This window comes from Burkholderia sp. A9 (assembly GCF_000801975.1).
This window is the reverse complement of sequence record NZ_JSZN01000016.1, coordinates 228575-286245: the sequence shown is the minus strand read 5'-3', so window position 1 is coordinate 286245 and position 57671 is coordinate 228575. Positions and strand designations below refer to the sequence as shown.

Sequence of the window (57671 nt, the reverse complement as noted above, 5' to 3'; positions counted from 1 at the left end):
TTGGGCGTGCTGATGTCAAAAAACGAGCGCCTCAAGATCGCGGCTCGCCCCTGCCTCGACATCATGCAGACTTTGCCGCCGTGGGTATATCTGGTGCCGGCCGTGATCCTGTTCGGGCTTGGCGTCGTACCCGCGTTGCTGTCAACGATCATTTACGGGATTCCCCCGATGATTCGACTCACCATTCTTGCGATGAGTCAGATTCCAGAAAACCGCATTGAACTCGGTCGCGCGATCGGTGCGACCCGACGCGAGATCTTCTGGAAGATCGAGTTGCCGTCCGCGATGCCGACACTGCTTCTCGGCATCAATCAATGCGTGCTCTTTTCACTTGGCATGGTCGTGCTTGCCGGGCTGGTGGGCGCAGGCGGGCTCGGCGCGGAAGTGACGCGCGGACTGTCGCGCATGGAGTTCGGCCTGGGTATGAGAGCCAGCCTCGCCATCGTGATTCTCGCAATCGTTCTTGACCGCGTATTCCGGAATGCGATCCCGAAGAGGTTTCTGACGCTCGCATGACCTGACCACTTCATCCCGTTCGCATCGGTCGGGATCGATCGGGGAGAGTCCCTGATCCGTCGTCCGGTGCGGTTCCGTTATTTCGAGCAATTTTCCTATTACGACTATGCGCACCAAACTCTTTATCGATGGGCAATGGGTTTCGCCGGTTCTCGGCGGAGAACTGGATGTGATCAATCCCGCAGACGGCGAGGTGTTCCACAAAGTGGCGGCAGCCACCGCACCGGACGTGGACCGCGCCGTTAGGGCAGCGCGCCACGCGTTTGACGAAGGCCCGTGGGCAAAACTACCGGGCCGTGAGCGTGCAAGGTATCTGCGGCGCATCGCGGAGGTCATCCGCAGCCGGCTGCCCGCGATCGCGGCGCTCGAAGTACGGGACAACGGCAAGCCTCGCCCAGAGGCGGAGTGGGACATCGGCGACGCGGCAGGCTGCTTCGAGTTTTATGCGAAGTTGGCGGAGGAACTCGACTCGAGCAGCAGCGAAACGATCGCCATTTCGGATCAGCGTTTCACCACGAAAGTCGTACGCGAACCGGTCGGGGTCGTGGGTGCAATCATTCCGTGGAACTACCCGTTGCTGATGGCTGCATGGAAGGTCGCTCCCGCGCTTGCCGCGGGCTGCACGATCGTCCTGAAGCCGGCCGAGGCGACGTCGCTGACCGCACTGGAACTGGCCGCTATCGCCGAGGAGATCGATCTTCCGCGCGGCGTGCTGAACGTCGTGACCGGCTTGGGTGCCGAGGCTGGCCAACCGCTGGTGGACCATCCGCTCGTCGACAAGCTCGCATTCACCGGGTCGGGCGCAATTGGATCGAAGATCATGGCTGCTGCAGCGAAGGACATCAAGCGAATCAGCCTTGAACTCGGCGGGAAGTCACCGCTCATCGTTTTTGATGATAGCGACCTCGACAAGGCAGTTGAATGGGTCATGTTCGGGATCTTCTGGAACCAGGGGCAGGTATGTTCGGCCACGTCCCGCGTACTTGTCCACGAGCACCTGTATCAACGCTTCCTGGGCCGCCTCGTCCAAGAGGCAGAGAAGATTACGATCGGCGATGGTTCCAAGGACGGTGTGTTGCTCGGGCCGCTCGTGTCGGCACTTCAGCATCAGCGTGTGAGCGCTGCAGTTGAACGGGCCGGAGCCGCCGGTGCGACGATTTTGACGGGGGGGGGCAGACCCGCGGGCCTTGATGGAGGCTACTTTTTCGAGCCAACCGTTCTCGTCGATGTTCCGCTCGATAGCGAAGCATGGACGGAGGAGATCTTCGGGCCGGTCGTGTGTGTCCGTCCATTCACGTCCGAAGGCGAGGCGATCGCGGCAGCGAACAATACGCGTTTCGGGCTGGCTGCGGCGGTCATGACGAAGGACGTTGAGCGCGCTGAACGTGTCGCCGCCGCGCTGCGCGCGGGTGTGGTCTGGATCAACTGCTCGCAGCCGACGTTTACCGAGGCGCCGTGGGGAGGATACAAACAGTCCGGAATCGGCCGCGAATTGGGCCACTGGGGCCTCGACAACTATCTCGAGACCAAACAGGTAACAGCCTACGTCAGCGATGAACCGTGGGGCTGGTACATCAAATAGCAGAAGCACGATCGCTCGGTCTGACGCCGCGCCCGCAACCGAATGTACGGGTGCGGGCCGGACGCAAATCGATGTCGGGGCCGGTAAATGTTATGGCTGTCGATTCGAGCCTGAACCTTTACAAGGCACCTCGTCTTGCCATATTCCGTCTCAAGAAAATACCAGAACGCTAAATTTATTATGTAGTACGAATTAATTATGTGTGACTCGACGCTGCTCCCTCTCACGGTAGATATTGCACAAAGATGTGATCGCGCGGGGTTGGCAGCAACGAATGCATTTCGATGTTTCACTCGTCGTTTGAGTTTCCGGACGGTCATCTTATCCCTGTCTGGGCTTCGAATCATGTCATTCGTGTCCGTGAAGCGCACGTATCGAAGCGGAATTTTGACGACGAGAAGTTGTTTGATTTGACATTAATCCTTCCGCCAACAACCAGGTCTTGGAGATCATGATGAGGAATGCATATAAAATGTCGGCACTCTTGGCAGGGCTTGCAATCACCGGCCATGCGTCAGCACAAAGCACGGTAACGCTCTATGGCTTGCTCGATACCGGTTTGATGTATGTCCACAATAGTGGGGGGCACTCGTCGCAGTTTCTCATGTCGACCGGAACTCTGGCCGGTTCACGTTGGGGGCTGAAGGGCAGCGAGGATCTCGGTGGCGGTTTGCGGACGGTGTTCCAACTGGAAAGCGGATTTAGCTCCGCTTCGGGCGTGTCATACCAGGGCGGCAGGTTGTTTGGACGCCAGGCGTATGTCGGCTTTTCGGGCGATTCGTGGGGAACGGTCACGTTCGGTCGGCAGTACGATCCGCTGGTTGACCTGCTTCAGCCCGTGCAGGGAGACTGGTGGCTCGCCGGATTTTTCATTGCTCCGGGCGACGTGGACAACGGCGACAACAGCGCGCGATTCGACAACGCAGTCAAATGGGCGAGCCCGACTTGGGGCGGATTCAAGGCAGAAGCCATGTACTCCTTCGGTGGCGTTGCCGGTGCGACGGGCTCCGGACAGACCTACAGCGGCGCCGTTTCGTACAGCAACGGTCCGCTCCAGCTAGCAGGCGGTTACATGCACGTGGACAACGGCAACGCGACGCTGTCGAAGCGCGGGGCAACGTCGTCGGATACGTTCTTCAACAGCAGCGTCAACGCAGCTTACTCATCGGCGCGGTCGATCAATGTCGCACGGGCGGGTGGCAACTACGTCATCGGGCCGGTTACTGTGGGGAGCTACTACAGCTTCTCGGAATACAATCCGGACGCGACTTCCGGGTTCACCAAGTCCGAGAAGTACCACAACGCATCGGTGTACGGTGTCTGGCAAATCAATCCCGCGCTGCTAGCCGAAGTCGGATACGACTACATGCGCTCGCTCGGCGATTCGGCTGCGAAGTATCACACGTTCAGTCTCGGCGCCGATTACAACCTGAGCAAGCGGACGGACGTCTACTCGGTCGTTTCGTATCAGCACGCTACGGGCCAAAACGGCCTGGGGCAGGCTCAGGCTTCCATTGGCTCCCTTGGCTTCGACGCCGGAAAGAGTTCGCAAGTCATCGCGACGGTCGGTCTGCGTCACAAGTTCTAAGTGGTCGTATGGACACTGTTTGACCGCAACGGGCCCTGCGTAAAAGTCGTGAGCATGTAGTTGCCGAGCTATATCGCGGTAGCACCCAGGCCGTACGCGTCGATCGATAGACGACGGGGTGATCACTTCGCGCCACATGCCGACTGGAAGTGGGGCACGTTGATTCAGTATCTCCACGCGGAACACAAGAGACGTAGGCGCTTTGATATCGAAGCATGATATTGATCGCAGTCTCCTGGATAGCCGCGCTTCGGCCCGGGTGATCCCGGGCCTTTTTTTGCGTTTCTCAGGAAATCGTGGAGGGTCTAAGGGCGTTTGCATAACCCGACGCTTGTCTGCAAGGAGATCAAGAGGAGGAACTGCACGATCGCAAGGCGCTTCAGGTGTCGCGCTGCAGGACCGGCCAACTGGCACAACGGCAGGTCATTTCCATCGATGTCAGCATGGAATTCGCGTTGAGCGGTATACTGCTATTCGAATCGTTTGCGCGGACCGTTCGTATCCGTGCCGCAATGCGTTATGCAATTGAGGCGATAGAACCAACTCAGGTGATCATCGGGTTCAGGAGGACATCGCGACCGATTGTAGGCATATGCTGCTATCTTCGCGGGCAGCTCACGCCAGATACTGTCCCGTGATCTGCTCGACCGGCGCTCGCGACTGTTTTCGATGCGCGTTTGTACACTCGTACCACCGTATCGGGCGATGCCCGCTGTCAAAGCCGGGCACCTTGCGTGCAAGCGCTAGTGCAGGTGACGTTCGTTTGGGCCACCGCCATCTTCCCGAATCAACGTCGCTCAGCGCGCGTCATGCAACACCGCAGAACTGGTGTCATTCGGCGCACCTTCGACCGATGTGCGAAGACGGATGCCTCGGGTCTCGGGTACGAATTGCGTAGCAACAAGGCACACCAACGCGATTGCAGTAACATAGAGAGCCGGGGCGAGGGGCGTGCCGATTGCCTGAGTCAGATACGTTGCGATGAACGGGCTGGTGCCGCCAAACAGCGCTACGCTGATCTGGTACGAGATTGCGTGCCCGGTTGCCCGGAACGACGTCGGAAAGAACTCAGGTGCCGCGACGAAGTTGGCGCCGCCATTGATCCCGAGCCCGATCGCTAGCAGGACTTGCCCCATTACGGCGCCACTAAACGTTCCGGAAGCCGCAAGATGCATCGCCGGATAGGCTGCGAGCGCAAGCCAGGCCGCACCGAACGTCAGCACACGCTTGCGTCCGAACCGATCGCTCAGCATACCGCCCAGCGGAAGCAGCAGCGACAGAACGATGACTGCGATCGCGTTGGAAATGAGTGCGGACATCGGCTCCAGCTTTGCCACCCGGACGAGAAACGTGTACATAAAACCCAGCAGCAGATAAGCGCCGACCGAATACACCGGCTGGATCATCACGACGTTCAACATGCCCTTCAATCCGCCCGATTGCAGCGCGGCACGCAGTGGGTTGTCGGTTTTGCTCTTGCGGGCGGCCTGCTTGAATTCCTCGGGCTCGTCGATGCTCCGCCTGAGCCAGAAGCCGACCACGCCGATCAGACCACCCATCAGGAACGGGATTCGCCAGAGCCACTCGGCGTAGGCGGTCGATCCGGCTGCCTGGACGGCAATGAGCAGGCCGGCAACGACCGCGTTCGGCAGGTGGGAAAAGATCAAGGTAAAGCCGAGCCACCGCCCGCGCTGATCGTCGGGCGCTGCTTCCACGATAAAGCTTGTCGTGCCGGACGTCTCGCCGCCCAGCGCCAGCCCCTGCGCGAAACGGCACATCACGAGCAGGATCGGCGCCGCAATGCCGATCTCCGCATAGGTTGGCAACACGCCCATCAACGCGGTGCCTAACGCCATCAACCAGACAGTCATGGCCATGACTTTGACCCGACCGATTCGGTCCGCCATCATGCCGAACATCAAGCCTCCGAGCGGTCTGGCGAGAAACGCTACTGCATAGACGGCGAAAGTGCTGAGTATTGCGGCGGTCCGATCGCTGCCCGGGAAAAAGTGTGTCGCGAGGATCGGCACCGAAAAGCCGAAAACCGCGAAGTCGTATATCTCGCCGAAATTCCCGATCGAACCGGCGGCAAGCGTGCGCCAAGGACTGGATCTGGACATTGTCTCCTCCCATTGATGGGGATATGTTCTTTCAATCTGAGCGAGCGCCCCGCATGCGGACCACGAAATTCGATGTGGCGGCAATGAGCGTTCGTCGTTGACTTGCGTAACTGCGGTGGGAAGCGCAATCGAGGAACCCGATGAAACCGGTCGTTCCGACGGCAGTCTTCGCGAGGATGTGTGATTCTATCGATTCATTGATTCGTATTCCTATGTTAAATGTTGTAAAAATAGAATGAAAGATGTATGGCCTTAACCTTCTGGTGCGGTCGGTCAACTTTCCTACGCAGCGATAGAGCGGCGTGCTTTCGAGTCGCGTGCGATCATGTCGGCCCCTTTCTCTCCGATCATCATTGATGGCGCGTTCGTATTGCCGGCTGTTACGCGCGGCATGATCGATGCATCGACGACACGGAGTCGTTCGACGCCTCTGACGTTCAGGCGCTCATCGACGACAGCCATCGAATCGCGCCCCATCTTGCAGGTTCCGGCCGGGTGAAACGCGGAATTGCCGTGCTGTTCCATGAAGCGGAGAAGAGCATCGTCTGATTCCGTGCTCGCACCGGGGAAACGTTCGCTCACGACACGAGATGCGATCGGCTCAGTCGACATGATTTTCCGGATCTGCCTGACGCCCTGGATCATCGCGTGGATGTCTTCTTCATGGCAGAGAAAGTTCGGCGTGAATGCGGGAGATTGCGCCGGATCCGCCGATCGAAGCGTTACCGTTCCTGTCGCGGACGGACGGACACGGTATACCGAGGCGGACATGGCCGGGACCGGATCGACCTCGATCTTCCCGTTCTCGTGATACGTGAACGTCATCGGACGAAAACTGATCTGCAGATCTCCGTAGGGCTGGTCCGGCCTGCTTTTGACGAACGCCGCCACCTGTGACGAACCGAGCGCGAGGTAGCCGGAGTGTGTTGTCACGTATTTCAGACCTTGCCAGTATTTCCGGAGGCCATTGAGGTCGCGGTTGTACGAACTGTCGCGGGTCGAGGTGAAACTGCAGTGCACGTAGAAGTGATCCTGCAAATTCCGTCCGACGCCGGGCAGATCGTTCAATACCGGTATCCCATGACGTTGGAGTTCGGTTCCCGCGCCGATTCCCGACAACATGAGGATCTGCGGGGAATTGAGTGCGCCGGCGGCAAGAATGATCTCGCGAGATGCACGCAGGATGCGTCGTTCGCCTTGTTCGACCACCTCGACACCGACCGCTTCACGGCCTTCGAAAACGATCCGCTGGACCATGCATCCGGTACGGATCTCGAGATTCGCCCGGTCGCGGACCGGTTCGACGAACGCCGTATAGGATGAATCGCGCTGGCCAGATCGGATATTGTGCTGAATGAAGCCGACGCCATCGTGGCGCTCGCCATTCAGATCTTCGGTATAAGGGATACCGCTGTTGACTGCTGCTTTGACGAAGTCAACGGAACTCGGGTGCCGGATGACCGGGTCGCTGATGCATAGGGGGCCGCCAGTGCCACGGTAGTGATCTTCCCCGCGCTCATTGTGCTCCATTCGCTTGAAGTAGGGCAGCAGGTCGTCGTATCCCCATCCAGTATTTCCGAGACTTTGCCAGTAGTCGAAGTCTTGGCGATGTCCGCGGATATACACCATGCCATTGATTGAGCTAGACCCTCCGAGACCTTTGCCTCGTGGCCAGTACATGCGCCGCTCGAGCAGAGTTGGCATGGGTTCCGTGTAGTAGTTCCAGTTGAACTGCTCGTTGAAGAAGAGCTTTGCCATGCCGGCTGGCGTTCGAACCCAGAATTTGTCGGAATCAGGTCCGGCCTCGAGCAGCAGTACGCGGTTCTCCCTGTTTTCGCTGAGCCGGCGGGCGAGTACGCAGCCAGCCGATCCAGCGCCGATCACAATATAGTCGTGCGTATCCATTTGTGGGATTTCATTGAATCCTGTTGTTGGCGCGTCGTGCCCGGTTGCGCTGGCCTGGTCTGACTCGGCCGCAAAACCGGACGTGGTGACTTGACTTCGTCCGGTACCGAACCTTGGGACCGGACGAATGTTGAGTCCTTTTCATTCGCACACGCACTCACGTGCGCGCCTGCAATTTCCGTCGATCAAAGACGCATGAGGACCGACTTCGTCTGCGTATACGCTTCGATCGACTCGGCCCCCATCTCGCGCCCGTATCCCGATTGCTTGTAGCCGCCGATGGACATGACCGGGTCGGTCTCCGCATACGTGTTGATCCACACACGCCCCGACTTCAGCGCGCGGGCCACGCGATGCGCACGGCTCACGTCACGCGTCCACACGGCGGCCGCCAGGCCGTACAGCGTGTCATTGCCTTTGAGAATGGCGTCGTCCTCGTCGCGGAACGGAATGATCGACAGGACCGGTCCGAAGATTTCTTCCTGCGCAATCTGCATCTTGTTCGACACGTTCGAGAAGACCGTCGGTTCGACGAAGTACCCGACATCGCCGACACGTTCGCCGCCGGTGTTCAGCGTCGCGCCTTCTACCTTGCCCGCATCGATGTAGGACAGCACGCGATCCATCTGTCTGCGTGAGACGAGGGGCCCCAATTGCGTATCCTGCGCCAGCGGCGAACCGACCCTGTACTGCGAAGCGATGTCCGATATGCGTCGTGCGACTTCGTCGTGAAGGCTTTCGTGCACGAAAAGACGCGTGCCGGCCGAGCAGATCTGTCCGGAATTCCGGCAGAAGCCGACTACCGCCGCCTCGATCGCCTTGTCGAGGTCAGCGTCGGGAAAGATGATGTTTGGCGACTTCCCGCCCAGTTCGAGCGTGACCTTCTTCATGTTGCCGGCCGACGCCTGCAGAATCTGCCGGCCTACGCCGGTCGAACCGGTAAACGCGATCTTGTCGATGTCAGGATGGGCGGCCATTGCCGCGCCGGCGGTCGCACCGAACCCCGGGACGACGTTGACGACGCCAGGCGGCAGGTCGAGTTCGTGAATCAGTTCGGCAAGTCGCACCGTCGACAGCGGCGCTTGCTCGGCCGGCTTCAGGATGGCGGTGTTTCCGCACGCCAATGCCGGCCCCAGCTTGGAAGCCGCCATTACAAGCGGGACATTCCATGCGTTGATCAGTGCGCAGACGCCCATGGGTTCGCGCAACATATAGATGAATTTCGCATCGTCGGTCGGATTGGTTGTTCCGTGGATCTTGGTAACCCAACCGGCGTAGTAGCGGAAGAGCTCGGCCGTCGATGCGACGCGACCGGCGGAAAACGCGACCGGTGCACCCATGTCGAGGCTCTCAAGGACAGCGAGTTCATCGGCATGCTGCTCGACCGCATCGGCGATTCTCAGCAGATACCGGGCGCGTGCATGGGGCGAGATCCCGCTCCACGTCTTCGACTCCAATGCCTTGCGTGCGGCAATGACGGCCTTGTCGATGTCGGCGCTGTCTGCTTCCGCCACCATCGTCAGCGCTTCCTCTGTCGCCGGATTGCTCGTTTCGAACGTGCGGCCAGAGGCCGCCTCGACCCATTGTCCGCCGATCAGCAGGCGTTTGGGACCGGACTTCAGCCAGTCGAGCGCCTTTTGATGGCCTGCGCTGATCGGCAATGAACTGACAGATGAAGACGACACTTTGGTTCTCCTATGGATGGTAAATCGTCGCTCGATAGCAGCAATGGTGAGGGTGCGACTCTGGCGTCCGTAGCGACCCGTACGTTCAGGCGACCCAGGTGAGTCGTGACCGACGATCGCTGCGGAACGCGTGAGCGGCTTGTTCGGTGACTCCGGACTGAAAGGGAAACCCCCGTTGCTCACATGACGAAAGATGAGCGCCCTTCAGGAGGGAAGTGGGCGGTCGTCGATGGCGAGAAATTTGCCCGGGAATATCGGTAGTCAGGTTTGATGAGATCAATGCTTGCCACGTGTCACCTCTCATGTACTGCGATCGGGGTATGTGCGGAATCGGTCGGTGCTCTTACGGCACTGACCGACTCTCCCTCTGATGGAAATCATACTAGCACGTATTCTGATAGATAGCATGGGTTCCGATCAGTGGAACTTTCGTTGCGATAGGGTGCTTGATCGCTATTGTTTTCGCGAAGCATGGGACGGCCTCGCCGAACACCTTGGGATGTCGTCGAAGGAAAGTTGAGTTACGGAACTGACGACGAACGGACAGACGCAGTCGCTGGAAATTGGCGTGGTGACAAGCGAGGCATTGTGCGGGAACGACGAATACGCAACTCGTGAGCGGCGCTCATACCCACATTCATATCAAGTCATCAATCTGGTGATTTGGCTGACTTATGATGCTTCGCTGCACAGACCGCGAACACGGCGCCCGCCACGCATACGACTGTGCCAACGGAAAAATGAGAGACGGCAGCGACTTCAAGGCACGAGGTTTGATGCAACGCGCATGTGGAGAGGACAACTTATGACGTGGGATTTCGTATCGAAGGCCGTTGCGATCACGACAACCATGATGCTGTGTTCTGGCATCATTGGATGCCACGGAACTGGCAAAGAGTACAAACGTGAGCGGCGGCGGAATTCAAGGAGAGAACCGAGTGAAGATTGCGATCAGCATCGATGGCCGCAAAGTCGTCGCCGAGCTCGAAGACAGCGCGACAAGCAGAGATTTCCTGTCTCAGCTACCGATGACGTTGAAGTTCGAGGACTATCACGCGACCGAGAAGATTAGCTATCTTCCGCGCAAGCTGTCGACGTCTGGCGCGCCGGACGGCTTTGATCCATCTGTTGGTACCGTCGCCTACTACGCGCCTTGGGGAAACATTGCAGTCTTTTATAACGATTTCGGATACTCGAGATCTCTGATCAAGCTCGGGCAGGTCGTTTCCGGGTTAGATATCCTGACGAGAGCGTCGTCGTTCAACGCGAAGATCGAGCGCGTAGAGGGCGAATGAAGATGCCTTTCGCATGACATTGCTCCGAGTTAAGGCTTGCCGACCGTGTTTCATCCGAACGTGATGGAGTCGCTGAACGATTGATCGTCGAGGCCCGACATCTGATACTCATCGAGATGTGGGACCAATTCATATTGTTCTCGCTGCGCGGAGATATCGTCACACAGGAATTCGTGGGCGAAAAGGATGTTCCGGCCCGTCACGGGAAAACTTCATTGAATCCGACAGCAGCACAATTATCGTTCCTGCCACATAGTCGATCTCCTTCGTGGTTGGAATCTGGATTCATGATATTGATATAAATAATATGGAATCCATATAAATATATAAATCTGATTTTGCTGTGGTTGCGCTTGGAATTTTTTGGCGCCACGGATGTGGCGTGCACGCAGATACCTATAACTCGAACGTCGGAGACACTCACTTGAGACATTCCCTGCGATATCTTGCTTTCGCGGGCGCATGCCCGTTAGCGCTCCTGCTCATGTCTTGCGGAGGTGATGCAACTTCAAGTGGCATCAACGATTCTGCCGTTGACGCACGTGCTGAATCGCTTACCTCACAATTGACTACTGACGAAAAGATCCAACTCGTCCACGGCGTCGGACTGCCTGCACTTTCGATTGGTGGCCCGTATCCTTCGTGGGCGAAGGGGGCCGGCTATGTGCCCGGGGTCGAGAGACTCGGTATTCCACCGGTTGCGAGCGCAGACTCGGCCGGAGGTGTAAATATCGTCGGTTCGAATGCGACTGCGCTGCCGGCGCCGATCGCGTTGGCAGCAAGCTGGGATCCTCAATTGGCCAGTGCCTACGGAAGGCGCATCGCAATTGAGCTTCGTGCGTTGGGCTATGCGGAGGGGCTTGGCGGCGGGATCAATCTGGCGCGCGAACCTCGCGGTGGCCGGACGTTCGAGTATATGGGGGAAGACCCGGTCCTGGCCGGAGTGATGGGGGCAGCCAGAACTGTGGGAACCCAATCGCAAAAGGTCATCGCGACGATCAAGCACCTGGCGATGAACGGCCAGGAAACCAATCGGATGACCAGCAATTCCGTTGTCGGCGAGCGCGTGATGCGGGAGACGGAACTGCTTGGTTTCGAGATCGCCATCAAGGACGGTCAACCCGGCAATGTCATGTGTTCATACAACCTCGTGAATGGCGTATACGCTTGTGAGAATCCATATCTCATGACAACGGTGTTGAAAAGCGACTGGGGGTTCAAGGGGGTAGCTCAGTCCGACTGGACCGCGACGCATAGCACCGTCGCATCTGCACTGGCAGGTCTTGACGAAGAGCAACCTGGTGATGCGGGAGTCGATGCGAACAAGATTTCCGACTTCCCGATCGTCTCCTATTTCGGATCGAAGCTGAAAGTTGCCATTGCCGCAGGCAGTGTTCCGATGTCGCGTCTGAACGACATGCTGCAGCGCAAGCTCAGGACTCTGATCGCAACGGGTGTTATGGACTCGCCGCCGACTCCTGGAGGCTCGATTGACCGTGAGGCCGGGAACGCAGATGCGCTGTCGATTGCACGACAGTCGTTTGTATTGTTGAAGAATGCTCCACCATCCGGCATGCAGAATTCGGTGTTGCCGCTCTCTGCCGGTAGTGTGTCGTCGATTGTGGTCATCGGCGGGCATGCGGATCTGGGCGTCATCTCGGGTGGGGGATCCGGTGCTGTTCCGGCTGCGGATGGTAATGCCGTCGCGACGTGCCAGTCACCGGCCGGCGCCTTGATTAACTTATGTGCGACCTGGTACAAGTCCTCTCCGTTGGCGGCTATCAGGGCGAAAGCGCCACGCGCAACCGTCAGCTATTTCGACGGTACCGACGCGACGGCCGCTGCCAATGCTGCGGCCGTCGCCGATGTCGCGATCGTGTTTGCGACTCAATGGGAAACGGAGGGCTTCGACCTCGGTAGCCTCGCGCTGCCTGATTCGAAGGTGGATCCGTACAATCAACAATACGACCAGAATGCCCTTATTGCAGCGGTTGCCTCCAAGGCAAAACGCGTAATTGTGGTACTGGAAAACGGAAGCCCGGTGACGATGCCGTGGCTCGCGGGTGTCCATGGCGTGCTTGAGACTTGGTATCCGGGCGTGCAAGGTGGGCACGCGATCGCCGATGTACTGTTCGGTGATGTCAATCCTTCTGGCAAGCTTCCCATTACGTTCGCCAAGCAGGAAGCGGATCTTCCGCAACCGACTATCGACGCGAAGCAGCTGAACGTTGAATACCGAGAAGGGTTGTTGCTGGGATATCGCTGGTTCGACGCGAAAGCTATCGCCCCCCTGTTCCCGTTCGGCTTCGGCCTTTCCTACACGACATTCTCATACTCCGACATGACCACTCGGGTTGACGACGCGAACAACGTAATTGTCACATTCACGATCACGAACACGGGGTCACGTGCGGGAGCAGAGGTGGCGCAAGTGTACGCGGCGCTCCCGTCGGGGACCGGCGAACCGCCACGGCGGCTCGTAGGCTGGGAAAAGATTTCGTTGGATCCCGGTCGCGCACAACAGGTCCGCATCTCGATTCCTGCTCGACGCTTTGCGACGTGGGACGAAAATACCCACGGATGGAGGATCGACGGCGGAAGCTATATGCTCTTGGCGGCCAAGTCGTCGCGTGACGCGAATGCGTTGTCACGGACGATCGTCTTGAATGCAGCGTCGAGAATATGATGGTGCCGACCGCTGATTGACTTAGAGACGGCCGGGTTGTCGAATTGATCAACCCGGTGCTGCGAGGCTGGGTGAATTACTTCGCTGTTGGACATTCCAGTGAGTGCTTCGGCTACGTGAAAGACTGGGTGGAAAAGAAGATCAGGCGCCACATGCAGCGATCCCGGCAGCAACAGGGCTTCGGCTGGGCGAAGTGGAGTACGCGGTGGCTGTATGACGAACTGAAGCTGTTCAATGGCTACAAGGTTCGCTACAAGACAGCGTCGAAAGCGTCCCCAGCATGGTAGGTCCCGTAAACGTTGACACGAAGCAAACAGGAGAGCGTAGTGCCGGAAAACGGCTCGCTGCGTTCGACGTGGCGGGAGCTGGAAACGTGGCTATGGCAGCCGGACTGAGGCCCATTGCGAAAGCAGCGGAATTGCCACCGGAGCCTAACGTGCGCGCGCCAGTTCTCGACCCTACCGGCGCGACGTTCAAAGCGAATACGTAGACGGCGGAAATGATGCAGCCAAGCATGAGTACGTTCGACGACCCAACGGACTTTTCCAAGGCCACTACCGTGCGGATGACCGAGCCGCGCGATGCTGGTGGGGATGTTGCGCTCGTGCAGGATGCGTCGGTATTTGTCGTGGTCGTAACCACGGTCGGCGTAGACGCGGGCGGGACGGCTCAGAGGCCGTCCACGCACGCCGCCGATCGGCACGATGGCCTCGATCAGCGGAACCAGTTGGGTGACGTCATTACGATTGGCGCCGGTCAGGATTGCCGCGATCGGCGTTCCGTTGGCGTCGGTGGCGATGTGGTGCTTCGACCCGGGTCGCGCTCGATCGGTGGGGTTCGGGCCAGTTTTTCGCCCGCCCCAACCGCACGAATCGACGATGAGTCGACGACCACGCGCGAGAAGTCGATCTTCTCGGCTGCTCGCAGTTTCGCCAGCAGCACTGCGTGCAGTCGATCCCACCCCCCAGCTTGCTGCCAATCGCGCAGCCTGCGCCAACAACTTGCGCCTGAGCCCCATCCCATTTCGGACGGCAAGTCGCGCCAACGAATGCCCGTCTTCAGCACAAATAGGATGCCCGTCAGAGCCGCGCGGTCCGCTACTGGCTTGCGACCGGGATACTTGAAGCGGCGCGGCTTTGGCGGAGGTAGCAGTGGTTCGATCAGTGCCCACAGTTCGTCATCAATGATTGGCTTACCCATCTCCTTGGCCCATCTGTCACGACGGCCAAGGTTAACAGGATGCTGAAAAAGTTAGCAGCCCCTTGGGCCCTTTTTGAAACCATCTCTTAGTCCGGGCTTACGGCTCGGCATCAAGCAGTGCATTCCGTACCTCAGGAAGCGGGTCCGATTTGCCTGCTTCAATCCATTTGTTCAGCGTCCCATCGTCGCTGATCTGTGATTTCATTGCGTACGCAAGTCTGATGCATTCAGCGCGAACAAGCGAAAGCGAGATCGCTCTACGACTTGTAGCTTCAGCGTCGATGTATTGAGTCTCGAGCCACAGATCTTCAAGTGCCGGGAGTAAACGCGGTACCCACGCCGCAGGGACGAGATTGTGTTCGAGCAGATATCTGGCGGTGTGGAGTAGCGCAGGCAACCCATGCTCGTGCCGGGTCTCGATCGTCGAAACAAGCTGGTCGATCAGATTATCTGGTAGTGCGACACACGAACCATTCTGTACCAGCGTCGCCCATTTCCGTAGAGCTGTCACTCCATTCCCGACACGATGACTGTACGAGCCGACAAGCGCACGGCGTATCAGAGTCGCCAGATCGCCAGCAAGGTCTGGGACGGTGTCCAGAAACGCCGGCATCCCGGACAAACCATGCCATTCGCGAGACTTCAATATCCAGGTGCGCAGCGTTGAGACTCGCTCCCCGGTTTTTGATGTTGGGTCCAGCGCAGGAGCGCATAGTTCAGTCAGTACTGTTCCAATGTGGCGGCGCATCCCATCCAGAAAATTCTTCCTCCATGATTCATCCATTGGATCTCTGGATTCAACGAGAGCAGGATCCCACGCGACAAGTTCATCAAATAGCCGTTGTGCCTGCTGCGGTTCCGGTCTGATCCCAATCTGTGCAGCGAGGATATAGGACTGAATGTTTTGCAGTTTCTGGTCCAGCACTCGTGTATCGAGCAATTTCGGTGGATCAAGATCGCGTGTTTGACCGCCTTGAAACAGCATTGTGCAAACCGCCGCCCTAGGGTCGATAGCACCCGGTGAGGGAAGGTTGGCGAGCGCGCTACTGAGCAATCCTGTGTCGGCGGGTAGTCCACTTTGGGTGTCCACTTCAGACCATAAGACTTCTCCGAAAGATGTACGCTCGTCAGCCTGCAGTGATCCCCGCAATGACAGGTAGCTGAGTCGATGTACCGCTTCCTTCCTGGAATGCTGTCCCCGCTTCGCCGCTGCCAGCAGCTGCTGGATGCGATGCTGCCATCGCGCGTCTTCAACGGAGCGGTCTGGCACCGAGTTCCAGATACGGTTGATCACATCCGGCCACCATCGAGTGTCCGACTGGGTTTCTGCCGCTAATGGAAAGTCAATGATCTCCCATGCGAGTTTGCTCTGCCTAGATGGCGGGAGCCCTGCCACCGACTGGTTTGCCAGTTCGTTCAATGCCTCCAGAATCCAGGGGAATTGCATCGAATTACGTCTTGCGAGGCTGAGAGCATAGAGAAGGGTTGCCTGTGCGTCATCTTCCGACATTCGCACAGTAAGTCGGGATAGCACGGTGAGATGAAGTCTCAGGCGATCGATCGCGCCGCTCCTGTCCTCGGCTTGCTCCTTCCCCTGCGATGTCTCAAGGCGGTTCATCCAGAAATCGGCTGCTGCCCTGACGACGGATATCAGCCCGGAGCTCACTTCATCGGGTAGTTGAGCAATGGCAATGCGACTGAAATAAACGTCGAAGGTCTTGTCATAATGACTCTGCATTCCGCGCATCAACCAGATGTACCAGTCAACGGTTCGCTGATAGGTAATCTTCGCAACTGCGCCGACCGCATCTGCGCAGAAGTTGACGCCGCTCGTCCTGATGGGCAGACCGACGACCTCCATGAGCTGGTCAAGCTGGTAAAACGCCGCTGCGGCCGAACTGTCTACGGTATCCGGAGCTCGTTGCCGGGATTCACGATAATGCCCAGGCTCGAAAAGCAGCTTGAACCCCGCATCATCCAGCCTGTGCTCGGCGTAGTGCTCAGCAGCCATCGTTTCGATCCGCTCAATCTCGTCGCGGGGCGCAACCAGCAGTTCCTTGAACTCGCGGGCTTTGGGCGCATCAACGGGCGTCTGGAACGCCCCCGCATAGGTTCCGCGTGAAATCCATTCTGCCCACCCCAGCCGGGCCTTGATCCAGATAGAGCGATGGTCGAGCCTGTATCGACGCTCAAATTCTGTCGCGGCATCCCTGATCAGTTTTGTGGCCTGGCCATGAAGGCCGATTTCAGTCAGCAGGCCCGCCCGGCGAAGCATCCAGACGGGATCTGGAGACTCCAGTAACGGCGCAGAATCTGCCAGTTCATGAAGCTTGAGCTGGTCCCGTTCGAACAGGCATCTCTGATATCTCGTCTCCATGCGAATCTCGTCCGACGACGGAGCAAGCTGTGTTACGAAGTCCTCCCACTTCAGAAAGGCCTGTTCATCCTGGTGCAGTCTCGCCCGTCGCATCAGCGCGACGGCGAATTCGCAGAGAAGGTCTGCATCTACGTTGACGGGATGAGTATCGAGTAAGGCGGTCAGCGCCTCGAATAGCTGGTTCGGAATCCACGAATAGGAGACTGTGCGCTGCCAGAGAAATTCACGCAGGATAGCTGCCCGCTCTGTCACCTCGAAGCGTTCCAGAACAGAGGTGCGCAACAGCCATGCTTCATCTGAACGGTGTCTCATCTGGTTCCGCAGACTTGCAGGGCACACCAGCCAACCCGGATAAGTTTCCCGGTCCCTCCTGATTACGGCGGCAGTTTGCTGCAGAAGATCAGCAGCGAAGGCGTCATCTTTGCGTGCCTTCATATGCGCGTCCTGGCCAGCCTGCAGAAGAGGGAAACTGCCCGACTCCGCCGGCGCCCAGTTGTGCAATAGGCTCGGGCGAGCAGCATGCAGCGCTTCGAAGAAAAGCCTCGTTGCTTCCGCATGACGCGCCGCTTTTGGTATTGCGCCAAGAACGGGTGCGAAATCGATTGGCGCAATGTTGCGCGACTCCAGGAATTTTCGCTTCGCAGGGGCAAGATCGAGATTTCCGACGAGGTAAATGCGTCGGGCTTTGCCGCCCAACTGGTCACGTACCCAGCCCGTCCATTCGAGAAAGTTGGGATCGTCACCCGAGAATCCGACGAGGCACAACTCGTTTTCGATAAAAATCTGTCTTGCCAAGTTCACGAACGCAGCGTGTTTGCCCGGATAGGTCCGATAGTCTTCTTCAGCAAAAATGAGTGGTCCTTCGTCTCCTATCGATCCGTGCAGTTTAACCACACGGGGCGCCCGCGCATGCGGCAGATCTGCTTCCAGCCTTACGAGATCGTATCTCTGATCAAGACTGTTTTCTGCGGTCCGTTCCAGTAATGTATCTCAGTTGGTAGTCAGGACATCGGACCAAGGAAACTCTAGAAGCTCTGTATGTAACGCACCGGGCTGCCAGGCGCGGTCGGGGAAATGAGACCGGATGAAATCGTCGAGGGCCGCTTGCCCGAAATAGGTCCGATACTCCTCGGCGATCCGAAGAGGATTCGTCGGTGCGATGCCTTTTCTCCCGGGGTATAGCTGTTCGACCATGGCGTCACATAAGTCCCCCCACAACGGAGGTTGCCGGCTGTCCTTCGCGGGAGAAAGCGCATTCTTTGAGAAGCCTGCGCCTACCAGTACGGCAGCCCCCCGGACTGTCCCATCACGCCATAGTGCTCGAGCGAATTGCTGTAATGCTGAATAGTCGGGAAGCGAGTCGATTTTAAAGGTCATTCTGAGTTCCGGCGTGTACGGTCGAGCCACTGTAGTGCGAGTCAGTCCTATCCCTTGGCATATATCCCGAATGGCACCCTAATTATTCGGTAGACGTAGGCTATAACCTATTGCTTGTGATGCCGGATCGCCAATAGCAGTGTGCATTGTCAAAAATTTATGCCGAGATGTCGAATGTCTGAATCCGCCGCCGAACTCGGTCCGACTTGAACTGGCATAGTGCTCAGCCATTGATTGGTCCACGTAGGTCGGAGATTGCCTCCATTTGCGCCATTCAGCGAATGCTCGCGAATGTCGCCAACCTGCTACGGAAAGTGACCCCGTCGGCTAGTGTGCAATAGCGTCGTGGAATCAGGACTGTGTCAAGTGTGTTCATCGGGCGCTTTATGCACATGCTTTGACTGCCGCGGATATTACCTTTCCGCGGCCAGCCACGTCATGGGTGAAGTGACTTACTCCTGAATCAGGAATCGACTGCGGTTCTTGGCATCTTTGATCCAGGCAGGCGCGCGGCCGCGGCCCGACCAAGTTGCGCCGGTCTTGGGATCGCGATATTTTGCTTCTAGCGGCGCCTTTGTCTGCTTTGCCGACCGGCCGCGACGCGTGCCAAAGATATCCTGCTCGGTAATGCCGTACTCCGCGACCTTGGCACGGATGTCGTCAACAACAGTTTGGAATTCTGCCACCCGGGCGGCTTCAGTCTTCTCCGCCAAGGCGTCCATTTGAGCTTTCAGCTCCTTGTAAGTCGCCATGTTTTCCTCCTCTGGTTGTGCTGCGCACATCATAGCGGTTTCGACTCACGAGAAGGAGCGATTGCCGGCGTCGCCACGATCTCTGACCATGGCTAGGGTGGCACAGGCAATGTTGTGCCAATTCCGACGCATTGCCAAGGCAATGACAAAGCTCTTTGTCGCGGGAGCGATAGGAACGAAGCTCGAGAGCCAGAAGGCTCGATAAGGCGAAGCCATGAGAATTTGGCCTCGGTCGCCGCGACAGTCCGCGCATCCGCGGTGACGGCGACAGCGTCGTGGTCGGCATCGCTGGCGCGAGCTGCGTGCGTGTTCCGACAACCTGAACGCGATAGGTATAGTCATCGAGGCCGGCTGCCGCGCGTCCACACGCGCTACCGGGCGTCGTGGTCTTTCATTTTCTTCAACAGCGACCGACCTAGGTCGGTGTAATCCACATAGTCCTTGTGGGCACAGTCCCGGTTCCAGTTCGATGCACTGTCAGCGGCGAATTTGAAGACGCTGCCTTGCTTCAATTGCCAGGTGGCATAGCCGCGATTCATGCCGCCAAATCCATTCCTGGACGCATACTCCATGCACGCATTCATGATATTCGCGGTGTGAACCACGCCGACGCTGGACACCAACATCGATTGCTGGTCGCGCATCGCATCATAGGTTTTGCTCACTACGCCGAGCACCGCAAGTCGTTCAGTACGCGCCGCGGACTCGGCTTGCTTTGTGGCTTCGAGATCCTTTTGTTTCTGCGCGCTCTGTTGAACGGTGTCCAGCACCGGGGTAGCGGCTGGTGTACCGTGCAGCGAATCAATCGCATGGCGGGCGAGCCCGCCAATTAACATTACCGCTATCAGCGTAGCAACAGCCTTCGCGATTGGCTTGGCTTCCATGATTCCGTCCCCGCACTTCCACGGCTCGCCGAGTCTGGCATCGCGCTGGATGGTCGGCGTGCAGGCGCCATTGATTAATTCGCCGGCATGAATTGACCGGTCTGCGTATTGATGTAGCCACCACCGACCGGCTGGTAGAACGCGCCAGTTTGCGGGTTGCTGTACGCTGGGCGTGGACGAAGGTGCCTTTGCTGTTGCGGCACCGGCGTGCCCCACGTATAGGAATCGACCATCCGTGCCTGGCCGGTCCACTGCGCTTGAGCCACAGTGCTGGCGCTGGCCAGTAGAAGGGCCGCCATCATTCTTTTCATGTTCGTCTCCGTATCCCCGTAACGGATGACGTGAACCTAGCACGAACCACGGCGCCGAGATACGCGGAACCGCACTATCCGGGTTCTACCGGAATCCGCGAAGCGCCCTTGTAAAAGTGAATCAATACGCTGCGTTTTCCGACACGATGGTAAGGCGCGCGGCCGACCTGCTGGAGCGTGTTCAAGCAGCAAGCGAACAGTTTGCGTGGGAGCGGTTCGTGGATTGGCGGCAGATGCGTGCGCCCGGCATTGCGACGCTCGCAGACGTCACGGTGCGGATTCCGCGTTGGCGCCAGTGGTGGAAGGCGGTACCCAGGCTCGGCCCGGCCAGTGCGCGTCGCGTCGAAGTATGCCTCGCTGCGCATCTCGCATTGACGGGATGGGTGAGGGAGCTCGTCGCCGTAGCGCAGCGGCATCAAGTCGTGGACGCAACAGCGGCTGCCGCGCGACGTCGACGGCTCGGCCCGCACCTTCAGCCAGCCATCGGTACGCTCGACAAGGACGACGATTACCAAGCGGTGCACGCGTGGCTGTCGCTGCACGGATCGGCTGCGACTTGCCTGGTTAGACCATGCTTTAGAGACCTGCGGTCTTTAGAAGCTTCGACGGCGAAATATCCAAGGCGCCTGCGATCCTGATGAGGTTGAGGATCGTCAGATTGCGCTCCCCTCGTTCGATACGACCCATATGACTTCGGTCGATTCCGGTTGCGTGGGCAAGCGCCTCCTGGGAGACACCGAATTCCAGCCGACGAGCGCGAACCGTCGCGCCAATTGCGGCCAGATGTCCTGCATCGTCCAGTTTGCCCGATACCCTTTGCATCTCATGATGGTCGCGGTATGATGCTCGATTGGCCACGGCATTTACGACCCATTTGTGCGGGTGCTGCCAGGCTCTCGAGCTTTAGGGAATATGTTTCTGATTCAGGACGAAAATCGTCTGCCGCTTCAGTCGGCGGTGGCAGGCGAGGGTGCAGGCGTATGGGCCGTGATGGAGCAGTGGACGCCTGGCGACTTGCTGGTCCTGCGAGTGTCGGAAAAGCGATCGCGCGGGGTCCCGTGCGTGATCTGGATGGATCTCACGTCTGGAGCGGCGTCGTTGGATCAGTTTCTCGACGGCGGCAACGTGTTGCGTGGGGCAGCGGTGGTGAGTACCCGCCGAGGACGCCCGGTTGAGGACTGGTATCTGGATCCGCTGAGCGAGATCCGGGTCGGGGCGACCGAAATTAGCGCAGACGATCGCACGCTGTTGACGGTGACGCAGTTCACGACGGTGGCAGGGCGGAAGTTTTCCGTGGCGCATGGGTTTGCGACGCGCTACGCCCGCGGAAGGCGGATCTGGCAAGCGCGTCGGTCGCACTCAGGCCCGATGCAGTGACCGAGAGAGGTCGCGCTGTCAGACGGACAGGCTACGCGCGCGTTCGGGCTCTGATAGTGAGGTGGGAGGAATTCCAAGTGTTATGTGCTGAGTGCATCCGGGGCGGGCGGCTATGACGGATGCCCGCTTTCAGGATGGACCGATCTGGTCCGTACCCTCCAAAGGCCGTAGCAGTTGGGGAAATCGCTTCTTCATCGACACCGAGTTCACCGGTTTTGAGGCGCCCCAACTCATTAGTCTCGCCATCGTCGGGGAGAACGGATCCGAGTTCTACAGGGAGTGCGCCGACTATGATGCGGCGCGCTGTAGCGACTTCGTTCGGGCCGTGGTACTGCCGCAACTGGGCCGATTTGACGGACGCGCGATGCCCTTTGAACAGTTGCGTCAGGCGTTGCGGGCTTGGATCCTGGGTATCCCGGCTACGTCCAAGCCAGTGCTTTGCTACGACCTCCAGACGGACTTAGACCTGCTGCGACTCCTGTTTGGTGGCCCATTGCCTGACGGCTGGACGCTCGAGAATATCCGCGGCCTGATCGATGCTCGGCGGCGAGCTGCATACTTTGCGCGGCACGGCGGCGAGCACCATGCGCTGTATGACGCGCGAGCAAACGCCTACGCCTGTATCAGTTGAGCGCGACCCAGTCGAGGCAACCGCAAGGTAACGCAGTCTAGCAACTCTTCCAACCATGACGCGTCCTGTTTCGAACGTGCCGCGAGATTTTTTGGCTGCGAGGGGCAAGTTCCGATGAGGTGATCAGCGTGCGAGACGTTGGAAGGCGGCGCTGACCTGACGCGCGCGCTTGGCCTCTTCGCCGTGCAGATAGGTCGAGGTGGTTGCCACCGAGGCGTGGCGCAGGTTATCGCGCACAACCACCAGTTCCACGCCGGCATCCAGCGCGTGGGTAGCGTGCGTATGACGCAGCCAGTGGGGGCTGGCGCACCGCAGCTTCGCGGCGAGCACCGGATGGCGTGCGGCCACGCGCTCCGCCGCCTCTCGGAAAAAATTCCCCAGCACCTGCCGCAGCCGTGCCGCGCTGATGCCGGCACCGCCGGGGTGGCCCGGGACACCAGGCCGTGCTGCGCGCCGCTCGGTATCCAGGGTCGCTAGCAGTGGCGTGGCCGGCTGCCAGCGGGCACGCCTGACCGGCAGAGCCCGCGCCTTCAGATACCGACGCAGCGCGTCGCGCGCGAGGGGCGGCAGGGCGACGCGCCCCGGTTTTGCCCCCTTGCCGGTCACCTCGAGCCATAACGTGCTCCGCGCGTCGGCCGCGATGTCGCCGAGCGTCGCGGCCACCAGTTCCTGCGCACGCAGCCCGGTCGCATAGCCGAAATCCAGCACGAAACGCAGCCGCTGGGCGGCCGGCACGGTCCAGCCCGTGCGCTCGAGCTGGTCGGCGAAGGCGCGCACGGCCCGCCACTCGCGACCGGTCAGCGCCCGTCCGGCATCGAACGGCGCGCGCACTCCGCCGCCACGCACCGTCACCCCCGCAAAGGGGTTGAGGACCACATAGTGCTGGTCGACGAGCCACCCGAAGAGGGCGCGCAGGACCGCCAGCGCGTAGGCGATCGACCGCGCCGTCAGACGTCCGGTGAACGGGCGCCAGGCGGGCGCGGCGCGCGGGCACGGCGGTCCGGTCCAGCGTGCGACCGGCGTGGGATGGCGCAAGAACGCGCGATAGGCGATCGCGTCGTCGGTGGTCAGCGACGACAGCGGCTGGCGACGCGCCACGATCGCCCACAGCAGCAACCGCTCGGCCTCGCGCCGGTACGCGCGGGCGGTGTGCGGCGCCTCGTGCAGCGCCAGCCACGCTTCGATGGCTTGATAGTCGTTGGTCGCGGCGAGGCCGCACGTATCACGCGGGGCCCGGAAGCGCCCCTGCGAGCCATCGAGGGCCGCGGGCAGCGCTTCAGGGGACCACAGTGAGACCGCTTGCGCATCGGCGCCCTGGCGGGCCACCAGTGCAGCGCGCCGGGTCAACTCGGGATGCGCCGCGAGGAACGCCTCGATCCGTTGCGCACCCCGGCGCCCCAGCCCCGGTATCGTCCGCCACCAGCCTTTGCGGTGGGCCCGTTGCACCAGCAGGTCGGCGAGCGAGTCGACGCGGGCGGCGGCGAGTGCGCGCGCAATGCGCGGGGGTAGCCACCGATGCACGGGATCGGCCGGTTGCGGCACGGGGAGGGGCGTGGCGCGCAGCGCATCGAGCGCCGCGACGACCCGCGCCGCATGGCGGGTCCGGTCCGCCGCCGGGTGCGTGAAGAGCGGGATCAGGTCGTCGCGCTGGCGGGCACTCGCGCACGCGACCAGTTGGCGGCGGATGCGGCCCAAGATCCCGCGCGACGACTGGCCATTTGCCTTGCGATGCGAGAGGTAGCGGGTGACCGCCGCGCGGGCCGTCAGCCCGGCGTGCCAGGCGCGTAGCGCGGCCAGTGACGCGAGGTCGGGCAGGGCAGCGGACTCGGTCGGTTCGGCGCGGGTCCTCCGCCTGGCAGAGGAGGCAGAGGTGGTGTGCATGCCATCAGTTTAGGCCGCGGAGAGGGCACTTGCGATAAGAGTATTTATCGCAACTGGCGCGAGAGCACACTCACTGCTGGCAGCGTCGCGCAGTCGCTTTCAGTGCTGGAATGGTGTTTTCAGCCAGCTCAGCAAATGAAGGCCCCAAAACGAAGCCGGAAGGAGGGAATTGGCAGGCAGCGGCGCCACGACAGCGAACCGCCCGTGCTATGCAACTGACGGATGTGCAGGCGCGCTGGGCACGGAGCGCCGACGGAGCGTGCAGATTTCGATGAACGTGATTTGCGCCGGATTCTCGGAACCGAGCGCTTCGATGAGTTGCGGCCAGCGGTTGTCTCGCGCGCGCTCACTGAGATGGGGGAACGCAAGTAGAGTCGCCCCTTATCACGGGGAGCGCAGCATCGTCGGCTCGAAAGGGTCGTGGTGTCGGCGGGCGGAGGCGCGCAGCGGCTATAGCACCTCTTGGAAAATTTAGATTGTGTCCGGTTCGAGGTACGGTTGAAGGAGCGTGGCAACCCGTTCCGCCATCGCGTCAAGGGGCCCCGAACCTGGCAGCGGTTCCCACCGCCCGCTATGGTTGCGAAAGGCGGCCACATAATGATCGTGACCTGCCGGCGTCAGTCTGGCCACGGCCGGGAGGCAAACTGGGTATCCCCAGCGTTTGATCAGAATATGCCGGCCATATGTCCCGGTGGCTACGTACTTATGGGCTAGCAGTCTGCACAGCTGGCGGTTGAGTTCAACAGCGCAGTCCCGGAGGGATAAGCCGGGAATGTCGGCCTCGTGATGTGCCGGCCCGCTACGGAAGCCGCGGAACGCCCACTTAAAGGGGCGCGCCAACCGGTTCTGCTCACGAATAAACTGCTCGGTGCACTCACGCAGATGTGCGACGCTAGTATGGCTTGCGTTGTTTAGCACGCGGCGAGTATAGAGTGCAAACCACAATTCGACCTGGTTTAGCCAGCTTGAATGCAAAGGAGGGCGATAGAAGTGGAATCGCCCACCATGTCGTGCGTTGAACGCCTGCCAGAGGGCCCGTGCATGCTGCGTGTTCAGATTGTCCCAGATTACGTGCACTTGTCTGCCAGGGTAGGCAGCGGCCACGTTTTCCAAGAGGGCCATGAGATCGTCCTGGGTGCGCTGCTCAAGGCAACTCGCAATAACCTGTCCGGTATGAACATTTAGCGCGGCAAAGAGAGTCTGGGTGCCGTGACGGACATATTCCCGCTTACTACGCTGCGAACTTCGCGCCAGCAGAGCGCCGCGTCTATGCCGGTGTTCAATAGCCTGAATGCCGGATTTTTCGGATACGCTCACCACCACTGCGTTTCGGGGTGCCTTTCGGTACATATCGCAGATCACGTTGACCGTCTCACGAAAGGTGGCGTCCGGGCTCGATAGCCACTTCTGGACCCGGCGCGGGCGTAAACCTTCCGCCCGCAGGATGCGATGGACGTGGCTGCGGCTGATTTTCCCGACAATGCCCTGTGCCACGGCATCCGCGGCAATGTCGTCGAGCGTTGGTGGGCGCTCCCCTCCCGCTTTCTGCGGTTTACGCGCCAACTCGATCAACTTCAGTCTCGCTTTGGGCGTGATGCGCGGCGGTCGGCCGCCGCGCTCCATATCCCAGACGCCCGACGCCCCTTGCCGTGCGACGCGCTGGCGCCACGCACAGACGGTCTGTACGGAAACCCCCAACTCCTGAGCAATAGCCGTATTCGCCTGGCCCTCATCGGCCATTAGCGCAATACGTGCGCGCGTGACCTCGCGCGATGGCGCCGTGCGGCGCCCAACGAGTAACTCTAATTCCTGCCTGTCCTTTTTTGTCAGCCGGACTGGCTTTGCGTGGCGGCCTCGACTCATTTTGCAATGTTAAACGATCTGCCTATTTATTAAAAATACTTTTGGGATAGTGCGTCGTTCGATTTTAGGATTGCCTCCCCCTGTATGGCGACTTGTTGGAATTTTTCTCTCATATCTACTCTGATGTGGAAGATTGTTTTGATAAGTTGCGAAAACGCGCAATTGTTTTTTAGTTAATATACGGTGGATCCCTAGCGTCTCATTTTCTTTCTTTACTGCCCAGTGTTGGTTTCCTAACATGGGACGGAGCGTCGCGATGGGCGGTTGTACGGTGTCTGTCCCGACCTCACGACACACCGTAAGCGTGTGTTGACTCGCACCTACTCATAGTGCTCGGCCTGGGAGGTATTCCATTGCAATAGACGGCGCTCGGTGAGGCTTTCCTATCGTCCAATACCGTAGGAATACGTATTAATTATATGAAGGCGACTGCATTGTTGTCCGTTCGTACACGCATATGAATATCTGCATGGACGCTATTGAAAGCCCGCTTTCCGCCAGGAGAAGCCGAGAAATTAATGCTCTAAATATTGTAAAGTAGACGGCTAGCTAGAAGCGTGATGGCACTGACTTATTTGGATCTTGAAAAGCGGCCAGGAAGAATTGGTATATATGTGCTCCTGACGGAATGGGATCCCGCTGTTGATCGATATCAATTTGGAATTAAGGCGGAAAGTCAAACGGCTTCGTGTAGTGACACCCATGGCGGCTACGTGCCGATAATCAGCCATACGCTTGATGGTCGGGTGCGGTGGCAAATATGTGAGGATGACGACGGCAATCTACTCAGTATCGCGCATCAGCGTGAGATCAGGAAAATGGTTGCAGCAGGAAATGCAGAGCTTCGAACGCTTCTAGGGGACTGGAATTGGGCCTTCTACTCCGGGGATGTGCTTGTGAGCCGTGAACCGGTGCGTTTCGCGCCATCGAAGCGTGGCCGCCAGTTTCTTGTCACCGATATCTGCGTGGGGACGTGATGGCTGAAACCGATCTGACGTTGTCGGAACAGACGAAAGCGCGTTTCGCTAAGGAAGGGCGCGGCACGGGAGAAGGGGCTTCGTATATTTCCGGGAGGACCTTCCGGGAACTGCGTGGTGTGGGTCGGATGTACCGCTTTTCGAGCAGCCGGTGTGGTGGGCGTCAGATCCAGCTGCCCTCGGACCAGGCGCTCGTCACGTTTCTAGAGGAACACTGGGACCCTGATTCCTGCGAGTTCAAGGAGTATTTTCCTCTGCTGGACGTCGACGAGACGGCACAGATCGCCTCGTCGATCGGGATCAAGCATCCGACGTATAAGGATGGCAGTCCCCGGATTCTATTCAGCGACCTGCTTGTTTGTCGGCATCTTTCTGACCGTTTCGTATGGACAGCCCTGCACACGGTGTCGTCCCGGAGCACGGCCGATGAGCCATCGCGGGAGTACAGGATCGCAAAGGCCTACTGGCAACGAAGGGGAATCGACGCACGGGAGGTTCGGTCCGACGGCCTGAACACTCCGCGTGCGCGTAACCTGTGGGTGCTCTTCGGCCACAGCGAACAAGTCGCCGCATACGGCTTGGAAGAAGATGAGCAGCTTGCACACGAGGCGCTGCTCCGGACTTTGTGTGCGCACCGAACCCTCATGATCGGCGATGCCTGCCAGCATGTGGCGCGCAAGCTTGGATTTGATCCTGCGCTGTGCGTGCGCGCAGCACATCAGCTGATCGCGACGCGGCAGATCGCTTGCTCGCTCGACATTCCACATCTGCTTGCGCAACGGGCGATACAAGTCAGGTACCCAGCGTCGACGGCGACGGACGAATCTAGGCCGAGACCCAGGCGATCCTTTTTTGGGGCAGTCGTCGGGCTGACCCGGGTGCGACGGGGGCGCTGACACGCTGAGGCTCACCAGCTGGTGGAGCCGATTCAGGTTTTCCTTTCCCGAACTGGTGTCACAACCGGAGCAAAGAAATGGCAGCGAAGGTCCTGCCGGTACCCTTGCCAGCGGTTCGTTCGTTGGTCCGGAACGAATCCACAGGCCGCCTCTACAGGGTCGTGCTGGCGGGCGCACGCGAGCCAGTAGTCGTGCTGGCCTCAATATTCGGTAAGCAACGGATCCTCGAACACATACCGATTGCTGCGTTCCGGACGCGTCTCGACACCGGGTACGACGGCGACGATGGGCGCTTCGTGATGGTGGAAACCGATCCTTACGATGTGATCAGAAAAGCCGCTGGCAACACGCCCGGGCAGAGCGCACAGTCGGACCTAAACTGGACGCGGCTCCAGGGCCTGGTCGAGGACCCAGTACGGTTCCGCAAGATACTCTTCCCTGGCGCAAACAGGCGCCGCACGATTGACGAATTCGCGTGCGAGCAGGGCACAAGCCGGTGGACGGTGGAGCGGCTGCTTATTGACTATCTGCAACGCGGCATGGATGAACTGGCGGTGGCCAGCGAACTGTGGCGCTGCGGGCGAACGGTTCAACCGATGCCAGCTTGCGACGATAGCGAGGCAGGGGCTACCTGTAAACCAAGGCACTACAAGGAGCGCCCCGGACGGAAACCCTCGAATGGTGGGCAATACTTGCTGCCGTCCACGCTTCTGAACCAGCTTTTTGCACAATATATCGATATCTATCTGACGAGCCGCGAAGGACCTTGGGAAGTAGACGTGTCGGACGAACTGATGAAGGTGATCCGACGCACCAACGCTGACGCAAAATTTCCGGGGCAACGCAAGAGACGGCGCACAAAGCAAAGCCGGGAAACGCGCAGGCGTTATCCGCATGCATCGGCGAAGCGGGAAGGCAAGCGACGGCACAGGACCTTGCAGGACATGGTTGACCACTGCAACTATGTCACGCGTTGCGTGCGCGAAGTACGGGATGTCACAGGGCAGTTGATCGAACTTGAATTTTCGCCCTGCAATCGGATCTCGTACAGGCAGCTTCAGCACTACTGGCACAGCAAAGTTCCCGTTGAAGTCCGGAAGCGCAGGGCAATGGGCGAACGGAAATATGCGCTATCTGGCCGTCCGAAACATGGTCATGCGTTGCAGCACTGCCTGGGGCCTGGGACGCAGTTCATGATCGATGCAACCATTGCGGACGTCTATCTGGTGTCGGTCTACGACCGGACCGTCGTCGTGGGCCGCCCGACGGTCTATCTGGCGATGGACGTCTGGAGCCGGATGATCGTTGGCATCCACGTTACCTTCGATCCCCCCTCGTTTGAGGGCGTAGCGCTCGTCCTCGAAAATATTGTCACGCCAAAAGACGAGTTTTGCGCCCGGTACGGGTTGAGGATCGATCCGCGCGCTTGGCCGTGTCGTGACCTGCCGCTACTAGGCTTCATGGCGGATCATGGAAGCGACTATCTGAAGGCGCTCGCGTGGAAAGCGGTGAATCGGCAATTGCATATGCCAATCAGCAATGTATCGGTGCGCAATCCTTTGATGCGCGCACTAATCGAGCGCAGGTTCGGCACCATTCCCGCACGGTTTCAGCCAGCGACATTCGGGGTTGTGGAAAAGGATGCGACGACACGGGGAGCACCCCGCTATGCACACGATGCGTCAGAGACGATCACGGAGTTCACCAAGAAGCTGATACGGGCGATTCTGGTTGATTCACAGATGCCGATTGGGCGCGAGGGCGCTGAGAACGCCATGATCTTTCAGGGTGAGGCGGATACACCGATCAACCGCTGGCACTGGGGAATGCAGAACCTGACAGGTTCGCTCAAGCATTATTCGCTCGATGAGGTGCGCAGGGCTACCTGGCCGCATGCGATGGCCACGCCCACAGACAAGGGCCTGAAATGGGGCGACGCGTACTACACCTCCCCGTTCATCGAAAGCACACTTGTCCATTGTTGGGGAAAAAATGGCAAAAAGAAGGTGCCCATCCAGTTCAATCCGGACGATATGTCACAGATCCTCCTCAATGGAAGTGACGGTTTCGAATACGGTTACCAGTCGGGGACAAACCGACAGTTGCCGGGCAATGTCAGCCTGATGGAATGGAATGTCCGAAAGGCACGGAACAGCGCAAACGCGAGGGCGCAAAAGGACGCGCTCCAGCCCGAGCGTGTGATGGAAATGATCAACGACGCGGAGGAAAGTCACTGTGCAAAACGGGAACAGAAGCAGGAGTTGGACCGTGTAGGCCTCAAACACCCGGAAACGTCCCAGACGCGTGCGACGCGAGAACGAGAGCAGAGTATCGGTGGTGAGATCAGGAGGGCGCAGAACGGCATCGGAAAGAAGCGCGCGGATTTCGTTGCGTGGTCCAAAGCGAAAAGACCGGAGCCGTCCGGGAATGCGTCCAGCCTCTCTGAATCGCAGATCTCCGAGCAGGTCCAGCAAAACACGTTGGATCTGCTGGGTCGGGGGTAGCGGCAGGTTCGCATTTAGTCCAGTCAAACCTTGATTTAAAAAACCGAGTATCAGGAGGGGAGCATGCCTTCAAGCGGCGACGATGATTATAAGAAAGTTCCTGTCGATCTAGACGATTTCTACCAGTTTCGTAACGAGTGTCCTGTGGTTAAGGCAATCTATCACTCCTCGGAACTCGAGTTGCCGGAAGATGCAAACAATCCGGCCATCCTCGCCCTCCCTCCGCTTGGTAAGCGAAAAGAGATCTTCAAATCGCTGGAAGCGGCTCTGGCCGTGCCACATGCGCCACAATACCGCAAGTGGCCCATTGAGCTGAAATTGCTTGGTATCGGGCGCATTTCAGATGTGCGCATATCAACTGTCGCGCACGTCAAGATGCTGGACTGGCTTTACATAGCGTTACGTCATCGCTATCGCGGTCTTGTGCCGACCCGCTCGTTGAAGAAACTCGCACAACAGAATTACGCGTCGACGCAGAATGGTACGCCGGTTCCAATTTCAGCACCGGGTGACTCTCACGCCGAGAGCATTACGGTCCTGGGCATCTCCGGTGCCGGAAAAACGACTTTGATCAAAATGGTGCTAAGCACGTTGCCGATGGTGATCCAGCATAACCGCTTTCGATCAATCCGCGCGCGATTCGATCAAGTTGTCTGGATCATGGTCTCCTGTCCACCAAACGGGTCCGTGGCGACCCTCATGAAAGGCATCCTGCACTGGTTTGAAAAGAAACTAGATGCGCACTATGTCGAGGACATGAAGAGCAAGGCGAACACCGCAGATTACATCGAAATGGTTGAGTATGCTTTGGACTTGCATAAAGTAGGCGTACTCGTCATCGATGAGATTCAGTTCGCCTTCAAGTCGGCGGACAAAGCACAGTTGATGGGCTTCTTGACCAATTTGCTGAACAGTAACAAGTGCACTTTTGTCCTGCTAGGCACACCCGATGCTCGGCGCTACGTCACGAAGACGTTGAGGAATGCCCGTCGCTGTGGGAGCAATGGGTACATTTCAATTGATCCCTTAAAGTCCAAGACGCACAAGGACTGGATTGCGATAGCAACAGCCATCATAAGTATTGATTTTCTTCCCGAGCCACCAGACAACCCGTTTGAAATCATTGAGGTGTTGCACGAAGTCAGTGCAGCGGCACCAGCATTCGCCAAGCTCGCGTGGAAGCTGACGCAGTACATGGGGCTGCAGGCAAACCTAATGAAAGTAACAGCGGCGCTGATTCGCCGGGCCGTGAAGGAAGGATTCGGTCCGGTACAAGGGCTGATCTCGGCACTTCGTTCCAGAAACTATGCCGTTATGGCTGATTGTGAAGATCTCGCGACCTCCGAGGTCGAGGCAGTCCGCGATAGGATCCAGCGCCAAGCAGAGGACCGCCGATTACGAACAGATCTGAGACAGAACGAAATCACATCGGTCTTCAGCAGCGCCGTCGCAGTGTTGCTGGAGATGGGAAGAACGTTAATCGGAGCAGAATCCGCTGCGCGTAATGTTCTTACAAGCAATCCAGATTATACGTTAAAACAGGTTATTTGTTGCGTCCTAGAACAAGAGAAGGAGAACCAGCCCGCGGGCGATGGCAATGAGAGGCGGAGCTCGGGAACAGCGGCGTCTAGGAAAGCAACCTGAAGTTGGATTGGCCGAATCACTGCTTTAAGGAAACGGCATGGCAGTATACATGGATCAGCCTCTGTCAGATGAAGCGTTGTTCAGCGTGATCGCACGCTATCTACAGCAAGCCAGAGTCGAAAATAGCCGTAAAGTTTTGCTTCAACTTTTCGGTGAGCAATGCAGGCTAACAGTCGCTATTGCTCGCGATCTCGAGCGGCTTGCGAAAGAAGTGGTCAGACCGTGGGGCCTTAGCAGCACTCAAATCAAAGATCGATTGACGTTGTTTCCATTCTACGCGGCGGTATGCGATTCGAAGGAGAAGGCATACTCAACAATGTTGCTGAATGATAGACCAGGTGACGCGGGAAGCGTATCGCTCGGTGCTCTCGGGCTGCGGTATTGCGAAAGTTGCTGGGCAGAAGACCTAGCAAAAGGGCGTCCTCGATATTGGCGCAGAGCGCACCAGTTGCCTGGCGTTGTAGCGTGCTGGAGGCATCGGCGCGCCCTGTTTAGCGGGGGATCCGGCACGACGCAGAGGATACTTGAGACAGCAATGAAACCTGGCCGGGGAACGTTGATCGATTGCACGAGCTTCAGGCATCAAAGAAATGCGCAATGCCGCTTGGCAATATTTTGTCGCAACTTGCTCATTGGTCGAATCCGCTTTGCGCGAATGTTTGACCGCCATCTACGGATGGCATACGCGCAAGCAATCGGTTATCGATCAGGCATGAGCGTCGACATCGAACGATTGTTTCGGGACATCGTGGCACTTCTGGGGCGCGAGTATTTTCAAGCAGTTGGCTTGCCTGTGCATAGCTCTGACTGGCTGCATCGTGCCTTCTTCGCAGAACAGACGACACCCGGTCACGCGTTGAGGGCGGTGTTGACGAATTTTTTCATAAATGAACGCTTAAATCGAGCGTCCTCATGTGAAACACCCCTTTGCTCGTCAGCTCGTTACTTGGGCGACAGATCTCATCGTCTGATAATGAGGGGCCGTGGGTCTGAATCTCAATATTTCTGTACGTGTGGGTTGTCATTTCGGGTGGAAATCAATTGCGCGACTGGCCTTTGCGAGTTGATTCCAACACAAGAGGGCCCGGATATCTTTCTTGCTATGGCCATTTTACATGACAGGCAACATGCCAAAGGTGAAATTGCGCATACATTGGGTGTGGGCAAGGCGAGTGTTTTTCGAGCAATCGAGCAGGGGATTAATGTAAGCCCTTGGGAAAGACGTACGGTACGTGCCAAAGCCTTGGCACATTGGGTGGAACTTTTCTGGAATTGCTGTGGGAATGTCGATCTTGCTTTTTCTGAAAACTACAGGCTGTGGGAAGCACTTGGCTCTCTGCAGATGTACCTCCCACGGGAAGTCACACCCAAATATTTTGAGAAATGAGTGATTCCCTGTTCAGGGGGTATCCAGAAATAAAAGATATATCACATTGGTGGCGCACGGGGAATGAGGGAAAAATTTGGAGTGGAAATTAAATGTAAAATGGAGGGCGTATGGCAGTTTATCTTGATGAGCAGCTTTCCGACGAGCCTCTTTTTGGAATAGTCGCTCGCTATATTGAGCGTACTCGTTCGCTAAGTGCCAAGAAGGTCATAAGGAACGTGTTCGGGCGTGTCACAGTCGCTACTTCGATGCCGAGGGGGCTTCTTTATATTGCGGATCAGACCCAGCGGTGTTGGGGATTGTCGGAAAAGGAAATTGCGGAGCAAATGACATGCTGGCCCTATTTTTCCGCTCTTCTTTCGCCGAAAAGAAGCGCCAAAATCTTCGAGCAAATGACTGAACTATCGGTACAGGATATTGGTTCTTATCAACGCGGCCCCGCCGTCAGAAACGGATGGTATGGACATCGGTTGTGTCAAAAATGTATGCGGGAGGATCGGGAGTCAGGAGTTTCTATTCACTGGCGCCGCGCTCATCAACTACCTGGCGTTTTCATTTGTCCATGGCATGGCGAGTTACTTTGGTATTTGGATAAAATGGAGGCGTGCAATTATGGATATTTTTCGCCCGAAACTGCGATTAAATTGGGTGCTAGACCGATTGCGCTGCGGCTAGCTCGGGGGCAGAGGAAAGGCTGTTGCGAATTTGCCCGTGTTTCCGTTGATCTGTTGAATGGTCGATTCTCGATGAATTTCGAAAATCTACGTACTTTATTTAAAAACGTAATATGCAGACGATCATTTCTCGTTCGAAATTGTTGCGACGTGAACAATGAGCGGATGGAGCGGTTAATATTGGATTGCTTCGGGGGTGACTTCGTGAGCATGGTTATTCCGAAATGGAGGGGTGACAATTTGAGATCGCGCAATCGAATGCACGTGCAAAGTGCGCTTCAATATGTGGTGGTGGCGACTATTTTTAGGATGATAAGTAATGGTGATTTAAGAATCGATGGTTCTGATTTTTCTGGCCTTTTTGAGGAAAAGTCGTTTGGTGATATTGAAAATACATTTATAGTGCCACGATCATTGTTGTTTTGTCCTAGTAAGGTGGCTGCGCATGGACCTGGGCACATGGTAGAGCACACTGCTAGAACACTCGGGAAACTCGCTGCGGCATGCAGTTGCGGGATGCGCTTCATCCTTAAGTGGGCGGGAAGATGGAAATTCGTCCGTGTTACTCGGTGGGGCGTCGAAGATAGGCGGGAAGTATTGCGATTGAGGTCTCTCGGAATGAGAGCGCCTGTGATTGCACGTCAACTCGGTATGCCAATAAGAACTGTTTACAGAGAAGTTGCTGGACGTGAGTAAGCGTTGCGCCAGCACCTTCTGTTCGTGAGGATCGAAATTCGGCAATTTAATTTTCATTTGCTAGAGAAGACTAGCCTCCCCCGGCATGACGTTTGTCTACAAGTACGACTTCGGTGATGCTTGGGAAGACGACATCGTTGTGAAGAAAGTCGAGAACAGCGAAAGCGAGCCGAGAGGTTGTCCACACATTATTGCCGGAGCGCGGGCATGCCTAAGACTTCGATGCCGAACTGTTCGACCGCCGCTCTGCGGACGCGACGCTGCTCCGCATGGCTTGGGATCGAGGGGGCAGACAGTAGATTCCCAGTCAAGACAGGATTTGCGCAGCACTTACATTGGACGAGCGGGACCTGCAACTTAACCCGTTCGGCAGCGCTGGGGGGGGGGTGATCATCCGCGACAGAAATGAATATAAAGCCCTGCCTGAAAACGATAGCGCTTATAGCGCTTTGACCGCGCGCCGGCCTTTTAAATATAGGCATTTTCCATATGGACCTTATTTAAACGCCCTCTCGCGGCCTTGATCCATATGGCAAGTGCAAAGTCTTGTATATCGGGGGAAGGACGCTACAGACGCTTCGAGTCACGAGTGCAGGCTTTCAGAGAGTGACGCTCATGCGCCTGGAGCCGGGGAGCGAGGCCCCACATAGAGTTCGAGTGCAGGCTTAGTTGTGTGCCTACAATTGGCTGTGGAACGGCGGAAAAAGATCCGCATGACGGCGCGGATATGGCCCGGTTTTCGCGCGCCATCGCCCGATGTCATCGCAGGGAAATAGTTGAAAATTTCAACTAAGAATCTATACTTCGACGCATTGCCGGGTGCGTGCTGTGTCGTCGCCTGCCGGCTCATGCAAAAGGAGCGCGCACGTGTCTACCGGTTCGACCCCTGGATTCCTTACCTTCAGGCTGGATCTCGCGAGCGCGCTGCTCAGCGCGCGCGCGAATGCGATCTACCGGGAGCGCTGGAGCCTCGACGTGCGTGCGTTGCGCGTGCTGCGGCTCATCTGTTTGGAAGCGGGCATCACGCCGAAAATCGTGTCGCAGCGCGCGCTGATCGAAAAGACGCTGCTGTCCAAGACGCTCGCCGAGCTGGAAGCGCGCGGGCTGATTGCCCGCGACACGCATGAACAGGACCGGCGCAGCGTCACGTTGCACGGCACGCCCGAAGGTGTCGAGGTGGCGCAGTCGTCAGCGCAAGTCGGCGAGGCGCTCGAAGACACGCTCGTCGCCGGATTGACCGCGAGCGAACGCAAGACGCTGGACCGTTTGCTCGAAAAGCTGTCCGACAGCCTGATTGACGACGCGGCCTGAACGGATCGAAAGCGGCAGCGCCATTCACATCCCTCAACCTCCCTGGAGTCGTTCATGACGCATCTGATCGATACGCTCGCGCCCGCCATCGGCGCACTGCTGCCCGAACTCGAAGCGATCTACAAGGATCTCCACGAACATCCGGAACTGTCGATGCAGGAATTCCGCACGGCGAAGATCGTTGCCGATTACGTGGAATCGCTCGGCTACGACGTCGCGCGGGAAGTGGGCGTGACCGGCGTGGTGGCGATCCTGCGCAACGGTGCCGGCCCGACGGTGATGCTGCGCGCCGACATGGATGCATTGCCGATGGCCGAAGCCACGGGCCTGCCGTACGCGAGCAAGGTGGTGGCGAACGACGAGGACGGCGTGCAGGTCGGCGTTGCGCACAGCTGCGGGCACGACATGCACGTGACCTGGTTGCTGGGCGTCGCGCGCCTGATGGCCGAACATCGCGGCGAGTGGGGCGGCACGCTGATGGCCGTGTTCCAGCCGGGCGAGGAGGTGGGGCGCGGCGCACGGAGCATGGTCGACGACGGGATGCTGGCACGCTTTCCGAAGCCCGACGTGATTCTCGGTCAGCACGTGATGGTGGGCGCGGCCGGAACGGTCGGTTATCGAAGCGGCACGATCCTGTCGGCGGGCGACAGCCTGAAAGTCAGGTTGTTCGGGCGCGGCTCGCACGGCTCGCAGCCGCAGACTTCGATCGATCCCGTCATCATGGCCGCATCGACGACGCTGCGTCTGCAGACCATCGTGTCACGCGAGATCTCGCCGCGTGACAGCGCGGTGCTGACCATCGGCAGCCTGCAGGCCGGCACCAAGGAAAACATCATTCCCGACGACGCCACGCTCAAGCTCAACATGCGCACCTACGACGAGGACGTGCGCGAATACATGCTGGGCGCGATCCGGCGCATCTGCTGCGCCGAATGCATGGCGTCCAACGCACCACGAGAGCCGGAATTCACCACGCTGTCGAGCTACCCGCTGACCGTCAACGACGACGCGACCACCGCGCGGCTGCGCACGGCCTTCGACGCGCATTTCGGCGACCGTGCGTACGAGACGGAACCGGCGGCGGCCAGCGAGGATTTCAGCGTGTTCGGCCGCGAATGGGGCGTGCCGTACGCATTCTGGTTCATCGGCGGCACCGATCGCGAAGTGTACGAGAAAGCCCGTGCAGCGAAGAAGATCAACGAAATTCCGAGCAATCATTCGCCGCTCTTCGCACCGGTGATCGATCCGACGCTGCGTGCCGGTCTCGAAGCGATGCTGTGTGCGGCAGGGGCGTGGCTCGGGCTCGGCGCAGCCGCCGTCGAATCGACGAGCGAGGCAGCGTGAGCATCGGATGGGGCGCCGAAGTCGGCGCGCACGTGAATGCCCATACCGCATACCGCACGCTCGATCTGATCGGCACGTTTGCGTTCGCGATCTCGGGCGCCGTGGCGGCGCGGCAGCGGCGGCTCGATCTGCTCGGCATCCTCGTCGTGACCTTCATCGTCGCGTGCGGCGGCGGGATCATGCGCGACGTGTGCATCGGTGCGACGCCGCCTGCGGGGCTGTCCGACTGGGTCTATCTGGCAGTGACGGCGCTTGCCGCGCTGCTCGTGCTCGTCGCGTATCCGACGGTGCGCCGGCTGCGCCATCCGGTGCTGTTCTTCGATGCGATCGGGCTGGGCCTGTTCGCGGTCGCGGGTGCGCAGAAGGCCTGGGTCTGGACCCAAAGCGCGGAGACGGCAATCGTGCTCGGGATGGTCAGCGCGGTCGGCGGAGGCGTGTTGCGCGACATGCTGCTCTCTCGCGTGCCAGCGATCCTGGAGCGCGAGATCTACGCATCGGCGGCGCTACTCGGTGCGGCGCTGCAGATCGGGCTCATGTCGATCGACGCGTCGTCGGTCTGGACGCCGTGGATCGCGACGACTGCCTGCGTGCTGCTGCGGCTCGCGTCGTTGCAGTTCGGCTGGCGTTTGCCGGCTTTCCGCACGCCGGAACCCAGACGGAAAACCGGCATGCGGGCGCAGGAAGCCGAAGACGGCCGGCACTGCGAACTGAAAGACTGAACGGGTCTTTGCCGGCGCTCCGCCGAATTTCACGAGAGCCCCGGTTCGTCTGCCGCGATGCGAATGGCCGGAGCCGCAGCGGGATCGAAGGGGGCTTCGGGTTGCCGGTGTCACGCGTTCCCGTACTGCGCAAACAGCCAGCGGCGCATCGCCTCGAGCGCATCCGAATGCGCATTGGCCTGCGGAAAGACGACGTAAAACCCGAGTGACATCGGAAACGAAAAATCGAACACGCGGCGCAGCCTGCCTACCGCTATATCGCGCTCGACGAGCGGCGCGCTGGTCAGTGCGATGCCTTGACCGGCGATCGCCGCGTCGATCGCGAGCAGCGACTGGCTGAACCGCGGCCCCTTCGTCGGATCGGCCCGGCCTGTGCCACCGAGTTTCTCGATGAACTCGGGCCACAGATCGTGCGCGTCGTGCAACAGCGCATGCTTCGACAAGTCTGCGGGCGTGCGGATCGGCGCGCCGCGGTCGAGCAGCGCCGGGCTGGCGACGGCGAAGATGTCGAGCGGAACCAGCAGCTCCGCGGCGAGGCCGGCCGGAAACGGCGGCTTGCTCAGCCGAATCGCGATGTCGACGCCATCGGCCCGGAACGACGCAAGCCGTTCGTCGGCGATGACGCGAACCTCGATGTCGGGGTGCAGCCGGCCGAAGTCCGCCAGCCGCGGAATCAGCCACTTCGACGCGAACGACGGCGTCGTGCTGACCGCCAGAACCGTGGGGCGCTGGCCGAGGGCGTCGGTTGCGTCGGAGATGATCTGCAGCGCGCGCTGGACCGACGAAAAATACTCGAGCCCTTCGCGCGTCAGCGCCAGCCCCCTGGGCAGCCGCCGGAACAGCTGAACCTCCACGACGTCCTCCAGATGCCTGACCTGCTGCGCGACCGCGCCCTGGGTCACGTCGAGTTCGTCGGCGGCCAGCCGGAAATTGAGGTGGCGCGCGGCGGCCTCGAACGCGCGCAGCGCATTGAGCGGTGGCAGCCGACGGGTACGCGATAGAGCCTTCATGCAGTAGAAATTCTACAGGGTGGATGGAGAAATCATCGTTCGACAAGTCGATTATAGAGCCCTAGAGTGCTGCTATAGACGATGATCACGGCGCACAGCCGACCTATCCTGGAGAACGACATGACTGTAGAGAAAGTGGCTTTGGTGACGGCGGCGGGCAGGGGCATGGGCGCCGCGATTGCGCGCGACCTCGCTAACAACGGTTATCGCGTCGCGCTGATGTCGCCGTCCGGCAGCGCGGTCGAGCTGGCCAACGAACTCGGCGGGTTCGGCCTGGCGGGGTCCGTCACCGAAGACGCCGACATCGAGCGTCTCGTGAACGAGACGCTCGCGAAGTACGGCCGTATCGATGCGGTCGTCAACAACACCGGGCATCCGCCGAAGGGCGACCTGCTCGCGATCGAGGACGACAAGTGGCACGAAGGGCTCGACCTGATCGTGCTCAACGTCGTTCGCGTGCTGCGCCGCGTGACGCCCGTGTTCCTGAAGCAGGGCGGCGGCGCGGTGGTCAACATTTCGAGCTTCGCGGCCGACGCGCCCGAACAGGCGATGCCGGTGTCGTCCGCGCTGCGCGCGGCGCTCAGTTCCGTCACGCGCCTGTACGCCGATCGGTATGCGAAGGACAACATTCGCATCAATTCGGTCCTGCCCGGCTTCATCGACAGCTGGCCGGAGACGCCCGAGATCGTCGCCCGCATTCCAGTCGGCCGTTTCGGCAAGACGCAGGAGATCGCGCAGACCGTGACGTTCCTGCTGTCGGAAGGCGCGGGCTACATCACCGGGCAGAACATTCGGGTCGACGGCGGCATCGTGCGCGCGCTGTAACGCTGACCCGGACCGGGACGACGCGCGTGCGCGTCCCGGCGCCAGGTCCGTGCGAGGTGAATATGCAAAAAGATATCGAAGGGCGCCTGCAGGCGCTCGGCGTCGTGCTGCCTGTCGCGCCGAAACCGGCAGCCAACTATGTGCCGTTCGTGAGGACGGGGAACCTGCTGTTTCTCGCGGGCGCGTTGCCGTTCGTGGACAACCGGCTCGAAACGACAGGCCTGCTCGGCCGGGATCTCGATGTCGCGCAAGGGCAGGCGCTGGCCAGGATCTGCGCGATCAACATGCTCGCGCAGGTGAAGGCGGCGACCGGCGATCTCGAACGCCTGTCCCGCGTCGTCAGGCTGTCGGCCTTTGTCGCGTGCGTGCCCGGATTCGTGGAGCAGCCGGCGGTGGTCAACGGCGCGTCGGATTTTCTCGTGGACGTGCTCGGCGAAAGCGGACGTCATGCGCGTTCCGCGATCGGCGTATCGGTGCTTCCGCTCAACGCGCCGCTGGAGATCGAGGCCGTCTTCGAGCTGAAGGACGATTGAGCGCCGGTCGCAGGCGCGGTGTCGAAGGTGCGACGATCAGGTCGATGGAACGATGATGAGAAAATCAGCGGTACTGGCTTTCTGCCTGCTGGGCGGCATCTGGGGCACCAATTTCATCTTCATGAAATGGGCGGCCGACGTGGTGACGCCGGCGCAGACGACGCTGCTGCGCGTGCTGTGCGGCTTCGCGCCGATCCTGGTCTACGCGCTGGCGACGCGGGCGCTCGAATGGGCGCATCTGCGCTACGTCCACCACTTTTTCGTGATGTCGTTCCTCGCGACGTTTCTCGACTACTTCACCTATGCGCAGGGCGCCGCACGGCTGCCGTCCGGCGTCGCGGGCATGCTCAGCGGCACGATCCCGATCTTTGCCGTGGTGTGCTCGGCGATGCTGCACGGGCGCAGCGGCATGGACGTGTGGAAGTCGCTCGGCGTGGCGCTCGGTTTCGTCGGCGTGACGCTGATCGCGCGCCCGTGGTCCGCGGGCGTGAGCGGGATCGACATGGCCGGCGTGGGCTGGATGCTCGGCGGGTCGTTCGCGATGGGCCTGTCGTTCATCTACGCCAGAAAGTTCATTACGCCGCTGAAGATATCGGGCGTCGCGTTGACGACGTATCAGGTCGGCCTCGCCGCACTGTATCTGCCGGCATTCACGCCACTCGACGGCACCGCCGTCCTGCTGCAGCATCCGCGGGCGGCGATCGGCCTGGTGGTCGGTCTCGGCATGCTGGGCACCGGGGTCGCGTACCTTGCGTACTATCACATCGTCGATCATCTCGGGGCGCTCGCGGCGTCGAGCGTGACGTACATCCCGCCGGTGGTGGCGCTGTTCATCGGCGCGGCGCTGGTCGGCGAACCCACGACGTCGGCCGAGTACCTGGCGGTCGTGCTGATTCTCGCCGGCGTAGGCGTCACGCAATTCGGGAGCGGCATCCAGTCGGCGCTCGGTCTTGCGCGTGCGAACGCGTGTCAGCGGAATTGAACCCGTGCGGACACGGTAGCGAGCGATCGGACCGGCACTCGAACCGCATGGCAACCGACAGACGTTCCGCCAGCGGCATCAGCTATGCCGCTCGCCGACCCTGTTCTCCTCCGGGAGGATCGCGTCGCTGTCGAGTTCGGTCGGCACGGAAGGGTGGGTAGTCGGCGCGTTCGGTCAGGTGAGCCGGTGCCGACGGGTATCGTCGATGGCCGAATCGTTATCGGAAAGTGACGATATGCACGGAAGGCACTGCCGTCTATGGGGTTGACAGGTGTTGCCTCATGACGGCCGCATTGTCGTGGCCGGATGCTTCCCGGAACGCTTTCAGCCTGCTCGCCTGTCACAGTCAATTTCCCTTCCGATCGTAAAGATTTTTTCCGTTCAAATCGAATACGGTGTTCTGCCGTGTTGACTGCACACGCCCGTCGGGCAAGGGTTTGCGGTTTGGTTTCGGCTTGGCACGGGCTTTGCGATAGTAGAGCGCAAATGAACCGGGGGAGCCCGCCCGATGCCAGCGAAACGTACGACGGTCTCGAAAGCGATGGGGATACCGAAGCCGGGTGAGTATCGTCTCGACGCAGAGGCATGCGATCCCGACGTGCTGTCCATGTCCGCATTGATGGGCCTCGTGGAAGCAGCTTGCGTCGACGCGATGAGCGGCCGAATTCGGGGCGATGAGTGTTCGATCGGCCGCATGACGCATTTCACGCATCTGGCGCCGACGCCATCGGATGTCCCGGTTTTCGTCACCGCGACGTTCCGGACGTTCGACGGCGAACGGTACTGGTTCGATGTCGTTGCGGCCGATGCGGCCGGTCCGGTGGCGAGCGTGAGTCATGCGCGCTCGATCGTGGAGCGTGCCGCACTTGAGTTCCAGTCTGCAAGCCGTCGCAGCTGTGTCGGCAAGATAGATTCGTCATGCTAAAGGAAACGAGAACATGAAAGTGGAGTCGTCAATCAACGCAAACACCGCGCTTTTCGACGAGGAATTCGAAACCCTGCCGCCCGGGCAGGTGCGCCGGCATCAAGACGGGCTATGGTCGCCCCAGTGGGACTACATCCGTTCGATGTCGACTTTCTATCGCGGGAAGCTGTCGCGCTGGATCGACCGGGAGGTGACGCTGGATTCGCTGCAGGAATTGCCTTTCACCGAGAAGGACGAACTCCGGATCAGCCAGGAGGCGGCCTCTCCATTCGGTGACTACGTGGCTTGCGGCGAGGCGGGCGTGTCCCGGCTTCATCGCACGTCCGGGACCACCGGACGCCCGCTGATTCTTGCGAACAGCGCGGCGGATGCGTACCGGATCGCGCGGGTCGGTGCGCGGTCGATGTGGGCCGCCGGGCTGCGACCGACGGACCGCGTGGTCCACTGCCTGAACTACTGCATGTGGACCGGCGGCTTCACCGATCACACGATTCTCGAGGCGACCGGCGCGACGGTCGTGCCGTTCGGCGTGGGCAATACGCGTCTGCTGATCGATTCGATCGTCAATCTCGGCATCAACGCGATTTCGTGCACACCCTCGTATCCGGGGCTCATCGAACAGATCCTGCGTGAATCGACCGATCTTCGCCCCCGCGACCTGAAGCTCACGTTGGGTCTGTTCGGCGGCGAGGCGGGGCTCGACAACCTGGATCTGCGCAACGCGATGGAAGAGAAGTGGGGCTTCAAGATCCGCAACGCCAACTTCGGTCTGTCGGAAGTGCTGAGCATTCTCGGCGGACAAACCGACTGGACCAACGATTTGCTGTATCACGCGAGCGACGTCGTCTTTGCCGAAATCGTCGATCCCGCCACGTTGCAACGCCTGCCGATCGAAGCGGGGACCGTCGGCGAACTCGTCTGTACGCACTTGCAGAAGGAGTGCCAGCCGCTCGTTCGCTACCGCACGCGAGACGTCGTCACCGTGACCGGCGTCGATCGCGGGCCGGACGGCCGCACGGCGTGGCGATTCCGCGTCACTGGCCGGACCGACGACATGTTCAACGTGCGCGGCATCAACGTGTTCCCGAGCGCCGTTCGCGTGGCCGTCGAATCGCTGCCGCAATGGGCGTCGGGAATCTTCCGAATCGTGCTGAAGGGGGACGGTCCGTACGACCGGATCACGATGACGGTCGAAGCCGCGCAGGGGTTGCCGGCCGCCGACTGGCCGAAGGCCAGGGAGCAGGTCGAGGCGGCGATCCGCACGAGGGTCGGCTCGACGGCAGACGTGACGATGGTGCCGTTCGAGCATTTCCCGCGCACCGAAGGAAAAACCCGCTGGGTCGAAAAGGAGGCGTGATGAGCTACGCAAGAATCGAGAAATCCGGGGCCGTGTCGACGGTGATCCTCAATCGTCCGGAGCGGCTGAACGCGATCAGCGGCGACCTGCTGGACGATCTTCATCGGGCGCTGGTGGAGGTCAACGTCGATGAAGGCTGCAACGCGATCGTACTCACAGGGGCCGGCCGGGCCTTCTGCGCAGGCGACGATCTGAAGGAGTTCGACAAGCAGACCGAGAGCGATGCAAGCATCCGCAGTCACGTCGAACGCATCCAGCAGATCACGCGCGACCTGATGTTCAACGGCAAACCGGTCATCGGCGCCGTGCACGGGTTTGCCGTCGGCGGCGGATTCGAGTGGCTGCTCAACTGCGACCTGGTCGTGGCGTCGGACGATCTGGTGTGCTTTTTCCCCGAAATGGAGTGGGGGCAGTTCGTCACCGGAGGCGTGACGCAACTCCTGCCGCAGAGCGTCGGCCATCAGCGCGCCATGGAGCTGTGGCTGCTGGGCGAGCGCCAGTCGGCCCGGCAACTGCATGCGCTGGGCCTCGTCAATCGGGTCGTCGAGGCGGGGGAGGTCGTGGAAACCGCGCTGGAACTTGCCACGCGTGTCGCCGAACGTTCCGTCTTTTCCGTATCGAGGCTGAAGCGTCTGCTGACGATGGAGCTGTCGGCCGATTTGACCCGCAGTCTCGAGCTCGAGCAGTCCGCAACCGTGGCGGCGTTTGCGACACCCGACGCCGCCCGCCGTGTCCAGGCCTTTGCCGCGAGGAATTGACCATGAATATCAAAGCACTGACGTTCGACTATTTCGGCACGCTGGTGGATGTCGACAAGGGCGGCATGGCGGGGATCGCCGAAGTCATGCGCATCCTCGGCGTCGAATCTTCGCGCCCGGTATTCGACGTGTACCTCGACTGGGACATGCGCAACGTGCAAACCTATCGCGGCGGCGCGTACCGCAGCTATCGCGCGGTCGCACAGGACGCGCTGACCGGCTGCATCGACGCGCTGTTCCCGAACGCGCTCGCCGGCCACGACGTCGAGGCGCTCACCGACGTGCTGCTCACGCACCTCGTCGAGTCGTCGCCGCCGCACGCGGATGCGCTCGAGTTTCTCGACTGGGCAGGGTCGCGCTATCCGCTGATGCCGATCACGAACATGGACAGCGATCTCTGGCGCAGAAGCCAGCTCACGCGCTACTTCGAGCACGTCACGACGGCCGAGATGGCCAAGGCGTACAAGCCTTCGCATCTGATATTCAGCCTCGCGCTGGATCGCCTCGGGCTGGACGCGCACAACGTGTTGCACTGTTCGCTCGCCAGCTGGGCTGATATCGATGGCGCGAAGCCGCTCGGCATGCACGTGGCGTGGATCAACCGCTCCGCGGACAAGCTCGGCCCGTGGCAGCCGCGTCCCGATTTCAAGTTCAAGACGCTGTCGCCCGTTCGCGATGTCCTGACCCAGTCGCAGTCCGCCACTTCGGGGGAATTGAAATGAAACGCACGATCCTGATGTTTGCCTTCACCGTCGTCGGTGCCGGCGTTCCCGGATTTTCGTCCGGTGCGCGTGCCGATACCGTCGTCAAGATCGGCGCGGCCGGCCCGCTGACGGGCAGCTCGGCCCAGAGCGGCAAGGACGACGAACGCGGCGTGCAGCTGGCCATCAACGAGCTGAACGCCCGCAAGCTGGTGATCGGCGGACAGCCGGTCAAGTTTCAACTGGTGTCGGTCGACGATCAGGGCGACCCGAAGGTGGGCGTGAACGTCGCGCAGAAGCTGGTCGACGGCGGCGTGGCGGCCGTGATCGGACACTACAACTCCGGCGTGAGCATTCCGGCCGCGCGGATATACAACGATGCGCATGTCGTGATGATCACCGGCGCATCGTCGAACCCGGAGCTGACCCGGCTCGGGTTTCCGTACGTTTATCGTCTCGCGACGAACGACAACGTAATGGGCCGGCGCATGGCCGACTATTCGGTCAACGTGCTGAAGCTCAAGCGCGCGGCCGTGGTCGACGACCGGACCGCGTACGGCACCGGCGTGGCGGACGTGTTCGTGAAGACCGCGGAAAAGAACGGCATGAGCGTCGTCGCGCGTGAATACAGTACGGACAAGACGACGGACTTCAAGGGCATCCTGACGCACATCAAGGCGACCAATCCGCAGGTCGTGTTCTACGGTGGCTATTACGCGCAGGCGGCGCTGCTTGCACGCCAGATGGTCGATCTCGGCATCAACGCGGTGCTGGTCGGCGGCGACGGCATCTGCTCGCCGGAATTCAGCAAGCTGTCGAACAACGTGCTCGACAACAAGATGTTCTGCGCGCAGGGCGGCGCGCCGCTCGACAGCCTGCCCGACGGCAAGCGTTTCAGGAGCCGGTTCAAGAGCACGTTCGGCGCCGACGTGGATACCTATGCGCCGAGTTTCTATGCGGCGACGCTGGTCGTGGCGGATGCAATGCAAAAGGCCAATTCGACGTCGCCCGAGGTGTATTCGAAGGTGATGCGCGAGCAATCGTTCAGCAGCATGCTCGGCCCGGTGAAGTTCGACGGGCAGGGCGACTGGGTCGATGCGCCGGTGACCGTCTACAAGCTGTCGGGCGGCACCCTGACGCCGGTCGGCGCGAAGTAGCGAACGCGGCGTCGAAGCCTGGTTCGGGGCAGCACCGTGGTCGCGCCGGGCCGTGCATCGATACAGGGATGAACGGCCCGACGTCGTTCCGATTCAGCCGCGCTGCATCGGCAGTGCGGCAATGGTTTTACCGACAAGGAGATTTCATGATCAATTCCGGAGCGACGGCGACCCTGAAGCGTCGGGTCGCCGTGCAGGACCTGGCTTCCGCCTTCGGCAACGATTCGGATGAAACGTATCCGGACGTGATGTCGACGCCCGCGATGCTCGGTCTCATGGAGCGGGCATGTGCGGAAATCATGCGCGGCGAACTGGAGGACGGGCAGTTGTCGGTCGGCGTCACGACACAGCTGACGCACTCGGCGCCCACGCCGGTTGATGCGCAAGTGAGCGCCACGGCCAGCTTCCGCGGACGGGAAGGCAGCCTGTTCGTATTCGATGTCGTCGTGCACGATCCCAAAGGGCAGGTCGGCAGCGGAACGCATGCACGCGCGATCGTCGATCGCGCCGCCATCGAGAAAAAGGCTGCGTCGCGCCGTTGATCGCGGCACTGGCCGGCAGTGGCGCGAGCGCTAGTCGCACGGGCGGCAAACGGGGTTCAACATGAACGGTTTTTGCGCTGGTAAGCTGGGCGGATCTGCCACCGTGCTGCGAACGATAATGGACGAGCGAAGTCTGAGCGCTGCTGATCGATCCGGCGATCTCCGGTCCGCGATCGATACGGCTTGTTGGCGCGATGCAAGACGTGTTGCGGCGCACCGGTTCGGCGCGTATGTGTTGACGCTGAGCGACGACGCGGTTCCGCTCGAAGCGGTGGACGACGATGCGCGCGCGCTGGCAGCGCAGTGCGACATCGACGTCGACGCGCTGGCGTTCGAGCGGCTGCTGCACGATGTCCGCGATTCGCTGCGGGAAAGCGACAACGCAACGGTCGATGTGCCGCTCGCCGCCGCGGACGGCCTGCACTGCGCCGCTACCTGCGTGTCGGCCGGATCCGCCAGGGTCTACCTGCTCGCGTTGCGGCGAGCGGAGCGCGACGCACGATCGCTGCACGACATGCTCGCGCTGCTCGACCTCACGCTGGGCGTCTCGCTGAAAAGTCATTTCGATCTCGTCGCGCACCAGACGCTGGTGGAGGAACAGAAGGCGATCATCGACCACATCGGCGACGGGCTGATGGTGCTCGGTCGAGGCGGCATCGTGCGTCATGCGAGTACCGTCGCGGGACGGATTCTTGGGATCGATCCGGTGACCAGCATCGGGCGGCCGCTCGAGGCGCTGATCGACTTCGAGCCGATCATTGCGCCGATCTTCACGACGGGCGTGGGTTACGTCGATCGTGAGCTCATCATCGACTCGCCCGCCCGTCACCTGCACCTGATCGACACGGCGATTCCCGTGAAGAACAGCTGCGGGCAGGTGGTTTCCGTCGTCAACACGTTCCGCGAGATCAAGCGCGTACGCAGCATCGCCGGCAAGTATGCGGGCAACTATGCGCGCTATACGTTCGAGAACATCGTCGGGCAGAGCGACAGTCTGCTCGACGCGATCGGCGCCGCCCGCAAGGCGGCACACGGTTCGGCGAATCTGCTGCTCAGCGGCGAAAGCGGCGTCGGCAAGGAGGTTTTCGCGCAGTCGATCCACAACGCAAGCGCGCGCCAGGCCCAGCCGTTCATTGCGATCAACTGCGCCGCGCTGCCGCACGATCTGATCGAAAGCGAGCTGTTCGGGCACGCGCCGGGCAGTTTTACCGGGGCGACCAAGGAAGGGCGGCCAGGGAAATTCGAGTCCGCCGACGGGGGTACCGTGTTTCTCGATGAAATTTCGGAGCTTCCGATCGACGTGCAGGCGAAGCTTCTGCGCGTGCTCCAGGAACGCGAAGTGACCCGGCTCGGGGATACCAAGGGCATCCCGATCGACGTACGCATCATCTGTGCGAGCAACCGCGATCTGGAAGCGATGGTGGCGGCGAAGGAGTTCCGGGAGGATCTGTACTATCGCTGCAACGTCATCGAGATCTCGATTCCGCCATTGCGATCGCGCAAGGCCGACGTCACGGCGACCGCGAACTTTTTCCTGAGCAAGTACGCGACGCTGCTGAACAAGAAGATATTCGGGTTCAGCAAACGGGCGCTCGATCAGATGCATGCATACGCATGGCCCGGCAATGTCCGGGAGCTGGAGAATCTCGTCGAGCGCATCGTGAACCTGAGCGACGAAGGCATCATCGACGACGTGTCGGCTTTGTTGCGGCCGCCGCGAGGCGCAGGCGGGATGTCCGATCCGATACCGGCACCTGACATGCACGCAAAGCGCGACACGCGGGGCGATCGTGCGATTCAATCGCTGAGGGACGTCGAGCGCGACGCAATCCATCACGCGCTGGCCGCGTGCCGGTTCAACGTCACGCGTTGCGCGGCCCTGCTCGAAATCTCGAAGCCGGCGTTGTACGCAAAGGTGAAGCGATACAACATCAAGCTCGAGCGGCCGTTGCATTAGCGCGATCCGGCCTTCGGCGCGTGGGTCGATGCCGGTGCCGATTGGCTCGGTCGGTCGAGCGCCGCCACGCGATGGCGGCGCGAGTGCGAGTGCGCACCTCGATGTCAGGGGATAGGCGATCCGCGCGGCGACGCTGTGCGCCGCATCGGCATCAACCATGCCGCTCCCCGATACGGTTCTCCTCCGGACTCCACACGCTCAACCCCTCCGTCGGATCCATCGGGATCTCCCACGGCCGCGCGGCGATCGCCTGCATCGTCGCCTCGAACCCGGCCTCCCGGCGCGCGGCAATCCCGGCCGGCGTGAAATCGATATCCTTCCATTGATCGTCGCCGTCGAGCCGCGGCGCCGCGAGCTTGATCACGCGCATCGTGGTCTGGCAGCCCCACGCGGCGAGCGCCTGCACGTCGGCCGACGTGCGCTCCGCTTCCGGTAGCCGCATGACCAGTTCCCGGATCACGTGGCGCAGCCCGTGAATCTGCTGTTGGCGCGCGATGTGGCTGTCCGTGCGGCTCGCGTACTGGATGTCTTTCTGCCGCTCCGACACCTGCCAGATGCTCTGCGGTTCGGGCCCGACCGGATTCCACATCTGCACCGAGAAGATGATCGAGCTGCGGCGCGGCGCATCGTCGAGCACGACTTCGACCGGCGTATTCGAATAGACGCCGCCGTCCCAGTACGGTGCGCCGTCGATCCGCACGGCCGGGAACGCGGGTGGCAGCGCGCCCGAGCTCATCACGTGCTCGATGCCGAGCGGCCGGTCGCGCGAATCGAAATAGTGCATCGCGCCCGTGCATGCATTGACCGCGCCGACGGTCAGTCGCGGCCGGCCGGCGTTCAGCTGGTCGAGGTCGACGAGCGACGCGAGGGTGTCGCGCAGCGGCTCGACCACGTAGTACGACGCGTGCTCGACGCCGACGCGCGCGAGCGGCCCGAGCCACGCGGCGGGATTCGGCCGGAAGAACCCGGGGATGCCCGCGCCGATGATCGAGAGCTCGGAGCCGATCTTGTCCCAGCTGGTCGGGAAGCCCGGCACGTTGACGGCGGGCCGTTCGGTGACGTGGCGCCAGAACTCGGCCATCCGCTGCGCGCGCTGTCCGGGCGCGTTGCCGGCGATCAGCGCCGCGTTGATCGCACCGATCGACGTGCCGATGACCCAGTCGGGCTGGATTCCCGACGCGGCCATCGCCTCGTAGACGCCGAGCTGGTATGCGCCCAGTGCGCCGCCGCCCTGGAGCACGAGCACGACCTGGCCCGGCAGTTTCGGATGTGCGGGTTGACTTGCCGTCATCGCTTGCCTCGCGGTCAATGACGGCCGGCGGGCGCCGGCCGTCATTGAACCAGTGTAGGCGATCGGCGGGCGGCGTCAGCGGTGGCGGCGCTTTGCACGTTTCATGGCGCGCCGCGTCATTCGACGGTAATGGTCTCCTTCATGTACGGATGAATCCCGCAGAACACCTTGTACACGCCCGGCTTGTCGAAGCGGAACGAGTAGGTTTCGTCCTGGTCGAGTGCATTCGAGTGGAAGATGCCCGCATCGTTGACGACGGTATGCGGCTCCGCATCGAGGTTCTTCCACGTGATCGTCGTGCCGGCCTTGATCGTGGTCGACATCGGCGAAAACATGAAGTTGTGGATCGTCACGAGCGGGCCGGCCGGGGTTTGCGCGAACGCAGCGAGCGGCGTGCCGGCGGCGGCCGCGCACAGGGTCAGCGTCGCCAGCAGCGTCGAGGGCTTGAAGAGGGGCATGTCGGTCTCCTTGCGTATCGGGATCAGGCGAGCGTCGCGTCGTGCAGCGACGCAGCAGCGGGATGGCCGGCGAACTCGACGGTCGTCACGCCAAGCATCGTGGGCAGCCGGTCGCGCGGTACCGTGAGCGGCACCGGGCCCGGGCCGTTGCCGGCCGTCGGTTGCGGGAACGCGGTGGAGCGTGCGGTGTGGAACGTCACGTTGCCCTCGACCTTCGACACGATCTGGTGGATGTGCCCGTTCAGCACGGTGACCGAGCCGAAGCGGCGCAGCAGCGCCATCGTCTGCGGCGCGTCACCGGTTCCCCAGCCCCACGGTTCGTAAATGGTCCACATCGGCATGTGCGAGAACACGACGATCGGCGTGCTCGACGATTGCCCCTTGAGATCCTGCGCAAGCCACGCGAGCTGCTCGTCGCCGAAGCTGCCGAGCCCGTTCGGCTTGAAATGCATCACGTTGACGAGCGCGACGAAGTGCACGCCGGCGTGATCGAAGCTGTAGTAGCCGCGGTTGTTCGACGCCTTGCCGAACCGGCTGAAATACTCGGCGCCCGAACCGTCGGTGACGTCGTGTTCGCCGGGCACCGTATGCAGCTCCGGCACGCGCAACGCGGACAGCAACTGCGACGCCTGGTCGAACTCCGCCGCTTTGGACAGGTGCGTGATGTCGCCGGTATGGATGGCGAGCGCGGGCATCGCCGGCATCCCGTTGACGAGATCGATGGTCTGCCGCAGCGTGGCCGCGACGTCGGGATTCGCGTCCTTGTTGAAGCCGATGTGCGTGTCGCTGATCTGCACGAACAGCGGCCGGCCCGCATCGGCGGGGAGGGCGGCGCCGCTTTGCGCGAGCGCCAGGTCGAACGGCGTCAGGATGCCGCCCGACAGCGTAAACAGCGTGCCGAGGCCGCCGAACGCCATGCATTGCAGGGCCTTGCGGCGCGACGGGCGGGTGGGGGGCGATGAAGACATGTGAGCCTCGCAATCGTATGACGGAACCGGACGGCCGGGTCGTCCGGGAATAAACCGGCGCTTTCGCATGCCATACCGACGCGGCGGCGGATTTATTCCCGCTTGTTACGACGCCGCACACCGATGCTGGCGGCTTGCGGGGGGAAACAGGATCGCTGACGGGGGACTGTCAATGTCCTGTAAGTGACATGTCACATTTGCGTCACGCCCGCCCGATAGCCTGCGACACCGAATCACCTCTCCGGAGCCACTCATGCCGAACCTCGCGGCAACGGAAACCAGCGGTGCGGCCAGCAATCGCACGCGCACCATCAGCCTCGCGCTGTTTTTTCTGATCATTGCGTGCGGCGTCGTCTACATCGGCATTCACCTGAGTGCGGATCTCGGTTCGGTCAAGGAGAGTTCGGCCCTGCCGTTCGTGCTGCTCGTCGTCGCGCTGCTGATCGCGCTCGGCTTCGAATTCGTGAACGGCTTTCACGATACCGCGAACGCGGTCGCGACTGTCATCTATACGCATTCGCTCGACCCGCATCTGGCGGTCGTGTGGTCGGGCCTGTGGAACCTGTGCGGCGTGCTCGTGTCGAGCGGTGCCGTCGCGTTCGGCATCCTGCAGTTGCTGCCGGTCGAGCTGATCCTGCAGGTCGGCAGCGGCTCGGGCTTCGCGATGGTGTTCGCGCTGCTGATCGCGGCCGTCACGTGGAACCTCGCAACCTGGTATTTCGGCCTGCCGTCGTCGAGCTCGCATACGCTCGTCGGCTCGATCATCGGCGTCGGCCTGATGAACCAGTTCGTCAGCGGCCCGTCGGGCACGAGCGGGGTCGACTGGAACCAGGCGCTCGGCGTCGGCAAGGCGCTGCTGTTCTCGCCGCTGGTCGGCTTCGTGCTGTCCGCACTCGTGCTGCTGCTGCTGAAGGCGCTCGTGCGCGTGCCGGCGCTGTATCAAGAGCCGCAGGGCAGCAAGCCGCCACCGTTCTGGATCCGCCTGCTGCTGATCCTCACCTGCACGGGCGTGTCGTTCGCGCACGGCTCGAACGACGGGCAGAAGGGCATGGGCCTGATCATGCTGATCCTGATCGGCGTGATGCCGACCGCCTATGCGCTGAACAAGGCTGTGACGCCCGACCAGACGAGCACGTTCGTCGCGGTCGCGCGCCACGCGTGGACGACGCTCGTCAAGTACGGGGACCCCGCCGCGCAGCCGGCCGACGCGCGCGCCGATGTCGAGACCTACGTGCGCACGCACACGCTGACACCCGCGACGATCCCCGCGCTGCGCAAGCTCACCGACACGATCGCCGACCAGGTCGCGCAGGCCGGCGGTATCTCGAGCGTGCCGCAGAACCTCGTCGACAACGTGCGCAACAACATGTACGTCGCGTCCGAGGCGATCCGCCTGATGCAGAAGGCGAAGGTGCCGGCGTTCTCCATCGAGGACGCGAGCGCGCTCGAGGCATTCAAGAAACAGATGGACCGCGCGACGAAGTTCATCCCGACCTGGGTGAAGGTCGCGGTCGCGATCGCGCTCGGGCTCGGCACGATGGTCGGCTGGAAGCGGATCGTCGTGACGGTCGGCGAGAAGATCGGCAAGTCGCACCTGACCTACGGGCAGGGCGCGTCGGCCGAGGCCGTCGCGATGCTGACGATCGGGATGGCCGACGCATACGGATTGCCGGTGTCGACGACGCACGTGCTCGCGTCCGGGGTGGCCGGCACGATGACTGCGAGCGGCGCGGGGCTGCGCTGGGACACGGTGCGCAACCTCGTGCTCGCGTGGGTGCTGACGCTGCCCGCGTCGATCGCGCTGTCGGCGGCCCTGTACTGGGCGCTGCACAAGCTGTTCTGAGCCGCGCCGGCTGACGCCATACCCGGCCGCGCCGCACGCGGCCGGCCCCATCGATTTTCAATTCGACCACGACGCTACCGATGGATATCAGTTTCTTCGATCCGAATCGCACCGCCAACGCGTCCGCGTGGCGTGTGCTCCCCAACCGCTGGGACGCGGTCGCGTTTCCGCTGATCATCGGCATACTCGCGATGGCGATCGTCGGCTTCCATCAGACGATGGCGCCGATCGGCGTGTTGCAGACGCAGAAGATCTCGCTCGATCCGTCGAACCTGCCCGAATATGCGTTGCGCACCACGCTGCGGATGCTCGCCGCGATGGTCGCGTCGCTCGTGTTCACGCTGGTGTACGGCACGCTTGCCGCGAAAAGCCGCCGTGCGGGCATGGTGCTGATTCCGATCCTCGACATCCTGCAGTCGGTGCCGGTGCTCGGCTATATCTCGTTTACGGTCACGTTCTTCCTCGCGCTGTTCCCGGGCCGCGTGCTCGGCGCCGAACTGGCCGCGATCTTCGCGATCTTCACGAGCCAGGCGTGGAACATGACGTTCAGCTTCTACCAGTCGCTGCGCACGGTGCCGCGCGACCTGAGCGAAGTATCGCGCGGCTTCCACCTGACGTCGTGGCAGCGCTTCTGGAAGCTCGAGGTGCCGTTCTCGATGCCGGGGCTGATCTGGAACATGATGATGTCGATGTCGGGCGGCTGGTTCTTCGTCGTCGCGTCGGAAGCCATCACCGTCGGCAACCAGACCATCACGCTGCCGGGCATCGGTGCGTATCTCGCGCAGGCGATCTCCGACAAGAACCTCGGCGCGGTGGGCTGGGTGATCGTCGCGATGTCGGTCGTGATCCTCGCGTACGACCAGTTCCTGTTCCGCCCGCTGGTCGCATGGGCCGACAAGTTCCGGATGGAAAACACCGCGTCGGGCGATGCGCCGCAGTCCTGGCTGCTCGACATGCTGCGCCGCACGCACCTGATCCATCAGCTGCTCGTGCCGGCCGGCTGGCTGCTGTCGCAGGCCGCGCGGATTCCGCTGCGCGTGCCGTTGCTGACGGGCAAGCGCTCGCGCGGCACGGCGGCGCGCCGTTCGTCGCGCATCGGCGACATCGTGTGGGGCGCGTTCGTGATCCTGCTGACCGCGTACGTCGTGTGGCGCGTCGTCAGCTTCGTCGCGACCGGCGTGACGATGGGCGAGGTCGGTCACGTGCTCGTGCTCGGGCTGATCACGCTGCTGCGCGTGCTGGTGCTGATCGCGATCGCGTCGGTGGTCTGGGTGCCGCTCGGCGTGCTGATCGGGCTGCGCCCGAAGCTGGCCGAGAAGATCCAGCCGCTCGCGCAGTTCCTCGCCGCGTTCCCGGCCAACTTGCTGTTCCCGGTGTTCGTGATCGTGATCGTCCACTTCCATCTGAACGCGGACATCTGGCTGTCGCCGCTGATCGTGCTCGGCACGCAGTGGTACATCCTGTTCAACGTGATCGCCGGCGCGATGTCCTATCCGAACGACTACAAGGAAGCGACGAAGAATTTCCGCATCCGCGGCTGGCAGTGGTGGCGCCAGGCGATCCTGCCCGGCATCTTCCCGTACTACGTGACGGGTGCGATTACCGCATCGGGCGGCGCGTGGAACGCGAGCATCGTGTCCGAGTTCGTGCAGTGGGGCGACACCAAGGTCGTCGCGCACGGCCTCGGCTCGTACATCGCGCAGACCACCGCCGCCGGCGATTTCCCGAAGATCATCCTCGGCATCGCCGTGATGTCCCTGTTCGTCACCCTGTTCAACCGTCTGCTGTGGCGTCCGATGTACGCCTATGCGGAATCCCGGCTCCGTCTCGATTGAGAGTAAGCGCGATGCAACAAAATTCGACCGTTATCAACGCCCCCGTCAAGACGTCCCAGCCGCTGCAGCCGCCGCGGCTCGGCGAAGAAATCCTGCGCGTCGAGCACGTGAACCGCGGCTTCAACAAGTCGCAGGGCGAACTGCTCGTGCTCGACGATGCGAACCTGTCGCTGCGCGAAGGCGAGATCGTCGGCCTGCTCGGCCGTTCCGGCTCGGGCAAGTCGACGCTGCTGCGCATCATTGCCGGCCTGATCGAGCCGACCGGCGGTGAAGTGACCTATCTCGGCAAGCCGTTGCGCGGCCCGGCCGAAGGCGTCGCGATGGTGTTCCAGACCTTCGCGCTGTTCCCGTGGCTGAGCGTGCTGCAGAACGTGGAAGCCGGCCTCGAGGCGCTCGGCGTCGGTGCGCGCGAGCGGCGCGAACGCGCGCTCGCCGCGATCGACCTGATCGGTCTCGACGGCTTCGAGAATGCTTACCCGCGCGAACTGTCGGGCGGGATGCGGCAGCGCGTGGGCTTCGCGCGCGCGCTCGTCGTCGACCCGACGATCCTGCTGATGGACGAGCCGTTCTCGGCGCTCGACGTGCTGACGGCCGAAACGCTGCGTACCGACCTGCTCGATCTGTGGACGCAGGGCCGCATGCCGATCAAGTCGGTGCTGATCGTCACGCACAACATCGAGGAAGCCGTGTTCATGTGCGACCGGATCCTCGTGCTGTCGTCGAACCCGGGCCGCGTGATCGCCGAGATCAAGGTGCCGTTCAAGCATCCGCGCAACCGGCTCGACACCGATTTTCGCAAGCTCGTCGACGACATCTACGCGAAGATGACCGCGCGCCAGACCAACGAGGCGACGAAGAAGGGGTTGGAGCTCGGCAGCTGGATGCCGCGCGTGTCGACCAACCTGATGGCCGGCCTGATCGAGACGCTTGCGATGGCGCCGTATCACGGCCGCGCGGACATGCCGGAAATCGCGCGTACGCTGCATCTGGAAGTGGACGAACTGTTCCCGATCGCCGAAGTGCTGCAGTACCTCGGCTTCGCGGACGTGCGCGAAGGGGACGTGTTCCTGACGCCGCCCGCGCGCGTGTTCGCGGAGTTCGGCACGCAGGAGCGCAAGCTGATGTTTGCCGATCATCTGCTGAAGCATGTGCCGCTCGCCGCGCGGATCCGGAAGGTGCTGAACGAGCGTCCGGGCCATCGCGCGCCGCGCGTGCGCTTCGAGCAGGAGCTGGAAGATTTCCTGTCGGACGAAGCGGCCGAGGAAACGCTCGATGCGGTGATCGACTGGGGGCGTTACGGCGAAGTGTTCTCGTACAACGACAAGACGGAAGTGTTCAGTCTCGAGGATGTCGAGAGTTGATGCCCGCGCCCGAATGACGATCGACCGTCATTCGGGCAAATCCCACTGATTCGCATCCTGCTCGATCCCGCCCGTACTCAGCCGCTCGATCTTCTCCATCCGCTGCCGCGCCAGTTCGGGCAACCGGTTAGTCACGCCGATCACCAGCGCTTCGGCAAGCGCGAGCGCCGGCACGTTGGTCTGCAGCATCGCGAACGGACGCCCCTGGATCCGCAGCACGATCTCGGCGAATGCGCTGATCGGCGAGCGCCATTCGTCGGTGATCAGCAGCACGCGCACGCCGAGCCGATGCGCGGCCTGCGCGAACCGCACACTGTCCTTCTGATAGCGGCGAAAGTCGAAAATGACGAGCACGTCGTTGGACCCCATGTCCGTCAGCGTGACCGACGCGAGATTCACGTTCGGCTCGACGTACTGCACATGCGGGCGAGCATACGCGAGCGTGAACGAAAACAGCGACGCGAGCGGCGCGGTATAGCGCCCGCCGCCGCAGAACACGCGGAGATCCGGATCGGCCAGCAGCGTCACCGCTTCGTCGAACGCCGCCGCATCGAGTCCCTCGATCGTGGTGGCGAGCGATTGCGACAGCCGCTGGAAGATCGCCGCATGGCTGTCGCGCATCCCGGATTCCGAGTGGAACGCATCCATCCGCGCGAGCGGCGAATTCATCGCGGTATCGATCTCGTCGTGCAGCGCCTGCTGGAACGACGAGTAGTTCGGAAAGCCGATCCGCACGACGAAGCGAAACACGGTCGGGTCGCTGACTTCCGCTTGCTTCGCGAAGCTCGCGATCGGCCCCAGCCCGAGACTGGGATAGCGATCCAGCAGCGCGTGCGCGACCTTCTGTTCCGACGGCGTGAAGCTATCCATCTGGGATAGCAGCAACGCCCTGATGCTTGTCCCCATCGGGCACTCCGGCTTGCTCGTATCTGAATGACAAACGGCAGACATGCGTCTGCCGGCGACTCCATGCATGTTAGCCCATC

At 60.9% G+C, this 57671-nt stretch carries 47 protein-coding genes and 2 pseudogenes (1 of these 49 cut by a window edge); 32 read left to right on the top strand and 17 right to left on the bottom strand.

The genetic code is table 11. The features are described from left to right. From PI86_RS09230 to PI86_RS09220, 3 genes are all read left to right on the top strand, one after another. A protein-coding gene (locus PI86_RS09230; protein WP_039321195.1) for an ABC transporter permease crosses the window boundary here: on the top strand, positions 1 to 516 show its 3' portion. The gene continues 330 nt to the left of window position 1, outside the view; only the last 516 of its 846 coding nucleotides appear in the window; its start codon lies beyond the left edge, outside the window; it ends in the stop codon at positions 514 to 516. Positions 517 to 622: 106 nt separating this feature from the next. Then, positions 623 to 2098, top strand: coding sequence for an aldehyde dehydrogenase family protein (locus PI86_RS09225; RefSeq protein ID WP_039321193.1), 1476 nt, complete (start codon positions 623 to 625; stop codon positions 2096 to 2098). 454 nt (positions 2099 to 2552) lie between these two features. Further along, entirely contained in the window at positions 2553 to 3686 is a 1134-nt protein-coding gene (locus PI86_RS09220; protein ID WP_039321190.1) for a porin, read from the top strand. 797 nt (positions 3687 to 4483) lie between these two features. Here the strand turns inward: PI86_RS09220 and PI86_RS09215 are convergent. From PI86_RS09215 to PI86_RS09205, 3 genes are all read right to left on the bottom strand, one after another. After that, positions 4484 to 5806, bottom strand: a complete 1323-nt coding sequence (locus PI86_RS09215; protein WP_039321188.1) for an MFS transporter — start codon at positions 5804 to 5806, stop codon at positions 4484 to 4486. 282 nt (positions 5807 to 6088) lie between these two features. Continuing rightward, the gene (locus tag PI86_RS09210; RefSeq protein ID WP_039321185.1) at positions 6089 to 7711 is read right to left on the bottom strand and encodes a GMC family oxidoreductase; all 1623 of its coding nucleotides are present in this window, start codon (positions 7709 to 7711) and stop codon (positions 6089 to 6091) included. A 185-nt stretch (positions 7712 to 7896) separates the two neighbouring features. Beyond that, positions 7897 to 9372, bottom strand: coding sequence for an aldehyde dehydrogenase family protein (locus PI86_RS09205; protein WP_039321184.1), 1476 nt, complete (start codon positions 9370 to 9372; stop codon positions 7897 to 7899). Between the two features lie 962 nt (positions 9373 to 10334). Between PI86_RS09205 and PI86_RS09200 the strand changes: the two genes are divergently transcribed. The 3 genes from PI86_RS09200 (at position 10335) to PI86_RS09190 (ending at position 13664) form a co-directional block, all read left to right on the top strand. Continuing rightward, positions 10335 to 10691 carry a cyclophilin-like fold protein gene (locus tag PI86_RS09200; protein ID WP_039321182.1) on the top strand — a complete coding sequence of 119 codons (357 nt, stop codon included), beginning with the start codon at positions 10335 to 10337 and terminating at the stop codon, positions 10689 to 10691. Between the two features lie 424 nt (positions 10692 to 11115). Beyond that, positions 11116 to 13377 carry a beta-glucosidase family protein gene (locus PI86_RS09195; RefSeq protein ID WP_039321364.1) on the top strand — a complete coding sequence of 754 codons (2262 nt, stop codon included), beginning with the start codon at positions 11116 to 11118 and terminating at the stop codon, positions 13375 to 13377. A 44-nt stretch (positions 13378 to 13421) separates the two neighbouring features. After that, on the top strand, positions 13422 to 13664 hold the full coding sequence (locus PI86_RS09190; protein ID WP_082012188.1) for a group II intron maturase-specific domain-containing protein: 243 nt from the start codon (positions 13422 to 13424) through the stop codon (positions 13662 to 13664). Between the two features lie 176 nt (positions 13665 to 13840). On the opposite strand, the pseudogene PI86_RS16345 reads toward PI86_RS09190, so the two are convergent. From PI86_RS16345 to PI86_RS09165, 6 genes and pseudogenes are all read right to left on the bottom strand, one after another. Further along, positions 13841 to 14577: pseudogene (locus tag PI86_RS16345) on the bottom strand (IS5 family transposase); the annotation flags it as partial. A gap of 97 nt (positions 14578 to 14674) precedes the next feature. After that, positions 14675 to 17935: an SIR2 family NAD-dependent protein deacylase gene (locus PI86_RS09185; RefSeq protein WP_082012187.1), complete on the bottom strand. Its 3261-nt coding sequence runs from the start codon at positions 17933 to 17935 to the stop codon at positions 14675 to 14677. A 9-nt stretch (positions 17936 to 17944) separates the two neighbouring features. After that, positions 17945 to 18331 (bottom strand): hypothetical protein, encoded by a 387-nt coding sequence (locus tag PI86_RS17045; RefSeq protein ID WP_152608076.1) that lies wholly within the window; start codon positions 18329 to 18331, stop codon positions 17945 to 17947. A gap of 452 nt (positions 18332 to 18783) precedes the next feature. Continuing rightward, positions 18784 to 19083, bottom strand: coding sequence for an H-NS histone family protein (locus tag PI86_RS09175; RefSeq protein ID WP_039321362.1), 300 nt, complete (start codon positions 19081 to 19083; stop codon positions 18784 to 18786). Between the two features lie 371 nt (positions 19084 to 19454). Next, on the bottom strand, positions 19455 to 19967 hold the full coding sequence (locus tag PI86_RS09170; protein WP_039321171.1) for a hypothetical protein: 513 nt from the start codon (positions 19965 to 19967) through the stop codon (positions 19455 to 19457). Positions 19968 to 20041: 74 nt separating this feature from the next. Continuing rightward, positions 20042 to 20278, bottom strand: coding sequence for a hypothetical protein (locus PI86_RS09165; RefSeq protein ID WP_039321168.1), 237 nt, complete (start codon positions 20276 to 20278; stop codon positions 20042 to 20044). A 146-nt stretch (positions 20279 to 20424) separates the two neighbouring features. On the opposite strand from PI86_RS09165, the gene PI86_RS16340 reads away from it, so the two are divergent. Continuing rightward, positions 20425 to 20916, top strand: a complete 492-nt coding sequence (locus PI86_RS16340; RefSeq protein ID WP_442854570.1) for a phage integrase family protein — start codon at positions 20425 to 20427, stop codon at positions 20914 to 20916. Here PI86_RS16340 and PI86_RS09160 read toward each other — a convergent pair. After that, on the bottom strand, positions 20855 to 21100 hold the full coding sequence (locus tag PI86_RS09160) for a helix-turn-helix domain-containing protein (RefSeq protein ID WP_039321166.1): 246 nt from the start codon (positions 21098 to 21100) through the stop codon (positions 20855 to 20857). The genes PI86_RS16340 and PI86_RS09160 overlap by 62 nt on opposite strands. Before the next feature lie 90 nt (positions 21101 to 21190). On the opposite strand from PI86_RS09160, the gene PI86_RS09155 reads away from it, so the two are divergent. Both PI86_RS09155 and PI86_RS09150 read left to right on the top strand, forming a co-directional pair. Continuing rightward, on the top strand, positions 21191 to 21655 hold the full coding sequence (locus tag PI86_RS09155) for a hypothetical protein (protein WP_039321164.1): 465 nt from the start codon (positions 21191 to 21193) through the stop codon (positions 21653 to 21655). A gap of 112 nt (positions 21656 to 21767) precedes the next feature. Next, positions 21768 to 22286, top strand: coding sequence for a 3'-5' exoribonuclease (locus PI86_RS09150; protein ID WP_039321161.1), 519 nt, complete (start codon positions 21768 to 21770; stop codon positions 22284 to 22286). A 123-nt stretch (positions 22287 to 22409) separates the two neighbouring features. Here PI86_RS09150 and PI86_RS09145 read toward each other — a convergent pair whose 3' ends face one another. Together PI86_RS09145 and PI86_RS09140 are read right to left on the bottom strand one after the other, a co-directional pair. Next, positions 22410 to 24167, bottom strand: coding sequence for a phage integrase family protein (locus PI86_RS09145; RefSeq protein WP_039321159.1), 1758 nt, complete (start codon positions 24165 to 24167; stop codon positions 22410 to 22412). Positions 24168 to 24950: 783 nt separating this feature from the next. Beyond that, positions 24951 to 26030 (bottom strand): annotated as a pseudogene (locus PI86_RS09140) (IS630 family transposase); the annotation flags it as partial. 560 nt (positions 26031 to 26590) lie between these two features. On the opposite strand from PI86_RS09140, the gene PI86_RS17040 reads away from it, so the two are divergent. The 10 genes from PI86_RS17040 (at position 26591) to PI86_RS09110 (ending at position 38182) form a co-directional block, all read left to right on the top strand. Beyond that, positions 26591 to 27007: a hypothetical protein gene (locus tag PI86_RS17040; RefSeq protein WP_152608075.1), complete on the top strand. Its 417-nt coding sequence runs from the start codon at positions 26591 to 26593 to the stop codon at positions 27005 to 27007. After that, positions 27007 to 27903 carry a TnsA endonuclease N-terminal domain-containing protein gene (locus PI86_RS09135; protein ID WP_039321157.1) on the top strand — a complete coding sequence of 299 codons (897 nt, stop codon included), beginning with the start codon at positions 27007 to 27009 and terminating at the stop codon, positions 27901 to 27903. The genes PI86_RS17040 and PI86_RS09135 overlap by 1 nt, the downstream gene beginning before the upstream one ends. A gap of 77 nt (positions 27904 to 27980) precedes the next feature. Continuing rightward, positions 27981 to 30407 carry a DDE-type integrase/transposase/recombinase gene (locus PI86_RS09130; RefSeq protein WP_039321155.1) on the top strand — a complete coding sequence of 809 codons (2427 nt, stop codon included), beginning with the start codon at positions 27981 to 27983 and terminating at the stop codon, positions 30405 to 30407. A gap of 63 nt (positions 30408 to 30470) precedes the next feature. Beyond that, positions 30471 to 32051: an ATP-binding protein gene (locus tag PI86_RS09125; protein ID WP_039321153.1), complete on the top strand. Its 1581-nt coding sequence runs from the start codon at positions 30471 to 30473 to the stop codon at positions 32049 to 32051. Positions 32052 to 32088: 37 nt separating this feature from the next. Further along, a complete protein-coding gene (locus PI86_RS16335; protein WP_082012186.1) occupies positions 32089 to 33438 on the top strand; it encodes a TniQ family protein in 1350 nt (449 codons plus the stop codon). 110 nt (positions 33439 to 33548) lie between these two features. Next, positions 33549 to 34808 carry a TniQ family protein gene (locus tag PI86_RS17035; protein ID WP_152608074.1) on the top strand — a complete coding sequence of 420 codons (1260 nt, stop codon included), beginning with the start codon at positions 33549 to 33551 and terminating at the stop codon, positions 34806 to 34808. 85 nt (positions 34809 to 34893) lie between these two features. Continuing rightward, positions 34894 to 35169, top strand: coding sequence for an IS1096 element passenger TnpR family protein (locus PI86_RS17950; protein ID WP_082012185.1), 276 nt, complete (start codon positions 34894 to 34896; stop codon positions 35167 to 35169). A 506-nt stretch (positions 35170 to 35675) separates the two neighbouring features. Continuing rightward, positions 35676 to 36119 (top strand): MarR family winged helix-turn-helix transcriptional regulator, encoded by a 444-nt coding sequence (locus tag PI86_RS09120; protein ID WP_039321151.1) that lies wholly within the window; start codon positions 35676 to 35678, stop codon positions 36117 to 36119. 54 nt (positions 36120 to 36173) lie between these two features. After that, complete coding sequence (locus tag PI86_RS09115; protein WP_039321149.1) at positions 36174 to 37463, top strand: M20 family metallopeptidase; 1290 nt, start codon at positions 36174 to 36176, stop codon at positions 37461 to 37463. 32 nt (positions 37464 to 37495) lie between these two features. Continuing rightward, a complete protein-coding gene (locus PI86_RS09110) occupies positions 37496 to 38182 on the top strand; it encodes a trimeric intracellular cation channel family protein (protein ID WP_052319414.1) in 687 nt (228 codons plus the stop codon). Between the two features lie 110 nt (positions 38183 to 38292). On the opposite strand, the gene gcvA is transcribed toward PI86_RS09110, so the two are convergent. Further along, positions 38293 to 39192 (bottom strand): transcriptional regulator GcvA, encoded by a 900-nt coding sequence (gene gcvA / locus PI86_RS09105; protein WP_039321147.1) that lies wholly within the window; start codon positions 39190 to 39192, stop codon positions 38293 to 38295. A 120-nt stretch (positions 39193 to 39312) separates the two neighbouring features. Here gcvA and PI86_RS09100 point away from each other — a divergent pair, with 120 nt between their 5' ends. From PI86_RS09100 to PI86_RS09055, 10 genes are all read left to right on the top strand, one after another. Then, the gene (locus PI86_RS09100; RefSeq protein ID WP_014898863.1) at positions 39313 to 40017 is read left to right on the top strand and encodes an SDR family oxidoreductase; all 705 of its coding nucleotides are present in this window, start codon (positions 39313 to 39315) and stop codon (positions 40015 to 40017) included. A 62-nt stretch (positions 40018 to 40079) separates the two neighbouring features. Continuing rightward, positions 40080 to 40550, top strand: a complete 471-nt coding sequence (locus tag PI86_RS09095; protein WP_039321145.1) for a RidA family protein — start codon at positions 40080 to 40082, stop codon at positions 40548 to 40550. Positions 40551 to 40602: 52 nt separating this feature from the next. After that, positions 40603 to 41532: a DMT family transporter gene (locus PI86_RS09090; protein WP_235362718.1), complete on the top strand. Its 930-nt coding sequence runs from the start codon at positions 40603 to 40605 to the stop codon at positions 41530 to 41532. A 541-nt stretch (positions 41533 to 42073) separates the two neighbouring features. Then, on the top strand, positions 42074 to 42457 hold the full coding sequence (locus tag PI86_RS09085; protein ID WP_235362717.1) for a thioesterase family protein: 384 nt from the start codon (positions 42074 to 42076) through the stop codon (positions 42455 to 42457). Positions 42458 to 42470: 13 nt separating this feature from the next. Further along, positions 42471 to 43814 (top strand): phenylacetate--CoA ligase family protein, encoded by a 1344-nt coding sequence (locus tag PI86_RS09080; protein WP_052319402.1) that lies wholly within the window; start codon positions 42471 to 42473, stop codon positions 43812 to 43814. After that, positions 43814 to 44572 carry an enoyl-CoA hydratase/isomerase family protein gene (locus tag PI86_RS09075; protein WP_039321139.1) on the top strand — a complete coding sequence of 253 codons (759 nt, stop codon included), beginning with the start codon at positions 43814 to 43816 and terminating at the stop codon, positions 44570 to 44572. The genes PI86_RS09080 and PI86_RS09075 overlap by 1 nt, the downstream gene beginning before the upstream one ends. A 2-nt stretch (positions 44573 to 44574) precedes the next feature. Continuing rightward, a complete protein-coding gene (locus PI86_RS09070) occupies positions 44575 to 45294 on the top strand; it encodes an HAD family hydrolase (protein WP_039321137.1) in 720 nt (239 codons plus the stop codon). Next, entirely contained in the window at positions 45291 to 46430 is a 1140-nt protein-coding gene (locus PI86_RS09065; protein WP_039321135.1) for a branched-chain amino acid ABC transporter substrate-binding protein, read from the top strand. Before PI86_RS09070 ends, PI86_RS09065 begins: the two co-directional genes overlap by 4 nt. A gap of 146 nt (positions 46431 to 46576) precedes the next feature. After that, the gene (locus PI86_RS09060) at positions 46577 to 46972 is read left to right on the top strand and encodes a thioesterase family protein (protein ID WP_014898871.1); all 396 of its coding nucleotides are present in this window, start codon (positions 46577 to 46579) and stop codon (positions 46970 to 46972) included. 232 nt (positions 46973 to 47204) lie between these two features. Beyond that, complete coding sequence (locus PI86_RS09055; RefSeq protein WP_326929226.1) at positions 47205 to 48929, top strand: sigma-54 interaction domain-containing protein; 1725 nt, start codon at positions 47205 to 47207, stop codon at positions 48927 to 48929. A 151-nt stretch (positions 48930 to 49080) separates the two neighbouring features. Here the strand turns inward: PI86_RS09055 and PI86_RS09050 are convergent, their stop codons facing one another. The 3 genes from PI86_RS09050 to PI86_RS09040 form a co-directional block, all read right to left on the bottom strand. Continuing rightward, positions 49081 to 50220, bottom strand: coding sequence for a patatin-like phospholipase family protein (locus tag PI86_RS09050; RefSeq protein ID WP_039321133.1), 1140 nt, complete (start codon positions 50218 to 50220; stop codon positions 49081 to 49083). Positions 50221 to 50336: 116 nt separating this feature from the next. Then, a complete protein-coding gene (locus PI86_RS09045; protein ID WP_014898874.1) occupies positions 50337 to 50678 on the bottom strand; it encodes a cupredoxin domain-containing protein in 342 nt (113 codons plus the stop codon). Positions 50679 to 50701: 23 nt separating this feature from the next. Next, positions 50702 to 51646, bottom strand: a complete 945-nt coding sequence (locus PI86_RS09040; protein WP_039321131.1) for a metallophosphoesterase family protein — start codon at positions 51644 to 51646, stop codon at positions 50702 to 50704. 253 nt (positions 51647 to 51899) lie between these two features. Here PI86_RS09040 and PI86_RS09035 point away from each other — a divergent pair, with 253 nt between their 5' ends. The 3 genes from PI86_RS09035 to PI86_RS09025 all read left to right on the top strand — a co-directional run bounded on the left by PI86_RS09035 (position 51900) and on the right by PI86_RS09025 (position 56685). Next, positions 51900 to 53489, top strand: a complete 1590-nt coding sequence (locus tag PI86_RS09035; protein WP_039321129.1) for an inorganic phosphate transporter — start codon at positions 51900 to 51902, stop codon at positions 53487 to 53489. 80 nt (positions 53490 to 53569) lie between these two features. Next, positions 53570 to 55324: an ABC transporter permease gene (locus PI86_RS09030; RefSeq protein WP_039321127.1), complete on the top strand. Its 1755-nt coding sequence runs from the start codon at positions 53570 to 53572 to the stop codon at positions 55322 to 55324. A gap of 11 nt (positions 55325 to 55335) precedes the next feature. Beyond that, positions 55336 to 56685 (top strand): ABC transporter ATP-binding protein, encoded by a 1350-nt coding sequence (locus tag PI86_RS09025; RefSeq protein WP_039321125.1) that lies wholly within the window; start codon positions 55336 to 55338, stop codon positions 56683 to 56685. Positions 56686 to 56712: 27 nt separating this feature from the next. On the opposite strand, the gene PI86_RS09020 is transcribed toward PI86_RS09025, so the two are convergent. Then, positions 56713 to 57591 carry a MurR/RpiR family transcriptional regulator gene (locus PI86_RS09020; RefSeq protein WP_039321123.1) on the bottom strand — a complete coding sequence of 293 codons (879 nt, stop codon included), beginning with the start codon at positions 57589 to 57591 and terminating at the stop codon, positions 56713 to 56715. Between the last annotated feature and the right edge of the window lie 80 nt (positions 57592 to 57671).

Excerpts from the sequence above, each read along its gene's own strand:
- PI86_RS09225 (WP_039321193.1), top strand. The coding sequence starts at position 623 with ATGCGCACCAAACTCTTTATCGATGGGCAATGGGTTTCGCCGGTTCTC.
- PI86_RS09220 (WP_039321190.1), top strand. The coding sequence starts at position 2,553 with ATGAGGAATGCATATAAAATGTCGGCACTCTTGGCAGGGCTTGCAATC.
- PI86_RS09215 (WP_039321188.1), bottom strand. The coding sequence starts at position 5,806 with ATGTCCAGATCCAGTCCTTGGCGCACGCTTGCCGCCGGTTCGATCGGG.
- PI86_RS09210 (WP_039321185.1), bottom strand. The coding sequence starts at position 7,711 with ATGGATACGCACGACTATATTGTGATCGGCGCTGGATCGGCTGGCTGC.
- PI86_RS17045 (WP_152608076.1), bottom strand. The coding sequence starts at position 18,331 with ATGACCTTTAAAATCGACTCGCTTCCCGACTATTCAGCATTACAGCAA.
- PI86_RS09175 (WP_039321362.1), bottom strand. The coding sequence starts at position 19,083 with ATGGCGACTTACAAGGAGCTGAAAGCTCAAATGGACGCCTTGGCGGAG.
- PI86_RS09170 (WP_039321171.1), bottom strand. The coding sequence starts at position 19,967 with ATGGAAGCCAAGCCAATCGCGAAGGCTGTTGCTACGCTGATAGCGGTA.
- PI86_RS09165 (WP_039321168.1), bottom strand. The coding sequence starts at position 20,278 with ATGAAAAGAATGATGGCGGCCCTTCTACTGGCCAGCGCCAGCACTGTG.
- PI86_RS16340 (WP_442854570.1), top strand. The coding sequence starts at position 20,425 with ATGGTAAGGCGCGCGGCCGACCTGCTGGAGCGTGTTCAAGCAGCAAGC.
- PI86_RS09160 (WP_039321166.1), bottom strand. The coding sequence starts at position 21,100 with ATGCAAAGGGTATCGGGCAAACTGGACGATGCAGGACATCTGGCCGCA.
- PI86_RS09155 (WP_039321164.1), top strand. The coding sequence starts at position 21,191 with ATGTTTCTGATTCAGGACGAAAATCGTCTGCCGCTTCAGTCGGCGGTG.
- PI86_RS09150 (WP_039321161.1), top strand. The coding sequence starts at position 21,768 with ATGACGGATGCCCGCTTTCAGGATGGACCGATCTGGTCCGTACCCTCC.
- PI86_RS09145 (WP_039321159.1), bottom strand. The coding sequence starts at position 24,167 with ATGCACACCACCTCTGCCTCCTCTGCCAGGCGGAGGACCCGCGCCGAA.
- PI86_RS17040 (WP_152608075.1), top strand. The coding sequence starts at position 26,591 with ATGGCACTGACTTATTTGGATCTTGAAAAGCGGCCAGGAAGAATTGGT.
- PI86_RS09135 (WP_039321157.1), top strand. The coding sequence starts at position 27,007 with ATGGCTGAAACCGATCTGACGTTGTCGGAACAGACGAAAGCGCGTTTC.
- PI86_RS09130 (WP_039321155.1), top strand. The coding sequence starts at position 27,981 with ATGGCAGCGAAGGTCCTGCCGGTACCCTTGCCAGCGGTTCGTTCGTTG.
- PI86_RS09125 (WP_039321153.1), top strand. The coding sequence starts at position 30,471 with ATGCCTTCAAGCGGCGACGATGATTATAAGAAAGTTCCTGTCGATCTA.
- PI86_RS16335 (WP_082012186.1), top strand. The coding sequence starts at position 32,089 with ATGGCAGTATACATGGATCAGCCTCTGTCAGATGAAGCGTTGTTCAGC.
- PI86_RS17035 (WP_152608074.1), top strand. The coding sequence starts at position 33,549 with ATGGCAGTTTATCTTGATGAGCAGCTTTCCGACGAGCCTCTTTTTGGA.
- PI86_RS17950 (WP_082012185.1), top strand. The coding sequence starts at position 34,894 with ATGACGTTTGTCTACAAGTACGACTTCGGTGATGCTTGGGAAGACGAC.
- PI86_RS09115 (WP_039321149.1), top strand. The coding sequence starts at position 36,174 with ATGACGCATCTGATCGATACGCTCGCGCCCGCCATCGGCGCACTGCTG.
- gcvA (WP_039321147.1), bottom strand. The coding sequence starts at position 39,192 with ATGAAGGCTCTATCGCGTACCCGTCGGCTGCCACCGCTCAATGCGCTG.
- PI86_RS09100 (WP_014898863.1), top strand. The coding sequence starts at position 39,313 with ATGACTGTAGAGAAAGTGGCTTTGGTGACGGCGGCGGGCAGGGGCATG.
- PI86_RS09095 (WP_039321145.1), top strand. The coding sequence starts at position 40,080 with ATGCAAAAAGATATCGAAGGGCGCCTGCAGGCGCTCGGCGTCGTGCTG.
- PI86_RS09090 (WP_235362718.1), top strand. The coding sequence starts at position 40,603 with ATGATGAGAAAATCAGCGGTACTGGCTTTCTGCCTGCTGGGCGGCATC.
- PI86_RS09085 (WP_235362717.1), top strand. The coding sequence starts at position 42,074 with ATGGGGATACCGAAGCCGGGTGAGTATCGTCTCGACGCAGAGGCATGC.
- PI86_RS09080 (WP_052319402.1), top strand. The coding sequence starts at position 42,471 with ATGAAAGTGGAGTCGTCAATCAACGCAAACACCGCGCTTTTCGACGAG.
- PI86_RS09075 (WP_039321139.1), top strand. The coding sequence starts at position 43,814 with ATGAGCTACGCAAGAATCGAGAAATCCGGGGCCGTGTCGACGGTGATC.
- PI86_RS09070 (WP_039321137.1), top strand. The coding sequence starts at position 44,575 with ATGAATATCAAAGCACTGACGTTCGACTATTTCGGCACGCTGGTGGAT.
- PI86_RS09065 (WP_039321135.1), top strand. The coding sequence starts at position 45,291 with ATGAAACGCACGATCCTGATGTTTGCCTTCACCGTCGTCGGTGCCGGC.
- PI86_RS09060 (WP_014898871.1), top strand. The coding sequence starts at position 46,577 with ATGATCAATTCCGGAGCGACGGCGACCCTGAAGCGTCGGGTCGCCGTG.
- PI86_RS09050 (WP_039321133.1), bottom strand. The coding sequence starts at position 50,220 with ATGACGGCAAGTCAACCCGCACATCCGAAACTGCCGGGCCAGGTCGTG.
- PI86_RS09045 (WP_014898874.1), bottom strand. The coding sequence starts at position 50,678 with ATGCCCCTCTTCAAGCCCTCGACGCTGCTGGCGACGCTGACCCTGTGC.
- PI86_RS09040 (WP_039321131.1), bottom strand. The coding sequence starts at position 51,646 with ATGTCTTCATCGCCCCCCACCCGCCCGTCGCGCCGCAAGGCCCTGCAA.
- PI86_RS09035 (WP_039321129.1), top strand. The coding sequence starts at position 51,900 with ATGCCGAACCTCGCGGCAACGGAAACCAGCGGTGCGGCCAGCAATCGC.
- PI86_RS09030 (WP_039321127.1), top strand. The coding sequence starts at position 53,570 with ATGGATATCAGTTTCTTCGATCCGAATCGCACCGCCAACGCGTCCGCG.
- PI86_RS09025 (WP_039321125.1), top strand. The coding sequence starts at position 55,336 with ATGCAACAAAATTCGACCGTTATCAACGCCCCCGTCAAGACGTCCCAG.
- PI86_RS09020 (WP_039321123.1), bottom strand. The coding sequence starts at position 57,591 with ATGGGGACAAGCATCAGGGCGTTGCTGCTATCCCAGATGGATAGCTTC.